General features: G+C 40.0%; 59 protein-coding genes and 1 tRNA gene (2 of these 60 cut by a window edge). 39 read left to right on the top strand and 21 right to left on the bottom strand.

Annotated elements, in window-relative coordinates:
- From B0B05_RS02995 to B0B05_RS02885, 22 genes are all read left to right on the top strand, one after another.
- A protein-coding gene (locus B0B05_RS02995) for a relaxase/mobilization nuclease domain-containing protein (RefSeq protein ID WP_076782009.1) crosses the window boundary here: on the top strand, positions 1 to 608 show its 3' end. Its footprint begins 862 nt before the window's first position; 608 of the gene's 1,470 nt are visible here — the last part of the coding sequence; the start codon falls outside the window, past its left edge; its stop codon occupies positions 606 to 608.
- Positions 609 to 610: 2 nt separating this feature from the next.
- The gene (locus B0B05_RS02990) at positions 611 to 1,264 is read left to right on the top strand and encodes a ParA family protein (protein ID WP_024565587.1); all 654 of its coding nucleotides are present in this window, start codon (positions 611 to 613) and stop codon (positions 1,262 to 1,264) included.
- Between the two features lie 62 nt (positions 1,265 to 1,326).
- The gene (locus B0B05_RS02985; protein WP_076782008.1) at positions 1,327 to 1,860 is read left to right on the top strand and encodes a hypothetical protein; all 534 of its coding nucleotides are present in this window, start codon (positions 1,327 to 1,329) and stop codon (positions 1,858 to 1,860) included.
- Between the two features lie 35 nt (positions 1,861 to 1,895).
- Positions 1,896 to 2,219 carry a DUF4134 domain-containing protein gene (locus tag B0B05_RS02980; protein ID WP_024565589.1) on the top strand — a complete coding sequence of 108 codons (324 nt, stop codon included), beginning with the start codon at positions 1,896 to 1,898 and terminating at the stop codon, positions 2,217 to 2,219.
- Position 2,220: 1 nt separating this feature from the next.
- Complete coding sequence (locus B0B05_RS02975; RefSeq protein ID WP_076782007.1) at positions 2,221 to 2,535, top strand: DUF4133 domain-containing protein; 315 nt, start codon at positions 2,221 to 2,223, stop codon at positions 2,533 to 2,535.
- Complete coding sequence (locus B0B05_RS02970) at positions 2,507 to 5,581, top strand: TraG family conjugative transposon ATPase (protein WP_076782006.1); 3,075 nt, start codon at positions 2,507 to 2,509, stop codon at positions 5,579 to 5,581. Before B0B05_RS02975 ends, B0B05_RS02970 begins: the two co-directional genes overlap by 29 nt.
- 52 nt (positions 5,582 to 5,633) lie before the next feature.
- On the top strand, positions 5,634 to 6,287 hold the full coding sequence (locus tag B0B05_RS02965) for a hypothetical protein (RefSeq protein ID WP_058878604.1): 654 nt from the start codon (positions 5,634 to 5,636) through the stop codon (positions 6,285 to 6,287).
- Between the two features lie 181 nt (positions 6,288 to 6,468).
- Positions 6,469 to 7,044 carry a hypothetical protein gene (locus B0B05_RS02960; protein WP_245799179.1) on the top strand — a complete coding sequence of 192 codons (576 nt, stop codon included), beginning with the start codon at positions 6,469 to 6,471 and terminating at the stop codon, positions 7,042 to 7,044.
- A 2-nt stretch (positions 7,045 to 7,046) separates the two neighbouring features.
- Positions 7,047 to 7,712, top strand: a complete 666-nt coding sequence (locus B0B05_RS02955) for a hypothetical protein (RefSeq protein WP_076782005.1) — start codon at positions 7,047 to 7,049, stop codon at positions 7,710 to 7,712.
- A 4-nt stretch (positions 7,713 to 7,716) separates the two neighbouring features.
- Positions 7,717 to 8,547 carry a hypothetical protein gene (locus B0B05_RS02950; RefSeq protein ID WP_076782004.1) on the top strand — a complete coding sequence of 277 codons (831 nt, stop codon included), beginning with the start codon at positions 7,717 to 7,719 and terminating at the stop codon, positions 8,545 to 8,547.
- Positions 8,548 to 8,549: 2 nt separating this feature from the next.
- Positions 8,550 to 9,800 carry a TraJ family protein gene (locus B0B05_RS02945; RefSeq protein WP_076782003.1) on the top strand — a complete coding sequence of 417 codons (1,251 nt, stop codon included), beginning with the start codon at positions 8,550 to 8,552 and terminating at the stop codon, positions 9,798 to 9,800.
- A gap of 36 nt (positions 9,801 to 9,836) precedes the next feature.
- Positions 9,837 to 10,451 carry a conjugative transposon protein TraK gene (traK, locus tag B0B05_RS02940; RefSeq protein WP_076782002.1) on the top strand — a complete coding sequence of 205 codons (615 nt, stop codon included), beginning with the start codon at positions 9,837 to 9,839 and terminating at the stop codon, positions 10,449 to 10,451.
- A 2-nt stretch (positions 10,452 to 10,453) separates the two neighbouring features.
- Positions 10,454 to 10,807 carry a hypothetical protein gene (locus B0B05_RS02935; protein WP_024565598.1) on the top strand — a complete coding sequence of 118 codons (354 nt, stop codon included), beginning with the start codon at positions 10,454 to 10,456 and terminating at the stop codon, positions 10,805 to 10,807.
- Positions 10,803 to 12,011, top strand: a complete 1,209-nt coding sequence (traM, locus tag B0B05_RS02930) for a conjugative transposon protein TraM (RefSeq protein WP_076782030.1) — start codon at positions 10,803 to 10,805, stop codon at positions 12,009 to 12,011. The genes B0B05_RS02935 and traM overlap by 5 nt, the downstream gene beginning before the upstream one ends.
- 2 nt (positions 12,012 to 12,013) lie before the next feature.
- Positions 12,014 to 12,883, top strand: coding sequence for a DUF4138 domain-containing protein (locus tag B0B05_RS02925; RefSeq protein ID WP_076782001.1), 870 nt, complete (start codon positions 12,014 to 12,016; stop codon positions 12,881 to 12,883).
- A 2-nt stretch (positions 12,884 to 12,885) separates the two neighbouring features.
- The gene (locus B0B05_RS02920) at positions 12,886 to 13,125 is read left to right on the top strand and encodes a hypothetical protein (RefSeq protein ID WP_076782000.1); all 240 of its coding nucleotides are present in this window, start codon (positions 12,886 to 12,888) and stop codon (positions 13,123 to 13,125) included.
- A 6-nt stretch (positions 13,126 to 13,131) separates the two neighbouring features.
- A complete protein-coding gene (locus B0B05_RS02915) occupies positions 13,132 to 15,120 on the top strand; it encodes a type IV secretion system DNA-binding domain-containing protein (RefSeq protein WP_076781999.1) in 1,989 nt (662 codons plus the stop codon).
- A 3-nt stretch (positions 15,121 to 15,123) separates the two neighbouring features.
- The gene (locus B0B05_RS02910; protein ID WP_076781998.1) at positions 15,124 to 15,984 is read left to right on the top strand and encodes a M23 family metallopeptidase; all 861 of its coding nucleotides are present in this window, start codon (positions 15,124 to 15,126) and stop codon (positions 15,982 to 15,984) included.
- The gene (locus tag B0B05_RS02905) at positions 15,950 to 16,660 is read left to right on the top strand and encodes a hypothetical protein (protein WP_076781997.1); all 711 of its coding nucleotides are present in this window, start codon (positions 15,950 to 15,952) and stop codon (positions 16,658 to 16,660) included. Before B0B05_RS02910 ends, B0B05_RS02905 begins: the two co-directional genes overlap by 35 nt.
- A gap of 12 nt (positions 16,661 to 16,672) precedes the next feature.
- A complete protein-coding gene (locus tag B0B05_RS16285) occupies positions 16,673 to 19,045 on the top strand; it encodes a JAB domain-containing protein (protein ID WP_084173863.1) in 2,373 nt (790 codons plus the stop codon).
- Between the two features lie 75 nt (positions 19,046 to 19,120).
- Positions 19,121 to 19,801, top strand: coding sequence for a hypothetical protein (locus B0B05_RS02890; RefSeq protein WP_076781996.1), 681 nt, complete (start codon positions 19,121 to 19,123; stop codon positions 19,799 to 19,801).
- The gene (locus B0B05_RS02885) at positions 19,794 to 24,932 is read left to right on the top strand and encodes a helicase-related protein (RefSeq protein ID WP_076781995.1); all 5,139 of its coding nucleotides are present in this window, start codon (positions 19,794 to 19,796) and stop codon (positions 24,930 to 24,932) included. Before B0B05_RS02890 ends, B0B05_RS02885 begins: the two co-directional genes overlap by 8 nt.
- A gap of 74 nt (positions 24,933 to 25,006) precedes the next feature.
- On the opposite strand, the gene B0B05_RS02880 is transcribed toward B0B05_RS02885, so the two are convergent.
- The 7 genes from B0B05_RS02880 to greA all read right to left on the bottom strand — a co-directional run bounded on the left by B0B05_RS02880 (position 25,007) and on the right by greA (position 30,932).
- A tRNA-Met gene (locus B0B05_RS02880) sits at positions 25,007 to 25,080 on the bottom strand.
- Between the two features lie 47 nt (positions 25,081 to 25,127).
- A complete protein-coding gene (locus B0B05_RS02875) occupies positions 25,128 to 26,408 on the bottom strand; it encodes a peroxiredoxin family protein (protein WP_076781994.1) in 1,281 nt (426 codons plus the stop codon).
- A gap of 89 nt (positions 26,409 to 26,497) precedes the next feature.
- A complete protein-coding gene (locus B0B05_RS02870) occupies positions 26,498 to 26,734 on the bottom strand; it encodes a hypothetical protein (protein WP_084173864.1) in 237 nt (78 codons plus the stop codon).
- 18 nt (positions 26,735 to 26,752) lie between these two features.
- Entirely contained in the window at positions 26,753 to 28,714 is a 1,962-nt protein-coding gene (locus B0B05_RS02865; RefSeq protein ID WP_076781992.1) for a T9SS type A sorting domain-containing protein, read from the bottom strand.
- A gap of 63 nt (positions 28,715 to 28,777) precedes the next feature.
- Entirely contained in the window at positions 28,778 to 29,971 is a 1,194-nt protein-coding gene (gene clpX / locus B0B05_RS02860; RefSeq protein WP_076781991.1) for an ATP-dependent Clp protease ATP-binding subunit ClpX, read from the bottom strand.
- A gap of 47 nt (positions 29,972 to 30,018) precedes the next feature.
- Complete coding sequence (locus tag B0B05_RS02855; protein WP_076781990.1) at positions 30,019 to 30,408, bottom strand: HIT family protein; 390 nt, start codon at positions 30,406 to 30,408, stop codon at positions 30,019 to 30,021.
- 56 nt (positions 30,409 to 30,464) lie between these two features.
- Positions 30,465 to 30,932, bottom strand: coding sequence for a transcription elongation factor GreA (gene greA / locus B0B05_RS02850; protein ID WP_076781989.1), 468 nt, complete (start codon positions 30,930 to 30,932; stop codon positions 30,465 to 30,467).
- Between the two features lie 98 nt (positions 30,933 to 31,030).
- Between greA and B0B05_RS02845 the strand changes: the two genes are divergently transcribed.
- On the top strand, positions 31,031 to 31,489 hold the full coding sequence (locus tag B0B05_RS02845) for a Rieske (2Fe-2S) protein (RefSeq protein ID WP_076781988.1): 459 nt from the start codon (positions 31,031 to 31,033) through the stop codon (positions 31,487 to 31,489).
- Between the two features lie 11 nt (positions 31,490 to 31,500).
- Complete coding sequence (dtd, locus tag B0B05_RS02840) at positions 31,501 to 31,950, top strand: D-aminoacyl-tRNA deacylase (protein ID WP_076781987.1); 450 nt, start codon at positions 31,501 to 31,503, stop codon at positions 31,948 to 31,950.
- 17 nt (positions 31,951 to 31,967) lie between these two features.
- Here the strand turns inward: dtd and B0B05_RS02835 are convergent, their stop codons facing one another.
- Entirely contained in the window at positions 31,968 to 32,699 is a 732-nt protein-coding gene (locus tag B0B05_RS02835; RefSeq protein WP_076781986.1) for an SIMPL domain-containing protein, read from the bottom strand.
- A gap of 67 nt (positions 32,700 to 32,766) precedes the next feature.
- Positions 32,767 to 33,132: a dihydroneopterin aldolase gene (gene folB, locus B0B05_RS02830; protein ID WP_076782029.1), complete on the bottom strand. Its 366-nt coding sequence runs from the start codon at positions 33,130 to 33,132 to the stop codon at positions 32,767 to 32,769.
- A 283-nt stretch (positions 33,133 to 33,415) separates the two neighbouring features.
- Between folB and B0B05_RS02825 the strand changes: the two genes are divergently transcribed.
- The 4 genes from B0B05_RS02825 (at position 33,416) to B0B05_RS02810 (ending at position 37,410) form a co-directional block, all read left to right on the top strand.
- A complete protein-coding gene (locus B0B05_RS02825) occupies positions 33,416 to 34,174 on the top strand; it encodes a TIGR03915 family putative DNA repair protein (protein WP_076781985.1) in 759 nt (252 codons plus the stop codon).
- 237 nt (positions 34,175 to 34,411) lie between these two features.
- Positions 34,412 to 34,921 carry a YceI family protein gene (locus B0B05_RS02820; RefSeq protein ID WP_076781984.1) on the top strand — a complete coding sequence of 170 codons (510 nt, stop codon included), beginning with the start codon at positions 34,412 to 34,414 and terminating at the stop codon, positions 34,919 to 34,921.
- A gap of 431 nt (positions 34,922 to 35,352) precedes the next feature.
- A complete protein-coding gene (gene ygiD, locus B0B05_RS02815) occupies positions 35,353 to 36,177 on the top strand; it encodes a 4,5-DOPA-extradiol-dioxygenase (RefSeq protein WP_076781983.1) in 825 nt (274 codons plus the stop codon).
- A gap of 57 nt (positions 36,178 to 36,234) precedes the next feature.
- The gene (locus B0B05_RS02810) at positions 36,235 to 37,410 is read left to right on the top strand and encodes a peptidase associated/transthyretin-like domain-containing protein (protein WP_076781982.1); all 1,176 of its coding nucleotides are present in this window, start codon (positions 36,235 to 36,237) and stop codon (positions 37,408 to 37,410) included.
- Between the two features lie 96 nt (positions 37,411 to 37,506).
- Here the strand turns inward: B0B05_RS02810 and B0B05_RS02805 are convergent, their stop codons facing one another.
- The 4 genes from B0B05_RS02805 to B0B05_RS02790 form a co-directional block, all read right to left on the bottom strand.
- Positions 37,507 to 37,953: a GNAT family N-acetyltransferase gene (locus B0B05_RS02805; RefSeq protein ID WP_076781981.1), complete on the bottom strand. Its 447-nt coding sequence runs from the start codon at positions 37,951 to 37,953 to the stop codon at positions 37,507 to 37,509.
- Positions 37,954 to 38,060: 107 nt separating this feature from the next.
- A complete protein-coding gene (hutH, locus tag B0B05_RS02800) occupies positions 38,061 to 39,548 on the bottom strand; it encodes a histidine ammonia-lyase (RefSeq protein WP_076781980.1) in 1,488 nt (495 codons plus the stop codon).
- A gap of 66 nt (positions 39,549 to 39,614) precedes the next feature.
- Entirely contained in the window at positions 39,615 to 40,142 is a 528-nt protein-coding gene (locus B0B05_RS02795; protein WP_221406960.1) for a YfiT family bacillithiol transferase, read from the bottom strand.
- Positions 40,142 to 40,795, bottom strand: coding sequence for an SGNH/GDSL hydrolase family protein (locus B0B05_RS02790; protein ID WP_076781979.1), 654 nt, complete (start codon positions 40,793 to 40,795; stop codon positions 40,142 to 40,144). The genes B0B05_RS02795 and B0B05_RS02790 overlap by 1 nt, the downstream gene beginning before the upstream one ends.
- A 207-nt stretch (positions 40,796 to 41,002) precedes the next feature.
- Here B0B05_RS02790 and B0B05_RS02785 point away from each other — a divergent pair, with 207 nt between their 5' ends.
- A complete protein-coding gene (locus B0B05_RS02785) occupies positions 41,003 to 41,245 on the top strand; it encodes a VF530 family protein (RefSeq protein WP_076781978.1) in 243 nt (80 codons plus the stop codon).
- Positions 41,246 to 41,361: 116 nt separating this feature from the next.
- Here the strand turns inward: B0B05_RS02785 and B0B05_RS02780 are convergent, their stop codons facing one another.
- The 4 genes from B0B05_RS02780 to B0B05_RS02765 form a co-directional block, all read right to left on the bottom strand.
- Positions 41,362 to 41,739, bottom strand: a complete 378-nt coding sequence (locus tag B0B05_RS02780) for a YchJ family protein (protein ID WP_076781977.1) — start codon at positions 41,737 to 41,739, stop codon at positions 41,362 to 41,364.
- A 34-nt stretch (positions 41,740 to 41,773) separates the two neighbouring features.
- Positions 41,774 to 42,934, bottom strand: a complete 1,161-nt coding sequence (locus tag B0B05_RS02775; protein ID WP_076781976.1) for a glycosyltransferase family 4 protein — start codon at positions 42,932 to 42,934, stop codon at positions 41,774 to 41,776.
- Positions 42,935 to 43,023: 89 nt separating this feature from the next.
- The gene (locus tag B0B05_RS02770) at positions 43,024 to 43,575 is read right to left on the bottom strand and encodes a hypothetical protein (protein ID WP_076781975.1); all 552 of its coding nucleotides are present in this window, start codon (positions 43,573 to 43,575) and stop codon (positions 43,024 to 43,026) included.
- 81 nt (positions 43,576 to 43,656) lie between these two features.
- Entirely contained in the window at positions 43,657 to 44,913 is a 1,257-nt protein-coding gene (locus B0B05_RS02765) for a putative DNA modification/repair radical SAM protein (protein ID WP_076781974.1), read from the bottom strand.
- 147 nt (positions 44,914 to 45,060) lie between these two features.
- Between B0B05_RS02765 and B0B05_RS02760 the strand changes: the two genes are divergently transcribed.
- Together B0B05_RS02760 and B0B05_RS02755 are read left to right on the top strand one after the other, a co-directional pair.
- Positions 45,061 to 46,389: a hydroxymethylglutaryl-CoA reductase, degradative gene (locus tag B0B05_RS02760; protein WP_076781973.1), complete on the top strand. Its 1,329-nt coding sequence runs from the start codon at positions 45,061 to 45,063 to the stop codon at positions 46,387 to 46,389.
- A 362-nt stretch (positions 46,390 to 46,751) separates the two neighbouring features.
- Complete coding sequence (locus B0B05_RS02755) at positions 46,752 to 47,138, top strand: DUF423 domain-containing protein (protein WP_076781972.1); 387 nt, start codon at positions 46,752 to 46,754, stop codon at positions 47,136 to 47,138.
- 41 nt (positions 47,139 to 47,179) lie between these two features.
- Here the strand turns inward: B0B05_RS02755 and B0B05_RS02750 are convergent, their stop codons facing one another.
- Positions 47,180 to 48,457 (bottom strand): 3-deoxy-D-manno-octulosonic acid transferase, encoded by a 1,278-nt coding sequence (locus tag B0B05_RS02750; protein ID WP_076781971.1) that lies wholly within the window; start codon positions 48,455 to 48,457, stop codon positions 47,180 to 47,182.
- Between the two features lie 394 nt (positions 48,458 to 48,851).
- Here B0B05_RS02750 and rpmH point away from each other — a divergent pair, with 394 nt between their 5' ends.
- Positions 48,852 to 49,010, top strand: a complete 159-nt coding sequence (gene rpmH, locus B0B05_RS02745) for a 50S ribosomal protein L34 (RefSeq protein ID WP_034701860.1) — start codon at positions 48,852 to 48,854, stop codon at positions 49,008 to 49,010.
- 133 nt (positions 49,011 to 49,143) lie between these two features.
- Positions 49,144 to 49,854, top strand: coding sequence for a cell division ATP-binding protein FtsE (locus B0B05_RS02740; RefSeq protein WP_076781970.1), 711 nt, complete (start codon positions 49,144 to 49,146; stop codon positions 49,852 to 49,854).
- Positions 49,855 to 49,939: 85 nt separating this feature from the next.
- Here the strand turns inward: B0B05_RS02740 and B0B05_RS02735 are convergent, their stop codons facing one another.
- From B0B05_RS02735 to B0B05_RS02725, 3 genes are read right to left on the bottom strand one after another with little or no spacing between them, the layout of a single operon-like run.
- On the bottom strand, positions 49,940 to 50,638 hold the full coding sequence (locus tag B0B05_RS02735) for a tRNA1(Val) (adenine(37)-N6)-methyltransferase (RefSeq protein ID WP_076781969.1): 699 nt from the start codon (positions 50,636 to 50,638) through the stop codon (positions 49,940 to 49,942).
- Positions 50,639 to 52,093, bottom strand: a complete 1,455-nt coding sequence (locus tag B0B05_RS02730) for a sensor histidine kinase (RefSeq protein WP_076781968.1) — start codon at positions 52,091 to 52,093, stop codon at positions 50,639 to 50,641.
- A gap of 50 nt (positions 52,094 to 52,143) precedes the next feature.
- Positions 52,144 to 52,758: a riboflavin synthase gene (locus B0B05_RS02725; protein ID WP_076781967.1), complete on the bottom strand. Its 615-nt coding sequence runs from the start codon at positions 52,756 to 52,758 to the stop codon at positions 52,144 to 52,146.
- A 256-nt stretch (positions 52,759 to 53,014) separates the two neighbouring features.
- On the opposite strand from B0B05_RS02725, the gene pdxA reads away from it, so the two are divergent.
- From pdxA to rocD, 6 genes are all read left to right on the top strand, one after another.
- Complete coding sequence (pdxA, locus tag B0B05_RS02720; protein WP_076781966.1) at positions 53,015 to 54,103, top strand: 4-hydroxythreonine-4-phosphate dehydrogenase PdxA; 1,089 nt, start codon at positions 53,015 to 53,017, stop codon at positions 54,101 to 54,103.
- A 95-nt stretch (positions 54,104 to 54,198) separates the two neighbouring features.
- A complete protein-coding gene (locus B0B05_RS02715) occupies positions 54,199 to 54,732 on the top strand; it encodes a YceD family protein (RefSeq protein WP_076781965.1) in 534 nt (177 codons plus the stop codon).
- A gap of 44 nt (positions 54,733 to 54,776) precedes the next feature.
- A complete protein-coding gene (gene rpmF, locus B0B05_RS02710; protein ID WP_076781964.1) occupies positions 54,777 to 54,980 on the top strand; it encodes a 50S ribosomal protein L32 in 204 nt (67 codons plus the stop codon).
- Positions 54,981 to 55,085: 105 nt separating this feature from the next.
- On the top strand, positions 55,086 to 55,562 hold the full coding sequence (accB, locus tag B0B05_RS02705) for an acetyl-CoA carboxylase biotin carboxyl carrier protein (protein WP_076782027.1): 477 nt from the start codon (positions 55,086 to 55,088) through the stop codon (positions 55,560 to 55,562).
- Between the two features lie 79 nt (positions 55,563 to 55,641).
- Entirely contained in the window at positions 55,642 to 57,000 is a 1,359-nt protein-coding gene (gene accC, locus B0B05_RS02700; RefSeq protein ID WP_076781963.1) for an acetyl-CoA carboxylase biotin carboxylase subunit, read from the top strand.
- A gap of 104 nt (positions 57,001 to 57,104) precedes the next feature.
- Positions 57,105 to 57,671, top strand: partial view of an ornithine--oxo-acid transaminase gene (gene rocD / locus B0B05_RS02695; RefSeq protein WP_076782026.1) — the beginning only. Its footprint extends 672 nt past the window's final position; the window shows 567 of its 1,239 coding nt (coding positions 1–567); its start codon is at positions 57,105 to 57,107; its stop codon lies off the right edge, out of view.

Below are 57,671 nucleotides of genomic sequence, written 5' to 3'. Positions count from 1 at the left end.
AGGACGGACAGAAACCCTTCGGATACAGCATCATCGACCACAAATCGGGAAAGGTGTTCAAGGGAAGTGAGATCATGAAGATGGACGACCTGTTTGAGATGACCGATGAGAAAATTGACAAGAAACTTTTTGAAAGTCTAAAGGACTATAATCTGGCGGACAGTTTTTCAAAACAAATATTAATGGAGCATCTGAAACGCCAGAATCCCGAAAACGCTATAATAGAATTTATGCTTTTCGAGTCTAAGAAAATAAAGAACAGGGAGGTTTTCAACGACATAAAAAACGAGGTAAAGGATTATGTCGAAACACAGAATAACAAGGATGTCCACCTCATAAAATCGGAAGATGGAAAATATTATGCCGTCCACTCCAAACTGCATTATGTGGGTTCATTGGAAAACTTAATTGGAGAGAATGCCTATCAAAAATTCCTCAATCCAAGCAAAGAATTGACACCGGAAAGTAGAGATGAAAATCTTTCCAAGGAACTGGATAGAAGCATAGACGACCTGATTTTCCAATTCACCAAACCGTCGGGAGGAACAGGGAGAGACCCTGCCGAAGAAGAGTTAAGAAAAAGACGCAAAAATAAAAAAAGAACATAAGAATGATCATCACATTTGCCACCCAAAAAGGCGGAACAGGGAAAACAACCCTCGCCATCGCATTCGCCAACTATCTCTCCAGAATTTCTACAAGGAAGATCAAGGTGTTTGATTTCGACTACCAAAAATCCTTCTTCAACAAATGGAGGGAGGATGCGGACTCGGAACTGCCCAAACTCTACGAGGTGGAAGTGATTGGCGAAGATGACGATGAGCCGCCTTTCGAGGACTTGGAACAGGTTGTCGACCTGAAAGAAAGCAAAGACCTGTTCCTGTTCGATTTGGCGGGAACACTGGACCAGAGATACAGCGATGTTTTGGTGTACAGCGACTTCATCATCATTCCCTTTGAGTATTCCGATGTGTCCGTAAAATCAACCTTGGTATTCAAAAATCTTCTGGGTTTGTTGGAAAGCGAGGCGGAAAGAATCTTCATCCGCTCCAAATACGACAAGGGCTACAAATATCTCAACCAAAAGGAAATGGATATCGAGTTGGCAAAATACGGAACTCTACTAGAAAATCCCGTGTTCAAGAGAAACTGCCTCCAAACCATCGACACGAGAAAACTCACCTACGAGCAAAAATACGCCGTAAAGAAGCCGTTCGACGAAATTATACAAAAGATCAGCGAGGTCAAAAAAGTTGCGCTTTAACGAGAGACAAAAGAGACAAGAAAAAAATAATCCAAAAACCACAAACCTCAAATCAATACATTATGTTAAAATACTCACTCATCCTTTTAGGAGCCTACTTTCTGTACTATGCCGGAAATATCGTCTACGACCTTTTCCTAAAAAAAGAGAAAACCGTTCAGACCGATGTTGCAGAAGAATACTCACTCGGCGACTTTGCACAGGCGGAGAATGAGGAACCCACCTTGATCGGCATCGAGGATGTGGAAAATCTCAAAACCCCGAAATCATTCCTAAAAAGCGAACCCATTCCGATTCAAAGACAGAACAATTTTGAAGACAATCCCAGTTTGGAAGAATTGAGGAAACGATTTGAAGCGGAAGAGGATTTGGATAGGACCAGCTCAAAACAGCCCGAAACCAAACACCATGAAAATCCGCCACAGCAAACGGAAATCAGCAAAAAGCCAGAAATTATTGAGCCAATAGTTTCCAAGAAAAAAAATGATGCACAGAGCAAGAAAGACCAATGGAAAGAATTTGTCAACCTTTCTGAAACCAACGTAAAACTGGTGGACAATATTGAGGGACAAAAGGTTTACCACTCGACAATGTAACCAATATACCCATATAACTAACCTAAATTTTAAAAATGATGAAAAATTTTATCAGAAAAAACGTGTCAAAAAAGAAAGTTCTAACCCTTGCATTGGTGATGCTGGCGATGACCCCGATGCTTGCGCAGGGCGGAGCGACCGCCATCTCCAACGCCGCTTCCGACATTAAGGACTATTGGGATCCCATCAAGCTGATATTAAAGGCAGTCGGTGGACTCGTAGGATTTATCGGAGGCTTGAGGGTGTACAACAAGTGGACGAACGGCGACCAGGATGTCAACAAAGAAATCCTCGGCTATGGCGGGGCGATGATCTTCCTTATCGTGGTTCCGGAATTTGTAACCGCATTCTTTGCTTAAGATGGGATATTACCTGTACAAGGGGCTCAAAAAACCCCTTGTATTCTTCGGACTCAAAGGCAAATACATCATTTATGCGGTAGCCGTCATCGGCGCAGGTGTCGTCGCGGCACTCATCTTATCCAAATTCGGATTGCTGGGTTCGCTATTAGGTTTATTGGTAACCGCGGGAGGTGTCTACCTTATTTTCAAGAGGCAGGACAAAAACGGACTCTACGACAAGACCAAAAATTTTGACCAGACATTCATTTTCCCAAAAAGACTCAACAACAAAAGATTTCTAAAAGATGGTAAAGACAAACAAACAGGCATTTGACATTCCCTTCATCGGCTACGATTACGGAAAGGATTTTGGGTGGGCTTTTGATGTCCTCTTCGGACAATACGGAAATCCAATTATCGGCATCAGGATCAAGAATATTGTGGAGCAATATTCCGCCGACCCCGACAACTACCTAAACTTCCATACCGTCTTGAATCAGGTGGTCTCCATTATTGGCGAAGGAAGAATCGTCCAAAAGTTGGATATATTTTCAAAAAAGAGATATAATGCCGAATCCTCCAACCAGTTCCTCCAGCAAAAATATTCCGAGCATTTTGACGGAAGACTATTTAAAACCATCGAAACGGTAATTCTTTTTACAGACATTGTGGAGGACAAACTCAAGAAGAAAAACAAGCACTACCAATTTTCCGAAAAAAGTTACAAGGAACTCCGCGACAAATGCCAAAAGGTGTTGATGCTATTAAAGCAGAGCGGCTGCGAACCCCAATTCTTATTCGAGAAAGAATTTGAATACTACATTTCGGGCGTATTGTCGATGCAGTTTACAAAAACCCCGGTGTTTGACAATATTAAAAGCACCAACGAATATCTCCAGATAGGAAACCGCTTCGTCAAAAATATTTCCTACGTCGATGTCGAAAATATCGACCTGCCTTCAGAAATAGACCCGTATTCCATCCTTGGAGGAAACGGAGCAGCCTCGGAAACAGCGGTGGACAATTTCACCTTCATCAACGAATTGGAAGATTATGAGACCATCATCTACAATCAGGTCATTACCATTCCTCTGCAGGCACAACAACAGCGGGAACTCGACAAAAAGAAAAAGAAGCACGAGGGAGCGGCAAACAATTCGCCATCCAACGCCATTATTGCTGAAGAAATACAGACGCTACTCCACAATATCGCCATCGACGGACAACTCGTGGTCAATGCCCACTTCTCCTTAATATTTTCAACAAATACGCTGGAAAAAATGGAAGGGATACAGTCGATGATCGAGAACAAACTCTTTACGAAGGGGATTATCGTTTCCAAGAACGCCTACAACCAGTTGGAACTCTTTCGCTCCGCCATTCCGGGCAATGCCACGGAACTTCGGGAATACGATTTATTTATGACGACAAGCGAAGCGGCCTTGTGTTTTTTTTTTAAAGAAAGTTACCCCGTGAACGAGGAATCCAATTTTTATCTGCGGTTTACCGACCGACAAGGCGTTCCCTTGAAAGTTGACCCGGCGGACTTACCGATGAAGACGGGAAGAATCAACAACCGGAACAAGTTTGTCCTTGGTCCTTCGGGTTCTGGAAAGTCCTTCCTGATGAACAATATCGTGGAGCAATACCTGACCTACAATTATGACGTGGTCATTGTGGACACGGGCGATTCCTATTCGGGAACCTGCAAATACAAAGGCGGGAGATACATCCAATACACCGAAGAAAAACCCATTACGATGAATCCCTTTCTGATGGACAAGAAAGAGTTCAACATCGAAAAAATTGAATTTTTGACCAATTTGATTTTCCTGATTTGGCAGGGTCCCGATGCCACGATGTCGTCCGCACAGAAATCCATATTGGACAATGTGTTGATGTCGTATTACCACCAATATTTCAATTCGGGAACAAGGTGGTATGAAAGCAAGACTTCGGAAGAACTCATTCTCTATCTGAACAAATACAATATCCACGAGGAAGACATTATTTCTGATTTTGAGAACCAGTCCAATGGACAAAACAACTACTACGACATTTTGGGAATCGCGTTCGATGCGGGTTCTGACGAGATTAAGGAGGCATTCCGAAAACTCGCCATCGAATATCATCCGGACAAGAACATGAACAACCCGAATTACGACAGCGAAAATTTCTACAAGGTTTACGAGGCGTATGAAACCCTAAACGATGAAGATAAGAGAAAAATATATAATGAGACGCAACTCATCCTCATCAAGTCCAACGAAATTATCAGGCAGCCGAAAACGGCGGAGGAATGGAACGAGTCCTTCCGAAAAACCATCGTCAAAAAAATTAAGGAACTCGAAGAAAAATTGGAGGCAAAAGAACTTTCCTTCAACGGATTCTATGACTACTGCGACAAATTTCTGCCCCTTTATCTGAACAACAAGACACACCATATTACTGAAAAGGAATTTAATTTAAGGACATTCTTGTTCGTGCTGAAGGATTTCTACAAAGGTGGAAGATACGGGACGACACTCAACGAAAGTGCCGACAATACGCTCTTTGACGAACCATTTATCGTCTTTGAAATTGACAATGTAAAGGACAACCCGAAACTGTTTCCGATTGTGACGCTCATCATCATGGATACCTTCATCCAAAAGATGCGGCTTCGAAAAGACCGAAGAAAGGCACTGATTATCGAGGAAGCATGGAAGGCGATTGCCAGCAAACTGATGGGCGGATACATTCTCTATCTCTACAAAACGGTTCGGAAATTTTGGGGCGAAGCGGTGGTCGTTACCCAGGAATTGGACGACATCATCGGAAATGCCGTCGTGAAAGACAGCATCATCAACAACTCCGACACTTTCATTCTTTTGGATCAGACCAAGTTCAAGGACAACTTCGACAAGATTGCATCCCTGCTTTCATTGAACAAAGTGGAGCAAAACAAGATTTTCACCATCAATAATCTGAACAACAAGTTTGGAAGAAGTCGTTTCAAGGAATTTTATCTGAAGCGGGGTTCCAAAGGAGAAGTGTACGGCAATGAGGTTTCCTTGGAGCAGTATTTAACCTACACCACGGAAAAACCCGAAAAATCCGCAGTTGAATACTATGTCCAACAATACGGAAACTACAACGAGGCTTTGCAAAAAATTGTATCCGATTTGAAAAATTTTGGAGACAGCCTTGAAAACTTGGTATCGCTCGTCAACCTTTATCAAAAGCCGTTGGATAAAAAGGTGCTTTCCTATTACAGAATGATGAAGACGCACAAAGGGCAAAATAATATCTTCAAATTTATCTCGCAGGAACTGGAAAACCGAAATATCCACTTTTCAGAATTAATCGACAGCCAAAATCTAAAATATGAAAACGCATAAAACCTCTTTAAGGAACACACGCAAAACTCCCTCTCCTTTGGAGAGGGTTGGGGTGAGGCTTCTATTTTTACTTCTCCCCCTGTGGGGTACAGGGGTCTTCTCCCAAAACACCTACATCGACCCGACGGTAACGGCGGCAATGATTCTCTATTCAGAAAACCTGAAGGCAAAGCAGAACGATGTGATTGATGAAACCTCCAAACTGAAGGATGCCCAAGCGTGGGTGGGAACCCAGATGGTGGTTGCCAACGACATTCAGAATAAGATTCTGAAAGGTCTGAAGGAAGTTTCGGGAACATTGCAGAACGGCATACAGGTAAAGGAAATCTACTCCGAACTCAACAAATGCTATACCTATTCTTCGCAGGTAGTCCAGTTGGCATCGGCACATCCCCAATATGCCATTTTTGGAGTGAAGGCTTCACAGAAAACCTACGAACAGAGCCTGAAAATCGTGACCGATGTGTCCGACATACTCGCCTCGGGAGAGCTGAACCTTGCCACTGCGGGAGACCGATACAAGATACTGCACAACATTTCCGAGAACGTGAAAAACCTCAAGTTGTGGCTTCTGGCCATCAAGTTGAGACTGGAAAAGGCGAACCGTTTGGGATTCTGGAACTCCATCAATCCATTTGCAGGATACATCAATACCGATAAGGGCATTGTCGAAAATATCATGAACCGATATAAAAGAAATTTCTAGCCCCTGTCCCAAAGGGGAACAATGTAAAAAAAGATGAATAATGAAAGATTCAATAATTAACTTTTTAACCGCCTTAAAAAGCCCCCTTCGGGGGTTTGGGGGATTTTTCTTATATCTCATACTCACTTCATCCAGTGGCGGCTCCACGCCGTCTTGGCAGCAGGAAAACGTGTCCTTTCCGATGATGAATCTTGAAATCAAGGCGACGATGGATGAAAATGGTAGACAGAAGGAGATGCGGAAAAACCAGATTGCCAATGCCACGGTGGAAACCGCCAACAAAACCCAGTGGAACAATTTCAAGGACAAGATGACCAAAATTCAGGACAGGCTTCGAATCGTATCATTCGCCATCCAAGCGATTCCCACAGGAATTGCGATGAGCAGGGAGATTACGAAAATCACCCAAAACCAACAAGCCATTATCGACGAAATCAGCACCGCACCTTATTCCATCATTGTGGTTCTCCCTTCACAGGTTCAGTTTGTTGATGATCTACAAATGGTGACGAGGCTGATTGTCGGAATCGTGGTGTCGTATGGAGCCATGAACCAGATGGAGAAATCGGAACGCAAGATTTTATTGGACTATGCTTTGGGAGAAGTCAAGACGCTCAGCAGAAATTCCACCCATATGCTTTTCAAGATTAGGGATATCAAGGCAAAGGTTTTACGAAACAAAAGAGCCTTTCAATACTATGTGAATCGGGACAAACAAGTGGTCGAGAACATTATGAAAAACATTAAATCCTTTTAAAAATGAGAAAACTATTTATTGGAGGAATCTTGTTTTTTTCTGTTGGTTTGGTAAGCGGACAGCAGATTGTCATCAACGACAAACTCTTGGCGCAGATGACCACCAACCACGGCGTAAGGCTGCGAAGCGAGCAGGCTTTTCTAAACTCTTATGAAAAACAGAAGGAACTGTACGACGACATTAAAAGCCAGACCGCACAGGTCATAGCCATTCAGGAATACATCTACCAGCAGTTAAAAAATGTCAACTCGGCACTTACGCAGAGCAAAAAGTTAATCTACCTGTACCAATATCTGGGAAAGGTGGCGAACAACTCCAACAAGATGCTGGACTTATCGGCGCAACATCCGGAATATGCCGTCTTGGTTTCCAAATACTATGTCGAAATCGGCAAACAGACCTTAAAACTCAAGCAGGAAGTCACGCAGGATATTTTGAACGAGAACAAGGATTTCCTGATGGATCCGATGGACAGGGAGATGCTTATTGAAAAGGTGTTTACCCGAGTTCGGAACATCAATGGAAACATCTTCTACATCATATTGCGGTTAGAAAACGCCAAGAAGATTCCGTACCTGTACCAGGTTCCAGTGCTAAGAAACTACCTCAATATCGACAGGGCGATTGTCGGAGACATTATCCAGAAATACAAATACATATTCAATTAAAAAGATGAAAAAATTAGTTAAAAAATTTGCCCTCGTTCCGCTTTTGCTGACAGCAGTCGGCGTATTCGGACAGTTTACCGTAAAGCGGTTGAACGATCCCTCCATCGTTGCCCAGCACAAAAGGATGGTGTTCCAGAGTTGGGGCGACTGGCGTCCCTATCCAAAATATCTTTTGGGCATTCAGACCAACTTTGCGTATGCCACGGTTTGGGGAATGTGGGCTCCCAGCAGAAACAGGGACTATAAGGATGGAGAAGACATCCGGCCGCTAAAACCTACGGGACTTCAAAACCAGCGTTTTGCGCAGGTCAAATTTCAGGAAGAGGAGGCAAAAAAGATAAAGGCGGCTTCCGACACCATCTATAAAAGAAGCGTCCAAGACTTTGCCCATTGGACTTCTGCGACGGTTGATGCGGACCCGCTCTGGTTGCTCTACTACAAACGGATGTTGAGACCCATTACCGAATTTCCAGACACGCCACAAAATTTTGTGGAATGGAGGCTGAAGAACCAACAAACCTACGAAACGCTCAATACCACTGGAACCTTAAAAAGACTTCAGGAGGAATTGGACTTAATCAAGGAAAAATATTCAATGTCGAGGTCGATGGATATGCCGAGAGGAAAACGCTTTTTGATGTACCATGACACCCTTATCAAATGGAGAAGGTTCGTGCAGGAATTAAGGAAACACAACGATAAGACGACACTTCTTTTGGACTATAAAAATATTCTGAAAAACCATTCGCCTTATGCATTGCCACAGGCTTGGACTCCCGCTTCCGACAAGCAGATCATCCACAACACGATGCAGCAGTACAAACATAAATTTTAGTGATGAAAAGAAATAGTACACCCTTGTTTTGCCTCTTGGCAATATTGCTGCCGATAATCGGCTTTGCCCAAACCGACGGCGACTACAGCAACCTGCTCCAATTTCTAAAGGGCGACGGCGCATTTGAGAAATGGTTTATGGAGGTCTTTACCAAACTGGACAATAGCGTTCAAGACGGTGCTGTCGGATCCGCTTTGGTTGGAAGGGCGATCGGAGGACTGGGAGCGTTGATGTATCTCGGATACATGGGTTGGCAAATGGCGGCGGGCGACCGGGAATGGGAAATCACCCCGATGCTCAAACCCATCCTCATTGGATTTACCCTGGTGTATTGGAGTGGTTTTGTCAATCTGATTCAGGCACCGTTTGAAGCCATTGCAGAACCGGGAATCGCCATTTTCAGCGACATTGAGTCCGAAGTGAATGATTTGAGGATTCAACGATTCAAGAAACAGCAGCAGCTACTCGATGCCGTCATCAAACTGAAAGCCGACGAGGATGCGAAGCAGGACGTCATCAACAACACCGGCAAAGATGCCGACGACTCTTGGTTCGACATCAGCGAGGGACTGGACAAACTCATCCAACCCATCAAGGAATGGCAGTTACGGATGGAGTTCCAGCTCCAAAAACTGGTTGCAGAAATTATCGAGTTCGTTTGCCTTTCCATCCTTCGAATCTGTGTCTACCTTATTTTCTTCATCCAAAAAATTTGGGCCTACATCCTCATTATTTTGGGGCCTATTGCGGTAGGTATGGCGCTCGTTCCAGGATTTGAAAACTCGCTGTACAGCTGGGTTTCCAAGTTCATCAACATCAACCTATACACCTTTGTAGCCTATACCATCATCAATATTGGTCAGCAACTGATCGCTTCGGGTTATGAAATGGAGATTGAGCGGTATGACACGCTTTTAACCAATGGAACCATCACCAATTTAGATGCCTTGATGGTTTATGTGAGCAATTCGGGAATGATCTACAACCAGCTCTTTACCTGTGTCGCCTATATCGTGACGGGAATCGGGGTATTGATGACGCCCACCATTGCCGACACCATTGTTACAGCGGGAGGTGCAGGTGCGATGACCAAGATGAAGAGCGCGGCAGGAAGAATGGCGAGTGCAGCCAAAACAACGGTATTAGCCGCAAAAACTGGCGGAGCTTCAGTGGCTGGAGCCGTCGCGAAGTCAGCCATATCAGGTTCCGCATCGGGAATGGTCAATACCGCAATGAAAAACAGAAGTAAATAAACCGACAACTATCAACCAACAACAATTAAATATACAATGCTGATTAAAAATATTGAACAAAGAATTAAAGTCAACAAGATTGTTTCATTGGGAACCGTGGCATTTGCCGTAATTATCTTATTGGCGAGCTTCTTTTTTGCTTATCGGATGATACAGGATTCCAGAAAGTCCATCTACATTTTGGACAATGGCGTTCCGGTATTGGCAAAACAGACCGATGTCCTGCTAAACCGTCCCGTGGAATACAAAGCCCAAATCGAGCTCTTCCACCGACTGTTTTTCACTTTGGCTCCCGATGATGCCTACATCAAGGAAAATATCCAAAAATCGCTGTATCTCATTGACGACAGTGGAAAAAAGGAATACACCAACCTCAAGGAGAAAGGTTTCTATAACCAGATTGTGGCTTCCAGTTCTATGGTGAGTATCCATGCCGATTCCATTCAATTGGATATGGAGCAAAAGAAATTCTCCTTCTTCGGAAAGCAGATGATTACCAGAAAGTCCGCCGTGATTACAAGGAAATTGATCACCGAAGGATTCTTTGACGACATCATCAGAAGCCCAAACAATCCGCACGGTGTGATGCTTAAAAATTGGAGGATTATCGACAACGAGGAAATCTCCAACCAAACCAAAAATTCCTATTAAAGATGAAAAATTTTCTAAAACAAACCGCAAAAAAGGGATTGGAATGGGCGGCAAAAAATCCGAAGAAGTTTTTCACCCATTCGATGGTTTTTCTCTCCGTGTCTTTTATCGGATCGCTGATACAGGGAATTTTCTTTCCGAGCCAGTCGACATTTAAAATCAAGCCCCCAAACCTCTATTCCAAAAGCAACACGACCCAGCAAATTAATAAAAACCAAGAGAAAGAAATGGAGAAAATAGTTAATGAACTCAAAATTTTAAAAATGAAAAGGGACCGAAAAGAACTCCAAAAAGAAGACAGCCTGAGAATAGAATATTTGTACAACCAATACCAAGAACTGCAACATGGACATTAAGAAAATCAACTTTAAGGAAAAAAAATATGTGATGCCCCTTCTGGCATTGCCGTTCCTGCTGCTCTTTGTGTATGTAGGTGCCCAATTTACCAAAGAGGACACCTCTAAAAAGGACAAGCCGAAAGAACTTTCCCTGTCTCTGGGAGAAACACGGGACTCCATCATGACGAAGAACGATGCCTACGACGCCTTTTTCAAGAAGGACGACAACAGGACGATGCTCGGAGGATTGGACAAGGAAGAGGACAGTCTGCTCAGTTATGAAGACCAGTTGTCTTTGGACCAGAAAAGAAAGATCGATTCCCTAAAGGCGGTATCGAGCAGACAAAATCAGCAGGCGTCAAAAGGAGGCAACTCTTCCTATTACAATCCAAAACAGCAAAATGAGGACAAGGATTTCAAGAGGTCTTCTGAAATCATCCGAATGCTGAATGACAAGTCCAATGGGAAACAGGAAAATGAGCAACTTTCAGAAAATCAAAAATCTAGTAATCAAAATGCACAGCAAGACCCCGTAAAATATCTGAAACAGCAGATGCTCGTCATGGATTCCCTAGAAAAAGCGAGGGATCCCGAATACCAAGCCAAACTCTTGGCGGAACAGAAACTCAAGGCAAACAAGGAAAAGATGGACGAGTTCCTCAATTCCACCTTCAATGTCGGCAAGTCGGGAATCAACAGCGAGTTCAATGCCTTCTACAGGGAAAATGAGAACAGTTTTATCAAAGCCGTCATTGATGAAAACAACAAGGGATTTCTGGGAAGCAGAATCCGGTTCCGATTATTGGAAGACATCTTCGTCGGCAACAGAAAAATTGAGAAAGGCTCCATCCTTTACGGGCAAATCTTGGGATTTTCCATGCAACGGGTTGACCTCAAGATTGTCTCGGTATTTACAAAGGGAGAAATCCTTCCAGTCAATCTATCCATCTACGACATCGACGGAATGAAGGGACTTTATGTTCCGGAAAGCGTCTTCAGGGACATGATTCGGGAAATGGGGAGCAACTCCGTACAGGGAACACAGATGGATATGGGCGGACAGGGATTTTTCACGAGCATCGGCTCAAAATTGTTCACTTCCACCTCCAAATCCATAGCCAACCTCATTAAAACCAACAAAGCCAAACTGAAATACAACTCCTATGTATTTCTCATCGACGAAAAACAGCTTAAAGACTCACAAAACCAACAAAAGAAATAAAAATGAAAACAGCAATCAATATCCTATTATTCCTTATATCCAACCTTTTTATTGCCCAAACCGCAACCAAGGAACAAGTCATTTCGGAATTGCCCGAACTAGTGATTACGGAGGGCGTCAACCTGCACATCATCTCACCGGAACCCATCCAATATGTGGATTTGTCCACCCAAAAACTCACGGGTGATCTACCGAACACCAATATCGCGAGAATCAAGATCACGGATGCTCCTACCAACGTCGACCCAAAGGAAAAGGCAAAAACCACCTCTTTATTGAATGGCGACAAAATAGGAATAATAACCGTTGTAGGTCAGTCTTTTATTGCCCAATATAAGGCTATTTACAGAAATTCGGAAAATAAAAACACCGTGACCAACATCCATATCCAGTCGGAAGAGATGCAGCCGATTGAACTGGACAAAACCCGTTTTTCCAACTTGGAGCTGACCAAGTTTGCGATGGACATCATCCAGAAGAAGACGGAAGAAAATCCAATCAGGGAGCAGAAAGATCTTAAACTCAGTATGCAGCTCAACAATGTGTACGTTATCAGCGACTACATCTTTCTCGATATGACCTTCAAAAACAGCTCGAACCTGAGTTACGATATCGAAGACCTAAAATTTTCCATCGAGGACAAAAAAATCTATAAGGCGACCAACAACCAAAGCATCGAGATGACACCGATTTTTAGACTTTACGCCCCGAAACATTTCAGGAAAAATTTCAGAAATATCTATGTCTTTAAAAAATTCACCTTTCCGAACAGTAAGGTGATGATGATCCGCCTGATTGAGGAACAACTCTCGGGAAGAACCATCGACATGAAGGTGAATTATTCAGATATTTTAAAAGCAGATACATTTTAGTTATGAACCCATTACCAACAGAATTAATTATTGTCCTTCTCCTGGCGTTCATCGCTTTCATCGCTTCTTGCATATCCATATTTTTTTTATTCCGTCTCAGAAAAGCAAAGAAGGAAATAGAAAAGGAAATTATAAAAATGGCTTATCTGAAAGCGTGGTATAAGGAGATTGCAGTGAAGATTTATGGTAAAGACCGTATTGAGGAAGAAGAGAAAGAGTTTTTAAAAAACTACAATTTATAGGAAGTAATGCAGGAACAACAACACCAAATTAAGATTTACGGATTCCTTCAGAAGGCGGTTTATGCGGTCGTGGCATTGGATTGTGCGTCGCTTTTCTACCTCGATGCAGATATTCCTATAGTTTCAAACCTATTGAAAAATTTCTCGAAGATGAGTTTCTTTTACCCACCCATCAACGCAAAGTTTGCGACCCTGATTCTCATTGGATTGGTCGCTGTCGGGACAAAGGCGAAGAAGAAAAAGGATTTGAACATCGCCACGGAAATCGTAATCCCCATGATATTGGGCTTGTTGATGATTTTTTCTTCACTCGTTTGGCAAAACGAGGCAGGAAACTCCAAACTCCCTAAAATTTTTCCTGCGCTGAATCTTTATCAGGTCATCTATGCCGTATTGTCTTTTTTGGGTGCAGTAATCCTTCAAATGGGAGCAGACGCCATCTCAAAACTCATGCAACAAAAAATGGGAAAAGACCGATGGAATGTAGAGGAAGAAAGTTTTGCCCAAAATCAGGAACTTGTAGAAACGGACACCTCGATCAATATCCCATATCTCTTCAGATACAGTAAAAAAATCAACAAGGGATGGGTCAATATCAATCCATTTCGTGGGACGATGGTGATTGGAACGCCTGGAAGTGGAAAGTCTTTCGGAATCATCAATCCCGCAATCAGGCAAATGATAGCGAAAGGCTTCTGCCTGTGTATTTACGATTTTAAGTTTCCCGATTTGGCGCAGATTGCCTACTACCATTATCTGTTGAAGAAAAGCAAAGATTCGGGGTATGAATACGATTTTCATGTCATCAATCTAAACGAGGTTGAAAAATCCAAAAGGGTAAACCCGTTCAAAAAGGAATACATCCAAACTTTGGCGGAAGCACAGGAAATGGCGGAGTCTATGGTATCCTCGCTCCAAAAGGGAGGTTCAAGTTCGGGAGGCGGTTCCGATGCTTTTTTCACCCAATCTGCCATCAACTTTCTTTCGTCGAGTATCTACTTTTTTGCCACCTACGAGGACGGAAAATATTCGGATTTACCACATATCCTGTCCTTTATGAACCGAAGTTACAAGGAGATTTTTGACACACTTTTTACCAACGAGGAAATATTCTCACTGCTTTCTCCCTTTAAGACGGCGTATGAAAACAAGGCATTTGACCAGTTGGAGGGACAGGTCGGAACCTTGAAGATATTTCTCTCACGATTGGCGACCAAGGAAAGTTTCTGGGTGTTTTCGGGCGACGAAGTGGAACTAAAAATTACGAACAGGGAGAATCCTTCCATCCTGATTTTGGCATCCGATCCAGGAACGCAGGACATCAATTCCGCCCTTTATTCATCGGTTTTGAACAGGACTTTACGACTCATCAACTCCAAACACAATTTGCCGGGAGGAATTATTGCTGACGAGTTTCCCACCATCTACATACATAAAATCGACAACGTGGTGGCGACCGCAAGGAGCAACAAAGTGGCGGTCTTATTGGGACTTCAGGAAATCCCACAACTCCGACAGTTTTACAAAAAAGAAGTTGCCGACACCATTTCCGCCATTGTTGGAAATATCCTTTCAGGTTCCGCAAGGGACAAAAATACTCTGGAATGGCTGGAGAAACTGTTCGGAAAAATCAAGCAAAAATCCTATTCCCAATCCATCTCCCAACAAGGAACGACGACTAGCATCAACGAGAAAATGGACTTTATGATTCCTGCAGGAAAAATTGCGACGCTCAAAACTGGCGAAATGGTCGGAATGATTGCTCAGGGCGAGGAAAACGACACCGAGGAATACAAAACTTCGGCGATGAACGGCAAAATCAATTTGGATATGAAGGCCATCAAACAGGAAGAACACAACTATGTGAAAATGCCTTCCTATTACTCATTTGTCGACAAAATGGGAAACAATAGGAAAAACGATGTCCTGATGACCAACTTCAGAAAAATCAATAAAGAGGTGGAACTCATTGTAAACGAACTTTCAAAAGAATAAATAATGAAACAAAAAATAATTAGAATCCTTTTACCTATCCTTTTTCTGATGGGAAATTGCCTCGCAGCCCAGTTCAATACGCTGACACCAATCATATCACAAAAAATCGAAGTTTTAATTCCCGTACAAAAAATGGCTGAAACCAAGGACAGGAAAGACAAAAAATCTTGGAAGGACGTATTCAACTTTACTTCAAGATCGGACTTAAAGACCGAGCTGGATTCACTGAAATCGTTGATGAAGCAGTATAACGGTGCAGAACAATTCAGGAAAATGCAGTATGAAAATCTGCAAGATTCCCTGCATCAACTGATTTTAAAGAGGGAAAATGATAAAATTAAAAACAATACCCAAATACAGCACCCAATTAATATTTCTGATGAAAAAGAGTGGATGCCGTCCTTATCCAAAATCGTGATGCCGCTGAAGAGTAATCTGTACATCACTTCGGGTTACGGCTCAAGGATACATCCTATTTTTGGGAGTCTTAAAATGCACACCGGCATTGATCTGAAAGCCGACCACGAAGATGTTTACGCCGTCCTTGACGGACTCGTCACCGAATCGGGTTGGGATACCAAAGGTGGTGGAAACTATATCAAAATCAAACACTATGACCGATTTGAAACCGCCTATCTGCACCTGTCGCAAATGTATTACAAAGTCGGCGAAAAAGTAAGAGCAGGCTTCATCATCGGAAAAAGCGGCAATACCGGAAATTCTACCGGGCCACATCTGCATTTCGCGGTAAAGGAATATGGCAGAAACATCAATCCTGCGCATTTCCTCAATGACCTAATCAACGCAAACCAATTAATCACTACATACTATGCAAACAGAACATTTACCGACCGAAGACCTTAAAAAATTCGGAATTATCAACGAAGACTTATCGTTTTCCAAAAATCTGAAAGCAGACGATATTCAAAAATTTTTTCAGGGCTACACCATTGTCGCCGACAACGGAAAAAACAGGGCAACCTTCCAACTGACGGAGAACAACACCAAACTCAAAGTCATCTTTTTGGAACGGGACAAAAGTATTTCTGAAATCATCGAAAATAGCAAGGAGAAAATTGAGTATTCCAATATTCAAAACCTTTCAAATGAAAATGAACATAAACGTTCACTTGAGAAAAAGGCATTTATCTACGATAAGGAAAACAACATCGTAGCCGAGTTCGACCTCATAAAAAATGCCACCGAACTCACCGCAATCATTGTAGACAAAAAGGATGTCGTGGAAATGAACCGCTACAAAAACGAACTTCAGAAACTGAAAAATTTTCTGATGGATAAAATGGACCAATATCCCGAAATCGCCAAGGAGATTTCCAACGACTTGAACATCGTTTCCAGAGAAATCAACACCGTAAACAGCATCTCTCCCGATGAGAAGCAGATTTCAAAGGGAGGAAACTCTGAAAGTGACCTGAACGTCAACGACAGGGATAGGTACGAAGACGCGAACCGAAACCGGGAAGAGCAGGAAGAAGAAATCGAACAGGAACAGGAAAAACATCGCGGATTCCGCAGATAAATTTTTGAAAAGATGGAAACAGAAACGATTAATTACCAGAGCAAATATGGACCGAACACGAATTTCCAATTTCCGACGGACGAGGATACGCAATATCTCAAAACGTCGGCGGGCGAAGTATTACCCTACAAACTCTTCAGCGGGAGAAATGATGCTGACCCAAATTCCGCCCTCCTACGGGAAAAGGACAATCAAGGATACGCCAATGATTTTGCGCTCGTAGAGAGACAGTTTTCGGAAAATAAAAGTCTTTCATTCATGGCGGGAACCAAAGTTTCCGATGTGAACGATGTGGCTTGGCTTTTCCGTGCACTCGAAGACGAGGCGGTGGAACACACCTTTGCACTCTACAAATTCAAGGACGACAGCTACCTCGTTCAGCATCTTTCAACAGGCGGTATTACTTCCACAGTGGTGGATTTGCGTTTGTTGACGGGAAACGTCTTCAAAATGCAGCCCGAAAGCATCACGCTCGTCCACAACCATCCGAGCGGACAACTGATTTCGAGCAAACATGACCGACTCATGTTGCAAAGACTGCACGAAATTTTCGACCATACCGGAATAAAGGTGGAAGACGGCATCGTCATCAATCTGCGTTCGGGAAAATATTTGGTCTTCAATGGCGATTTGGGAAGCGACCGAGTGTTGGAACTTTCGGTGCAAAACCAACAGCAGCGAAAAGTCAGCACCTTTTCCTTTAACAAGCAGATTTTTGCCGCCAATTATCAGCCGTTCAAAATCAACAGTCCCGAAGATTCCGCCGCCTACATTTCAAGCCAAAAGTTTGGACTGTCCGACAAGACGGAAGCCATCATCCTGAACAATGCGAACGACATCGTTGGGAAATTCATTCTTCCGCAGCATCGACAGTTCGAGAAACTGACCGAACTGATGACGATTCACGCCGGAACGGGTGTCATCCTTTATGGAAACAATGTAAACGAGCAGATGTACAAGGAATACCGCGACAAACTCGAACTGATGGGGTTCACGGCTTTGGATGCGATTTTACTGGAAAGCGGAAACTACCACTCCCTTTACGAAAAGACCAAAATCAACGTCTATGACCACCTTTTGGATAAATTCAGCAAGAACCATCTGAATGCGGAACCCATTGTCGGCGTATCGGAAAACAACCTAAATAATAGTTACTCTAAAAATTTTAGAAATATGGAAGAACCACCACAAAAGGATTACGTCAAACTGTTTATTGACGATTCCGAAGGTCATACCAAGCACGAATTTGAAATCTCCTTGACGGAAGACGACAAAGTGAACTACAGCCAGATTGCCTCAAAAATCCAGCTGTATCGAAAGCCGGAAGACCATGTTTTGCTATTCGTTGGCGGAGAACTGCTTACCTACGAGGGAAATGAGGAAACAGAAAAAATCATCGATTCCCTTAAAAGTCTTTTTCTTCCCGATGAGAAAAAACGGAGCAATTTATTCAGCCAAAGTAATTTTCATTCGAGATTTAAAGAAGAAATGGATGCCACAAGGTCAGGATTTTCGATAGACGACATCATTGGAGAGCCTTCTATAAAAGATTACGCCAAAATGAACGGAGATGACTTAACACAACACCTCAATAAAAACAAAGAATATTTTAACAATCAAACCCCAAACATTATGGAAACACAAAAAGAATTCAACCAGGTAGATTATCTAAAAAATCAGCTTAAATACCTCGGTTTCGGCGAAGACGAAAAACTTCACAAAGAATTGGAAAAAGGCATCAAGTCCAAAAACCAGCAATTCGAAATCAAAACTTCCTCGGACAAGGCACTGCCCGGAAACAAGGTTGATTTTGCCTTGAAATTCAACAAGACGGAAACGGGTGGTGTTTTCCTCAACTCTTACGACGCCAAATTGAAGAACGAGAAAGGCGAAGAAATCACCCACAATTTTTCGGTAAACAGAGAAAACACCTTTACCGCGAAAGAAGCAGTAAACCTTTTGGAGGGAAGAAGTGTGAAAATCGAGTTCCACAACCCAAAGAGCGACCAGTCGGAAACCGCCTTCGTGCAGTTCAACTTTGAGGAGCCAAAGACGGAGAAAGGAAACTATATGTTCCAGAATTTCTACAAAAACTACGGTGTCGATACCGACAAAATCGTGGAAAAAGCCAACCTCGTTTTCGAAAAGCCGGAATACAGGGAAAACACCATCAAATCCCTTGAAAAAGGAAATGTGGTGAAAGTGAAATTTGAAATGGACGACAAAATAATGGAAGGAAAAGCGGTGCTCAATCCGCAATACAAGAACCTGAACCTTTACGACAACGACATGAACCGCATCAACACCAACAAACCCTTGCAGGGACTGGAAAATGAAGAAAAACAGGAAAAAGCCCATGTGAAGGAACAGAGCATCAAACGATAATAAATAATACCTGACTATTATCCGAAGGCGGTAAGTCAAATTTTGATTTGCCGCTTTTTTTTAAATGTAATCATTATGAAAATCAAATCCATATTTTTAGTCCTAGTTTCCATACTTTTTTTAAGTTCATGCCACAAGGAAATCAAATCCGAAAAAGGCGGAATAGACCTTATTTCTAATGTCTATTTTGATGCCTCCAGAGGATTGGACAAGATGCAGAGTTTCCACATCTCGAAAATGAGTTATTCGGAAAACCAAATTATCGAACTGGTTCCAGACCACACCTTTCCCGAAATGAATCAAAATGCCTATCTCGTGAGAGATTCTTTGTGCTATCCATTGGATGCTGAAGACGGCAACATCATTCTTTCCAATATTCTTGAAAAACAAAAACCGTCACCAGTTTGGAACAAGAAGGACGGCGCCATTTTCTCAAAAGAAATGATTCCCAACTATAAGAACAGGCGGAAACTCTCCGACACGGTGTTATTCAAGAAAAAATACAGACGCTTCGAAGTCAATTCTCCGTGGAACTATACCCGTTTCTACATCTATCCGACTGACACGATTCTGCCGTATTCCCTCTACAGACACGCCGAAAAAGATTATGGTGGAAGATTGGAGCGCATCGATTCCTACAACAAGAAGACCGACATCTTTGTAAGCCTGCAACTTCTTCCAAGAAAAAACTGGGACGACACGGCGAAAGACATTTTTGAGTTCAACCACTTCGTAAAAAACAGAAAAAGTGAGTGAGACATCCTATTTAAACCATCCTAGTTCAGAAATTTCCGTTATCGAGGGAACTAAAAACGAACTGATTGTCTTTCACAGCAATAACGACAAAGATTCCTTTTTGGAACTTTTAAAACTGAACAATCAGAACAATGGCAGAGCCCTTGTAACGGTCAATTCAGGAGAAAATATCGAAAAGTTTGTCGATAGGTTCAAAAACTACGACGGAAAGATATTTCTGTGTCTAACCGGTGATGATGACGGAAATAGGTCTACACAAAAAATCCTCAATGAATTTCAAAATAAAAATATCAAGGACATCCGCCTGCTGTATGGAATTTCTGAAAATGGGAACCAAAACCTGGAAGAATATTTAAAAAATAAACTCCAAGTTCAAGAGAAAAATACTACTTTAGTTGAACAAAAAACGATAAGAAATGAAGACGATGGAACTCAATCCGAAGGAATTTCCGACACTCAGCACTTGGGAGCCGAACTTTCTCAACGAAATTCTGGAGAATCTAACCAAAGAAGCAAACCCAAGCAAAACGGAAATCACTTTGGAGGACAAGCTGTGGACGGCAACCATGCTGGAGATGGACTTGAAGACACAATCTGGAAGCATCTGGTCGGAAAACCAGAGCGAAGACCCGTTGACGGAACACAACCGAAAAATGCTCCAAAAAATGAGGAGGAAGAACATTTCGTGGGCGGAATCGTATCCGGGAGAAATATATCCAGTGGAGGAAACACAAAATTAGACCGCCACGAAACATCAAATTCAATGACAGGTATTGGGGAATTAGATACTCTGATTTCAAAATATCCGCTTCATAAAATCACCAACGAACAGGTTGCGGAAATTGTTTCCGCAGCTTGTTTTATTTCTGGCGACAAGGTCATTCTCAAAGAGAATCTCAACGTTACAGATGATTTAAAGGACATCTGCAATCAATACAAATCCGGCGGAACGGCGAAAGAAGGCAGAGGGATTTTGGATGAATACTACACCGATTCCAAGATTGTAGATGCCGTCCGAAACTTAATCAAAGACCATTTTAAAGACAGAAAGGAAATTTCGGTATTGGAACCCAGCGTAGGAACGGGTAATTTTCTGTATGCAGTGAAAGATTTGGAAATAAAGTCCAGCATAACTGCCTTTGAAATCAATGAAACCACCGCAAAGATTGCAAAAATCCTTCATCCCGAATCCGACATCCATCTCCGCTCCTTTGAAACCGAATTTAGCGACGAGAAAGGCAACAAAAAGAAGTTTTCCGAAAAATACGATTTGGTCATCGGGAATCCACCTTACGGCGACCATCGCGGACTTTATAAAGGTTTGGGTGAAGAACCCAAAATCTCCAAATACGAGGACTATTTTGTCAAAAGGTCTTTGGATTCTCTTAAACCCAATGGCGTTTTGGCAATGGTTCTTCCTTCAGGTTGGCTGAACAGACAAACCCAACTTAAGAATGCAGAAATTTTGGATGGTTTCCGTCTTCCTAATGGTGTTTTTGCGGGAACTCAGGTAGGGACGGACATTATTATATTGCGAAAAAACTCCCAGAAAATTTCTACTGATATTTCCAATTATTTTGAAAAACATCCCGAAAGAATTTTGGGGGAAACCCGAGAAAAAACCAACCGTTTCGGGAGGTTGGAAAACTATGTTTATGGGAATTTAGAGGACGCCTTATCTCGGATTGAGCAACTCAAAAATAAAAAGCAGACCGAAAGAATCGGGAATCTCTTTGAAGATTTGTTTTTGGAGGTCGAGCAACCTAAAGCAGAATCAAAAGGCAAAACTTTAGAAAATACCATTCCCGTTAAAACAGAAGAAATTAACCTTTCAGAAACGAAAGATAAAATTGAGCAAGTTCTTTCCAGACTTAATGAAGTAAAATTCAAATCTCCCGCGATTGAAAAGGAAATTGAAAAGTATTCCAAACTCCAATCCCAAATTTTTGATAATCCGAAAGATTTTTCGAAAGACCAAATTAATGAAATTCATCGAAAAGCGGATAAAATCATCCAATCACACAGCGAGAAAAATGCGGAATACCGAATTCAGACCAAACCGGAAATCAAGAAAGGGATATTAAAATATCAATTTTTGAAAGCCGATGAAGTGGTGAATGCCTCGCTTCAGAACAGCACCGATATTACCAAAGAACAGATTGAGGCATTTCGGGACACTTCCTACGATGGAACATTAAACAATCACGGAAAGCATTACCAGTTTGCCAACTATATTGACGGAAATTGGGTTCACGATTTCTATTACGGCGAAGGAAATATCTATAAAAAATTAGAGCAACTTAAAATAGACTTTAAAGATAAGTTTTCGGTTGGCGGAACCGAAAATCAGTATGAGAAGCAGAAATCTTTATTGGAAAGCGTCCTTCCAAAACCAAAAACTTTAGATGAAATCTCCATCAGTCCCAACCACGAATTTGTCCACCAGTTTGATTTTGGAACCGTTGAAAAAGAACGCTGGAATCAAAACACGAGACAGACGGAAACCGCAACCGTTCCCTATAACCTTGCTGAAAAATTCAAGGATTTTGTCGGAACACTTTCGAGTGAGGCATTTGCAGGTTCCTCATCTTGGGAGGTCAGAAGTTTTGTAGACAACGAAAACGTTACGGGAAGCGACAAGGAACGGAATGCCTTGGTTCGTGAAAGACGAAAAGCCGCAGCCAATGATTTGTTTCAAAAATTTTTGAGGGAAGAGTTGTCGGACGATTTAAGGGAGCGTTTCGTAAAAGATTTTAACCGAAACTACAACAACCTCTCTGTTCCCGACTATTCAAAATTTCCATTGTTTTCAAAAATCCATTTGAATTTTAAAGGAAGAGAACTGCGCTTAACCGAAGTGCAAAAAGCAGGAATCGGACGACAGACAACCAAAGGTGTTGGATTACTCGCACACGAGGTTGGATTTGGAAAAACATTGTCGGGAATTCTCTCCATGCACGAAGCGATGGAGAGAGGTAACGCAAAAAGACCGCTGATCGTTGTTCCCAATGACAGCATTTTAAAACAGTGGGTGGAAACGATTTTTGAAACCATTCCCGAAGCCAATGTGAATGTTTTGGGGAATCTGGGTAAAGACTTTGACCTCTCGAAATTTGACAACAAAGACGGGGAAATCACCATCGTCACTTACGAGGGTTTCAACAATATCGGTTTTTCTGAAAACATTACCCAAAGTCTGGCTTCCAAGTTCTCCTATATTTCCGAAAATGAAATGAGAAGCGTAAACACCATCAGCGAAAGGGATTTCCAGAAAGAACTGGAAAAAGAAAAAGAATTGGTGGGTAAAATGAAGCGTGGAAAAATTTATGACTGGGAAGATTTTGGTTTTGACCACTTGACTTACGATGAAGTTCATAACGCGAACCATATCGTAGGAAAAGTAAGGATTGAAGACCGCCGATTTGCATCAGACTTTAGGAATCAGAACCAGCAGACTTCAAAACTCGGCATTAATACTTGGATGGCGGCGCAATATATTCAAGAAAATAACGACGGTAGAAATGTTACCTTGCTTTCTGCAACGCCATTTACCAATAAACCACTGGAATATTATTCTATTCTCTCCTTGATTGCGAACAAGAGATTAGAAGAATCGGGCTACTTCAATGTGAATACCTTCTTTGAAACCTTTATGGAGGCAGACAACGACATGGAGATTGACGCGAAAGGTGATGTGAAATTCAAGGCGAATGTCCGTCGTTTTAAAAACAACTCCCTGTTTCAGCAACTTTTATCAGAATTTATTGACATCAAAGGCGAGGAAGACAATCCCGAATTGGTGCGGCCCGACCGAATCAACAAGGAATATAAGATTGAGCAGAACGATTTAACGAGTGAGCAATACGAATTGCTCAATGAAAACTTCAGCGAAACCCAAAAAGGAGCGATTCTTACGCATATCCTGAATGCCCGCCTGATTGCCATTTCTCCATATCTTTCTCCATATTATGAGGGAGAAGAACCGTCTTTGGATGAGTTTATAGAGGATTCTCCGAAACTGAAGCAGACGATGGATTTGATTCGGCAGAACAAGAACGACATTCCGGATTCCGGTCAAATCATCTATTCTGAATTAGCTGTTTCGGAATTTCCGAAACTGAAGGAATACCTTGTTCGGGAAGTCGGATACAATCCGGAAGAAGTTGGAGTCATTACGGGTGCGACAAGCAAACCGAACCGTTTGAAGATTCAGGATGATTTCAATTCCGGCAAAATAAAGGTGGTCATCGGAAGCGAGGCGATTCAGGAAGGAATGAACCTGCAGGAAAATACCACGGATATTTATATGCTTTCACTTCCATATAATTTTACTTCTCTTCGACAAGTAGAAGGACGTGCTTGGAGGCAAGGGAATAGGAACGAAAATGTTAGAATCAACTTTATGCTGACCAATGACAGCATCGATGTCTTTATGCTTCAAAAACTGCAATCCAAACAGGCAAGGTACTTGGAAGCGATGAAAAAAGGAGCCGATGTTTTGGATATTTCTGATATCAGCACACAAGAACTCAAAACCGCCATCATCACGAATCCCGAAACCAGAGCGAATATCGAGATTGAGCTTATGAAAAAACGTATTGAAACCGAGAAAAATAAATTTTTAGCTGATTCTGCTTTTGTTTTAAGAAAATATGACAGCTTTATTAAAATTCAAGAGGAAGTCACCAAAGCACAGCACAATTACAACCGAATTTTAGGCTATTCCAAGGAAGAGGGCGAAAATGCCGGATACTGGAAAAACCAGCTTCCATTTTATCAAAAAACCATTGATTTGGCTAAAGAAAAAGTTCAAGAAGAAATTGATATTCTTTTGCAAAAAGGCGTGAATGTGACGGTGATTGAACAGCAGACAAAAATTACTGAAGATAAGATTGCTGAACTGGATAAAAGGTTGGAGGAGTTGCCGAATGTTCGGGAACGGTTGGTTATGAAATATCGTGAGGAGAAGGAGGAGCAACTGAAGAATAATGAAAGTAGGGATTATTTAGAGGAGAGAAGGGTGGAAAATTCACAATTATTTAAAGCGAATATTATCAGGGCAATTTATAAAAATTTGGATAATGAGAATGTACAAAAAATAGAAACGCAAAATTATGGAAGAAAGAGATAATAAAAAAAACAGGGACATCAAGTCCCTGTTTTAGTCCCCGCTATTAATAAATCATTGATTTATAGCGTTGTTTGTAGCGAAGACGGGAATTGAACCCGTGACCTCAGGGTTATGAATCCTGCGCTCTAACCAACTGAGCTACCTCGCCGTTTTGGTGGTGCAAATATAATGATATTTTGGATTACAGCAAATTTTTTAATTGACTTTTAAAAAACTTAAGACATCTCCCACATGATCGGGCTTGCTAAGAATTTTATTATCACTGTCGATTATAAAATAAGTCGGGGTTGCATTGACATTATATGTCTCACCGTAAGAGCTATACCAGCCTTTGCCTTCGGAAGCACTAATCCACGGATAAACATTGGCTTTAGCCTTATACTCATCCAGGTTACTATCCAGAGAAAAAGCTACAACTTCTATATTTTGTGCTTTCAGCTGTTCATACTTCTCCAACAACTTAGGCAATTCGGCTTCGCAATGTGAACAAGTTGAAGACCAAAAAACAACTATCTTTTTAGATGCTTTTACGTCGTACAACGATTTGTATTTTGAATGAATGGCGTTGGCAAAAGTATTATTTGGGATTTTTGCGCCCACTTCTGTGTTATTATTGGACTTAAGCGTTGTTGCCAATCTGTCTGTAATGGTGCACTTCAGGTTATTTCCTTCTTTCAGATATTTCTCTTTCAGCTTAACCATATTATAAGAATTAAATATGTCTATCAATTCTGACAAAACAGTTTGCCCTCTTGGTGTCTCTACGTTAACAGCCGCAAGGAGCTGATCAACGCCACCTTCCACATTAGATTTGCTAATGTTGAGATAATTAATCAATATTGGCTTCATAAGCCCGGAAGTTTCTAAATACTCACTGGATTTTGTGAAATAATTAATGAAATCGTCCGTTTTTACATCTGCAATTTTATCTTGAGAAACAAATTTTTGGCTGTTTTGATAAAATTCAATAAAAGGGTGGGATGCGTATTGAGAATTATCTTTCTTGGAAAGCGTATTGATCTCTTGATCCAGAGACTTATAAAATCCTTCTGTCGGCTTATAAAAATCCTTTATCTGAATGAGTGCCGGCAAAATAAGTTCCTGTTTTCTTTGTGTTTCTACCTGATTACTGAAAAGCTGATTCGCCTCATCTGCAAAAACGATATTCGAAATTCTGTTTCCGGAATCTAAATCCAGCGCAAAACTAATATCCTTATTCTCAGAAATAAGGTTCACCGATCCGTTAGCCTTTGGAAAAAAAGCCCGCATCATACCGGTATAGCGTTTATCCACTTTTACTACAGCATTGGTTGAGCCCGCTTTTCCTTTGGCAAAAAGGATATCTTTGGATCCGTTAAAACCGTATAAATATATATCAGAATCTACCAGATAAGAAGGTACAGCAATTTTTACATTAAACTGAGAGAAAGCCCATGCAGATAGAAAAAATGTACCTGCAAACAAAATTTTTTTCATAGAGTAAAAATAAAAAAACTCACTGTAAAAAGTGAGTTTTTTTATATAATATTTTTGTTTAATATTTTAAATAAAATATGATAATCAAGCTATTGAATTTGTATTCTTCTCTTTCTGACATACCATACAATAAATAGTACAGCTAAAACAATCAGCAAAGGGATGTACATATCAATTGGCGAAGCTGGAGCACCAGGAGTACCAGTACTGCCACCTTGCCCACCACCACCGGTCGGCCCGCCAGGTACTGGAGGCGCACCTGCATACAAGAAAACACCACACAAGAAGAATAAAGTACTTAATAATCGCAATATATTTTTTTTCATTTTCATTTGTTTTTAAGATTATTTTACAATAATTTTTGATTGTACAACTTCACCCTTATCAGAAATAGCTTTTACAATATACACGGCATTCAAATGTTTTTGAACCGGGATTGAATAATCACTGGATGTGCCAATCGTTTTTTCTGAAGAAATTAATTTACCACTTAAATCAAAAACAAAAACATCTGCTCTATTCCATTTTGGATCAAATCTTACAATATAATTATCAGTTGCAGCATTATAAAGAACAACCGTTCTAGATGGCACTTTATTTTCGTTGGAGTTAAGTGTTGAATCAGGTTTTCCATAATATAAATCATAATCTTGAACATTTCCACCGGAAGCATCCAAAATTAAACCTTGAGCAACAGACCTAAGTTCACCATTTGGTCCTTTAAAGTAAAAACCTAAACCAGTTGATAAATCACTTACGTTATCAGCTAATTCTTTTCCATTTTCTTTGATAATAAATTTAAAGGTAGAAATGTCACCAGTATACTTAACCAATTTGACATTTTTACCAACGAACGTATCATTAGCTTCATTGATATAAAGCCAGTATTTACTCGTATAGTTATCATCGTATCCACCAATTGACGGATTCTCTTCAAAAGTACCCAAAACAGATGTATTAGTATTTGCCACCTGAGATGTCGCATCTAATGAGTTACCTGTAGTTGAAAAAGGTGATACTACATAATAACTTCTAGCTACTTCATAACCATTTTTATCCAAACCAATTACAGCAAGTTCTTTGACCGTTCCAGATGAACTATTACCCATTTTTGCAGTAGGCGAATATGTCGTTCCTGATGGTCTTGGATAATAATTGAATCTTCTCAAATTTTTGAACTTAATTTTTGATATAGTTGAACTGTTATCGTTCAATTTTATAACGAAGGTTCCTAATGGCCTTACCATAAGCTCTTCGGTATCCCCAACCCAAACACCTCCACTTCTCGTAACATATCTAAAGCTATTTATAGTACCTCCAATATTAGTTTGATAAACGGTACCGCCTGCTTTTGGTTCAAACCTTATACCATACAAATTATTTAAAAAATCTGGGCCTAATTTATCTAAATTACTCAAGTCTAAATTAGTAAGATATGGATTACTAAAGAAGTAAAGGTTTTTACCAAAATCGACACCATCCCATATATGACCACGCGAATAGGCAAAATTATCCCCCAAATAAGTATTGTAGTGCTCATTGTATTCATTGATTGCATTACCATTTACGCCATAAGAAACAGTAGAACCTGAACCTGATAATGTCAGCTCGTAGTTGCTTAAATCTGATACCGGCTTACCTACAAGTGTTCTTGTAGTAGCCAAACCATTACTCGCCCATGCAGAACCCGTTCCACCAGCACCAAGTATATAATAAGAATAAGCAGGATGGTCTGTAGAACCAATAATATCAGAAGAAAGGTTATCAAAAACTGTTCGGGCATTATTCCAAACTAACACCTCGTTCTGAGACCAACGTTCCTTGTTAAATGTTTTACCAAATTCAGATAAAGAGGAAAAACTCTTTCCCCAAAATGGTAATCCAATCTGTTGGTAAGCGCCATGATTAATGGCACGAAACTCCTGATTAACAACCCCTTTTATATTGTCTTGAGTAATACCAGAAATGTATAACTGCCCATAAGTATATGCAGGTGTATCACTACTAGACTTAGGAGCGGGGGAAGCAAAGGCATCAGGCTCATTGAGCTTATTGATGAATTTCCCCGTAATCATAGATGTAGCGCCCAGGTCTGTTCTAAACTCAGAACTTGTATTACCTACAAGCATTACATTACCATGATTTTCAACGACTCCGGAACCTTCGATCTGCATACCTCCTCCATTATATAGCAATGTATTTTTGCTAACATACATGACAGCACCTTCTCCCACATAAGATAAAACTTGAGAATAGTACGTAGCTGGAAGGGAAAATATGATACTTAAAAATAAATTTTTTTTCATAACATAGTATTTGTGTTTTTAATATTACGTAATGCAAATTTATAATTTTTTTTACAAAAACAACTAATTTTTGTTTGCAACAACATTATCTGTAATTTTTATATCTGTTTTATTTCCAATATCATACATGTAATCCTCCAAAACTTTCTCTGTGGTGCCTCTCAAGCCTCTTGCCCCAAGTCCTTTATTCATAGTATCTTCCACTATTTCCTCAATGGCGCTATCTGTAAATTCGAGGTTCACGCCGTCCATTTTAAAAAGTTCTGTAAACTGATTGATAATAGAATTTTTTGGTTCTTTCATAATTCTAACCAATGTCTCCTTGGTCAGCCTGTCAAGATAAGTAATGATAGGAAACCTTCCTAAAAGCTCTGGTATAAGGCCAAAAGTTTTGAGATCTATAGCATTGATCTGGCTTAAAATGTAATCTTCCTCTTCAGTTTTATTAAGTTTTTCTGCAGAAAAGCCGATCGCCTGCTTATTAAGCCTTCTTTCGATAATCTCTTTGATCCCGTCAAAAGCACCACCGGCAATGAAGAGGATATTCTGTGTATTAACCTGAATATATTTCTGATCCGGATGCTTACGCCCACCTTGTGGCGGTACGTTCACGATACTGCCTTCTAGCAATTTCAGCAATCCTTGCTGAACGCCTTCCCCTGAAACATCTCTGGTAATGCTTGGATTATCTGATTTCCTGGCAATTTTATCAATCTCATCAATAAAAACAATGCCTTTCTCGGCCTTCTCCACATCATAATCTGCTACCATCAATAATCTGGACAAGATGCTTTCCACATCTTCACCCACATAGCCGGCCTCAGTAAGAATGGTTGCATCCACAATACAAAAAGGCACATTGAGCTGTTTTGCGATGGTTTTTGCCAACAATGTTTTCCCTGTTCCGGTCTCACCAATCATGATGATGTTGGATTTTTCGATTTCTACCTCCCGGTTCTCATCCTGGGCATGCAGAAGCCTTTTATAATGATTGTAAACCGCAATAGACAATTGTTTTTTGGCCTGATCCTGACCGATTACATATTCATCAAGAAAAGCCTTGATCTCTTTTGGCTTCTTAAGAGCATCCATAGAATCTACAAGTGCTGCAGAATCTGATGAATGGTTAACGCTGTCTTTTACAATAGCATGCGCCTGTTCTATACAATTTTCACATATAAAGCCATTTTGCCCGGAAATCAGAATTTGAACTTCATTCTTTTTTCTGCCACAAAATGAGCATTGGTTTGGATTCATATCTGTCAAATATTCTATAATTAAAAAAAGAAGTGGAAAACTTCTTTTTATGCGTTGATAATGGATTTTTGTATTTCTTTATACTCTTCTGGTGAAAAAATGAGCCTTACATTTTTAAAATTAAGATCATCCATACTGTTAAGCGGCACCAGATGAATATGGGCATGAGGCACTTCTAAGCCTACAACGGCAATACCTACCCTTTTGCATGGAATTGCTTTTTTGATTTGCTTCGCAATATCCTGGGTAAAGGCCCAAAGATCCTTATAATCTTCGGAATCGAGATCAAAAATAAGGTCTACTTCTTTTTTGGGAACCACCAATGTATGCCCTTTTACCAATGGCATCGCATCCAAAAAAGCGATATGCTTTTCGTCTTCCGCAATTTTATAACTTGGGATTTCTCCACTGATGATTTTAGAAAAAATACTGCTCATGATTTTAATATTGATTTCTAGCTTTCAGCAATTTTTAAACCAACACTTAATAATTTTTATAAAGAAATTTCTAAAACTTCAAAGGAAAGCTTATTACCGTTTGGCAACACAATATCGGCTGTCTCTCCTACTGTTTTTCCCAGCAGGCCTTTGGCAATTGGTGTATTCACAGATATTTTCCCAGACTTAAGATCGCTCTCATTATCAGGTACCAGCGTGAATTTTTGTTCACCCTTTGTGATATTATTCTTCAGTCTCACTGTTGTAAGAATAGAAACCTTGCTTAGGTCCAACTGGCTGCCATCAATAATTTTAGACGTCGCAATGGCATCTTTCAGTTTAGAAATCCTCATTTCCAGCATACCTTGGGCTTCTTTTGCCGCATCGTATTCTGCATTTTCTGACAAGTCACCTTTATCTCTGGCCTCAGCAATCTGCTGAGTTATTTTTGGTCTTTCAATAGTCTCTAGTTGTTCCAGCTCAGACTTCATTTTGTCCAATCCTTCTTTGGTTACGTAGTTCATAACAATAAAATTTATCGTTGATATAAAAAAATAATCCGACCTTTGCCGGATACTAATTTGTCTCTAATCGAGTTTACAAATATATAATTAATTTTGAAATGAATCCCAAAAAAATTGTAGCCGCCTTTACATTATTTTTGATTATCAGCTCGTTAACAGCAATCAATGCCTGCAACGAGCGAAATGAAACGGTGAGTTGCTTTCCTAATTCTGTAGTCTCCGTCCAACTCAACCTCAACCTGCCCACTTATTACAAATTACAAACTGTTGGCTCCTGGGTTTACGTTAACGAAGTAGGCGCCGGAACCAATGGCTTGATTGTCTACAGGGCAAGCAGCGGCTTTATGATCTATGACCGTAATGCACCACATATTTGCCCGGAGAGCGACACTGTGTTGGAAGTGAAAGACGGAACTAAAGTTATTTGCCCGCATGACGGGGCAGAATGGTTTCTCACCACCGGCCAACCGCTCAACAGCACTGCCAAAACAGCACTTAAAACCTATCGTTCCTATTCTTACGATGCTAACAGTAATGTATTGTCCATTTATAATTAATTATTTGTCTAATGAGAGTTGTTATACAGCGTGTATCCCAATCAAGTGTTGAAGTAGAGCATCAAATTGTCGGGAAAATAGATAAGGGCCTGATGTTACTGATTGGAGTAGATGAAAACGACGGCATTGAAGATTCTGAGTGGCTTGCCAGAAAAATCCTGGATGTCAGAATTTTTTCTGATGAAACCGGAAAAATGAATCAATCTGTAAAGGATATTAATGGCGAGATCCTTTGCATCAGCCAGTTTACACTAATTTCGGATTATAAAAAAGGCAACCGACCATCTTTTATAAAAGCGGCAAAACCGGACAAAGCTATTCCTCTGTTTGAGCATTTTAAAGAAGAGCTTAAAAAATCAGGGCTTAAAATCGAAAGCGGCATTTTTGGTGCAGACATGAAGGTTTCCCTTATCAACGACGGGCCCGTAACATTGGTTTTTGACAGCAAGACCAAATCATAAAACCACAAAATCGCTGATTAATCTACCTCATATTCCAGTTTGATGGTGATCGTCGCTTCTTTCTCCTTAGATGTAGTGTTGTAAGTCCCGCCGTAGGAATAATCCTCATTAGAATTGGGTGCTGTAATCTGTATTACGCCCATGGTTGCTTTCTTTAGGTTGCCGAGGCTGCTGCCGGCGTTTTCCGCAATTTTTTCAGCGCGTTCTTTGGCATCTTTTGTCGCATCGGCAATCATCTGCTGCTTCACCTGAGCCAGTTTGGTATAAAAATATTGTGGTGAAGAAGATGTAAACTCGATACCGCGGTTGATAATCTCTGTGATATTACGGGATATATTTTCGATTTTACCAACTTCTCTGGACTGTATAGAGACATTTTGTGTCAGGTTATAACCTGAGAATTCGCCTTGCTGATAAGTCCCATTGGAGTCGGTAAAACTCCTGAACTGTTTTTGGATATCCACCGCAGAAAAAACCATCTCATTTTCTTTGACTCCTTTGGATTTCAGATAATCAAAAATCACCTTTCTGTCAACCGCTAGTGCATCATAGGCTGATTTAAGATCTGTATTATTCTTCGAAAAACTACCGGACCATGTGATAAGATCTGAGGTAAAAGTTTTGGATCCTAATCCTGTTACTGCCACCGTATTGTCTGACCGGTTTCGGTTTTTCAAAGCACTGCCTAAGATCGCAGCGGCAATGATAAGACCCAACGCAGCAATGGCCACAGCAATATAATTTTTCATCTCAGTTTGATTTTTGATTTCCGGAGCAAACTTAGTACCAATACTTTTTGCCTGACAACATCCAATATTAATGGTGAATCTTTTTCTCAAACTCCAGGCTTACACCATCCATCTCGCCCGGCATGGGCGGTTTGGTTTTTGTCAGTTTGATTTTAACAAAACTAATCGCAGGAAACTGAATCTCTATCCTGCTGATGATCCTGCCAATCACATGCTCCAGAAGCTGCGAACGGACAAGCATCTCCTGATGGATGACCTCACTAATTTCTGCATAATTGATTGTATCTTGCAAATCATCTGTTTGGGATGCTTTTTGCAGATCCGCATGCAGCTCGGCATTGATCAGGTATTCATTACCTATCAGCGGTTCTTCCGGCAATACACCGTGATAGGCATAAATTTTTATATTTTTAAGAATAATTTTTGATTTCATATGTAGATATTTATTTTTTTCAGAGGTCATATGTTATCGCTGTACCTTCATTGATTTTTGGGTTCCAAATCATGGCGATTTCAAGGGATAAAAATAAAACTTTTGGTTAAGAGAATGTTTAAAAATTAATAAAACCACATAGACACATTAGAATGATGTTTTTTTTAAAAATAAAATAGAAATGCAAAGCATTTTTAATTAGTAAAATGATTTAAACCTGACATCTAGATTCTTACATCTACTTATATTAGAAAAAGATAACAGCACTCACGCAGCAGGCATTATGACAACACTACTCTATGACGGCAGTTTTGACGGACTTTTTACAGCGGTATTCGAGGTTTTTGAATACCGGTACAACGATGCGGAGATCGTCAGCAGAGAAAATTTTCTGCAGGAGAATATATTTGCGCAAATTCATGAAGTGGTAACACAAACCGAAAAATCCGAACGTGTACTGAAAAAACTGGAACAAAGCATCGGTAAAACCGGTATCAATCAATTGGTCAAAGTTTTTTTATCCGAAGATCCCCGGCTGGAACAGCTGATTTTGTCTGCCGTACAACAATCTGTAAAATATCCAGGCGACAATATCCTTCAGAATTTCGCCAACGATGACATTCTGCAAATTTCAAAAATCTGCAAATCGGTAAGCCGGGAAAGGCACCGTATGACGGCCTTTGTACGATTCGAGAAAATGCAGGACGATATTTATTTTGCTAAGATCGACCCGGATTACAATGTTTTGCCCTTAATCAGAAACCATTTCAAAAACCGATATGCAGACCAACAATGGATGATCTATGATTTGCGCCGAAACTACGGGCTGTTTTATGACCTGGAAAACTGCGGATTCTTTTATCCTGATGAAAAAATAAACCTCAGCCAATATCAGGAAAAGCTGCATGATGAGGAAAAAAAATACCAGAGGCTTTGGCAAAGCTATTTTGCCAAAACCAATATCAAAGAGCGGAAAAATAGCAAACTCCATATCCAGCACGTCCCAAAGCGCTACTGGAAATACCTGACCGAGAAATGGTGAACAGAGAGACAAAGCCCCGCAGCAGGGATGGAAGTGGTTATCCTTTTTTTGGGGCGGGCAAGAGCCTTAGCAAAAAAAAGATAGAAACGGACAGCCCGGCCGCCAGATTTTGCGCTGGATAATGCGCAGGAAAATCTGGCGGGCTGCCACAATAGAAAAAACTTAACCTATATCAATGCGGCAAATCTTTTTCTGTTATAACTTTGCAAAACAATTAATCAATAAAATATTAAAATTATGTCAACAACCTGGAAATTAGACCCGACACACAGCGAACTTACCTTTAAAGTAAAACATATGATGATCTCCTACGTGAAAGGAGAATTCACCAGCTTTGAAGCAGAAATTACAACGGAAGACGATACATTTTCTAAAGCCAAAGTAAGCGCCAGCATAAAAACCGATTCTGTTTTTACCAATAACACCGACAGAGATACACACCTGAAATCTGCAGATTTCTTTAACGCAGAAAAATACCCAGCCATCACTTTTGAAGCTGAAGCTTTGACAGGAGATGTTACAGGAAACCTCACCATCAACGGTGTTACAAAACCAGTTACTCTGGATGTGGATTTCGGAGGCATTGGCCAGGATCCTTGGGGCAATACCAAAGCCGGTTTTTCTTTTGAAGGCAAAATCAAAAGAAGCGATTTTGGCCTTAACTGGAATGCTGCGCTGGAAGCTGGCGGCGTATTGGTAAGTGATGAAGTGAAAATTGCGGGTGATCTGCAGTTTGTAAAACAATAGTCGGACACAGATTATATTATAGTTTAAGTTTTTATAAAAGTATAAACAGAGTCCGCTTTGTTTATACTTTTTTGTTTTTTGAGAATGATTATTAGGGCAGCTTTTCCGTCCTCCGTTCCCGCTTTTTTCTTTTTTTGATAAAAAAGAAAAAGAGCTCCACTCAGGCCGGGCTGCAGATCCGACATAAAAACAACATTTGCCAAAAAATCGAAGATTTTAAAAACTTAATTATCCTTAAGTAGATGAAAGAAAATAAAGAAAAGATAAAAGACTTAAAATTAAACTGTTTTAGTCTTAAAATATATTATTAATTCTTTTCAAACACTTTTGTGACTTTTGTGGTAAAAAATCCAGCTTAAGTGTGAAAGATCAGCGCAAACTGCTAAATCTGCGAGACACAAAAATTCAATCAAATACTTTTTACAAAAAATATGAACCTCAACGATCTTTCAAAAATATCAGATCATTTCCCAACTACGGAGAAAATGCCTGTTTTGTTCCTCGGTCACGGCTCTCCAATGAACGCCATCGAGGAAAATATCTTTGTACAGGGCTTTAGAAATATCAGTAAAGAAATCCCAAAACCCAATGCTATTATCTGTATTTCGGCGCATTGGTTTACCAACGGGACTTTTGTGACCGCCATGCAACTCCCGAAAACCATTCACGATTTTTATGGTTTCCCAAAAGCCTTGTTCGATGTGCAATATCCCGCAAATGGCAGCCCGGAACTGGCCAAAGAAACTATAGAATTGCTAGCTCCCATTGCAGAAGAAGACCACAGCTGGGGCTTGGATCACGGCGCCTGGTCGGTTTTGCGGCATCTTTATCCCGATGCTGATATTCCGGTAATTCAGCTGAGTATCGATTATACAAAACCGCCGGAATACCACTTTGATTTAGCCAAAAAATTATCCAAACTCCGGGAAAAAGGAATCCTGATTATCGGAAGCGGAAACATTGTCCATAATCTCCGATTGATCGACTGGAAAAATATTGACACCGTGGGCGCTGGCTGGGATTGGGCGATAGAAGCGAGAGAAAAAACCAACAACTGGATTTTGGATGGTGATTTTCAAAAACTCATCGATTATCAAAAACAAGGTACATTTCTGCAATATGCGGTTCCGACACCTGACCATTTTCTACCAATGATTTATAATCTTGGTCTGAAAGAAAAATCCGAAGAATTATCCTTATTCAATGACTCATTAATTGGTGGTTCTTTGAGTATGACCTCGATAAAGATCGGTTGATCCTAAAAGTTTTGCGAAACTATTTATTATAACTAAAAAATTAGTAATATTGTTTTAATGAAAAGAATATTACTAATTTACTTTTATTTTGGCTTCGTTTCCCTATGTTTTTCTCAGATAATTTCAGGAAAAATCCAGACAGAAAATGGCCAGGTCATAGCCAATGTCAATGTTTATCTGGACGGAACCAAAATCTCAACCGCTTCTACTAATGACGGAAGTTTTCAGCTGGATGTTCAAGGACAGAAAAGCGGCAATCTCATCTTCCAAAAAGACCAATACGAAACGAGTATTTTTCCTCTTAATCAGGCGATTGGAAAATCGGTGAAGGTGATTATCAATCCGGTGAAAGAGATTGAGGAAGTGGTGATTATCCCTTACACCGACCAGGCTTACAAGGATTTTATCAATTATTTCCTGGACAAATTCCTTGGTTTTGACAGAGAGAACGTGAGCATCAAAAACCAGAAAATACTTAAATTTTCTTATGATAAGAAAAATCAATTCCTGAAAGTGAAAGCCCCACAAACTTTGATTATTGAAAATAAAAATCTGGGTTACACGATTCAATATAATCTTATCAATTTTGAAGCAGATTTTAAAAAGAAAACGACGAGCTATCTGGGAACATCTTTCTTTAAAGAAAATAATAGTAAGAAAAATATCATTCTGAATCGGATGAATGCGTACAAAGGCAGCCTGATGCATTTTCTACGAAGTCTTTATAATAACGAATTAGAAAAAGAAGGTTTCATCGTAAATCATGCTAAAAGAATAAAAAATCCATCATATCCATCAGAAGCTGAACTGCAAAAACTGCTAGACCATTTCGAAATGGTGAAAGCTCAGAGAATTTCAAATGTTCCCTGGACTGATGAGTTGGAAGTTATTGCTCAAAAGAAAAGTAAAAATCCTGAATTTTTGATGGCGATCCTAAAAACAAAAATGAAAGAACCCGAGTTCACAAAACTTAAAAATGGAAGATTGTTTTTGGATTTCGAAGATTTGCTTCAAGTGAATTATCAAAAGTATTTTTACGAGATCAAGAAAGGCGAATTTGTAAAAGCCACTACTTTTTCTACACAATCTTCAATCGTTCATCCGGAAGCTTTGGAATTTGAGGTTTTTCAGGAAGGTAATATTTCTGACCCTGATTTATTGATTTTGGAAGATTCTTTTTCCAATCAGAATGTTTCTAAAATGTTGCCTTTGGATTATCAGTTTGGGAATTGATTAAAGATTTTAGTTTCTCGCAGATAAAGCAAATTTTACAGATTTTTTAATATTAATAATCAGCTAAATCGGCACGATCAGCGAGAGAAAATAAATTTATAATTCTTTCTCGAAACAGATACTGTTATCAATTCCAATGTATTGTCCATAATTTGGAATGACTTGATAACCGCATTTGTTGTAAAGCGTAACGGCTTCGGTTTGTCTTTTACCCGTTTCCAGAATTGTTTTTTTGTAACCCAATTCTTTTGCCCAAGATTCAAGTTCTTTCAAAATAGCCGAAGCCAAGCCTTTTCCGCGTTTCTCGGGAAGTGTGAACATTCTTTTGACTTCCATAGAATTTGAGTCCAATTCTTTGATGGCACCGCAGGCAACCGCTTCCTCATTGTCAAAAATTACAGCACAATTTTTCAATAGATCTATTTTGTTGTATTGATGATAAAAAGCGTGTTCATCGCCATCCATCACGGCAAGATAAGCATCTAATTGTTTTACTAATTTTTGAAAATCCAGATTTTCGGAAGTTGTTCTGAGGATCGTCATCTTTACTTTATTTGAAAACGCTTCGACTCCGCTCAGCGTGACATTTCTAATACCAAACTTCGATTAGCCATTGTCAGTCTGAGCGGAGTCGAAAACTTTATGATAATTCAATTCACCACCAATTTTCTTTCTCTGACCAGCTCCGCAATTTTCAAAATATCTTCACCAATCAATCGGTCATTTTCTAATTTTGGGACAACAGAACGGATGATTTCATAATTTGTTTCTACGATTTTGGAACATTTTGCAGGTCTTCGGAATTCCAAACCTTGTGCTGCGAACATCAATTCGATGGCCAGAATATTTTCTAGATTTCCTAAAATCTGATTGAATTTTCTGCCGGAGATACTTCCCATAGAAACGTGGTCTTCCTGACCGAGACTTGTGGGTATAGAATCTGCCGATGCAGGAAAACAAAGCGTTTTGTTCTCTGTAACCAACGCCGCACTGGTATATTGCGGAATCATAAACCCGGAATTAAGCCCTGAACTTTCTACTAATAATTTCGGCAAACCATATTTACCTTCTAATAGTAGATAACTTCTTCGGTCTGATATATTTCCTAATTCTGCAGCGGCCAAAGAGGCGTAATCCAATGGCAAAGCTAACAATTGTCCGTGGAAGTTACCTCCGGAAATAGATTCTTCTGCGCTCAAAACAATTGGATTGTCGGTTACAGAATTCAGTTCAGTTTCTGTAAGATTTTTCAGGTGTTCAAAAGCATTTCTACTCGCACCGTGAACCTGCGGGACACATCGCATAGAATATGGATCCTGAACGCGGTCACAGAATTCGTGGGATTTCAGATTATCAGAATTTTTTAGGAAATTACGCATTCTTTCTGCCACTTTTTGGCTTCCGTCAAACGGACGAATGTCGTGCAATTCTTTCTTGAAAGGACTTGCAGATCCGCGATAAGCTTCAAGACTCATCGCTGCCGTCAAATCCGCCAGATCCAAAAGATATTCGAATTTTGAAAGTCCGACGATGGCGTGAGCTAAAATGAATTGCGTCCCATTAATTAATCCTAAACCTTCTTTCGGGCCGAGTTTTAAAGGTTGGATGTTATGTTTTTCCAAGACTTCGGAAGTAACTTTGATTTCGTCGTTTACCCAAACCTGGCCTAAACCTAACAATGGCAAAACCAAATGAGCCAACGGCGCCAAATCTCCGGAAGCACCAACAGAACCTTGTTCTGGAACAACTGGAATAATATCCAATTCCAACATCAAAATCAATCGCTCAATAACATCTAAAGAAACGCCCGAAAATCCTTTCGACAAAGCATGGATTTTGGAAATCATCATTATCCTGGAAATATTCTTGTCAATCGGTTTCCCAACACCAACAGCGTGAGAAATAATCAGATTGTGCTGAAGTTGGGCGGTTTCTTCTTCAGAAATTTTAACATCACAAAGCGGCCCGAAACCTGTGTTGATACCATAAACCGTCCTGTCAGATTCTACAATTTTCCTGACATTCTGTTGCGATTTTATAATTTGATCCCTTGATTTTTTATTGAGTTTGGCTTTGGAAGGATTTTTTAAAATCTCTAAAACATCGTGATAACCAAGTGTATCGATTCCGTAAATCATTACTGAAAAATTTGGTTTAAAAATACGCTTTTTAGGAGGAATTGGAGTAGTTGATTTTTATTTGATTTAAAACCTCAACTCTTTCGCCTGCCTGATATGCGCTAAATGATGCCGACAGTGCCAACTATAGATCAAAATATTTTCTGTAAGTGAAATTTTTTCCGATTGTTCCGGATGAATGAATTCTTTGCTCAAATCTTCTTCAGAAAGACTTTTTAAAATATAAACCCATCTTTCGTGCAAAGCTTCTAATAATTTCAAAGAAACAAAAGGTGAAAGCTGCTTATCCTGCAAATCTGCCCAAAGACTCTCCTCGTAAGGTTTGATGGTAGGGATGTTTTCCGTCAAAGCCAATTTGAATCTCACATAACTGTTGATGTGACTGTCTGCACAATGATGAACGACCTGAGATATCGTCCAGCCTCCTGGTCTGTATCTCAATTGTAAATCTTGTTCATCCAGATTTTGGATTTCAGCTTTTACAAGCTTAGGAAAATTTTCAATTTCAGAAATGGCAGAATCGATGAGTTCTGTGGTAATGGATTCTGGTTTTACAAATTTGCCAACCGGATATTTTAATTGCTCTAAAATCATTATTTCAAAGTCTTCATTAGGATAGCTTCCATTTTCTCATAACCCGACTTGTTCGGATGGATTCCGTCTTCTGCGATTTCTTTGGGCAAACCATTTTTTTCATCTTTCAAAACACTGTGATAGTCTACATAAGTGATATTGTTTTTCTGCGCGTAATCCTTTATCATTTTGTTCAGTGCAATTACTTTATCTGCAGGTTTCATATCTTTTCTCCAAGGGAAATCATAAGCGGGCAGAACAGAACAAAGAACGACTTTGATATGATTGGCTTTTGCTAATTCTGCCATAGAAACAATGTTCCCGAAAACTTTGTCCAGAGAAATCGGACCTTGATTCTCTGCAATATCATTGGTCCCGGCAAGGATAATGACACGTTTTGGTTTCAGCTTAATCACATCTTCCCGAAATCTGAGAAGCATCTGCGAAGTCACTTGTCCACCAATTCCTCGTCCAACAAAATTATTCTTCGTGAAAAATCCCGGGTCTGTGGCAAACCAACCTTCTGTGATAGAATCGCCCATAAAAACTGAGTTGGGTACAACATTTTGGGAAATTAGGTCTTGGTTCTGTTGGGTATATCTGCCAAAATTGGCAAAATCCTGGGCTGATAACATGGCTGATAATGAGATTAAAGCGAATAGTAAAGATTTCATTTCTTATTTTAATCAAATATATGAAATAAGGATAATTGAAATGTTTTATTTTAATCAAACTTGGCTGAGCGAAGCGCCTTTGCCTCGTTATCTTTTCTTTTTTCAAGGAATCGGCGAATTATCATTTGCGAACCTTAAATATTTTCAATAATTATAAAAAAATCTTTGCGAGCTTTGCGTTCAAAATAATATCAATAATTTTACAAAATGGAAAACACCTCAAAAGATCCTTTACACGGCAAAAGACTCGACTCAATTTTGGAAGAATTGGTGGATTATTACAACGGATTCGAAGAATTGGGAAAACAAATCAACATCCGATGTTTCAACGCCGACAATCCGAGCATCAATTCCTCATTGAAATTCCTCAGGAAAACCGATTGGGCACGAGCGAAAGTGGAAAGTTTATATCTTTATGTTTTGAGACAAAAGAAGAAAAAAGGTTTATAAAAATACTTCCCTTCGTCAAGCTCAGGATAAACTTCGCCTCAGTGTAAGACTTCTAATACTAAATGCATTATTTTGAGCGTTGTCAGGCTGAGGTTCTCGAAGCCTCTTTAAAATAATTATTCCAAAAATTCTCCGTTGACATAATACCAGCGATTCTGAATCATTTTGAATTGTGACAGTTCGTGATGCAGTTGCTCGTTCCCATTTTCATCAATATAATAAGCTTTGAACTCAACTTTATTGGCGGAAGGTTTATCAACAATTTCCAGTTTTGTCCATTCATTGATTTCGCCCCATTCCTGAAGATCTTTTTTGTTATGGAATTGCCGTTTGTTGGGTGAAGTCGTTTCCCAAAGATATTCGCCGTTGGGGATGGCAAATGCAGAAAACCGTGACCGCATCAGGGCTTCTGCTGTTGGCGCAAATTTCTCCTTAAGGTGATAAGGTTGGCAGCAATCATTATAGGATATTCCGGAACAGCAAGGACAAATCATTGATTTTTAATTATATTAAAAATTTTAAAACTTATTATTTGGACATTTTTTGGTATTCGTCCAACAAGGCTTCCCATACCAACTGCTGCTTATAGCGCTGCTCGATCATTATTCTCGCATTGCTTTGTAAACTGGCCAGAAAAGGCTGATCGGTAACCAGCCTTTGCATAGCCAGTTCGAGAGCTCCCGAATCTTTTGGAGGGATAATTACGCCATTTTCCCCTTCCTTTATAATCTCGTTGCAGCCGTTAATATCCGTAACAATAGCGGGCAAACCCATCGCGCCGGCCTGCATCACCACATTAGGAAAACCTTCGCGGTAACTTGGAAACACCAGCGCATCTGACACACTGAAAAAAGGCCGTACATCCTGCTGGAAACCAACTGTAATAATGTCCTGCTTAGTTGTAATTTCGCTAAGGACCTCCGGTTTAAGAGGATCCAACTCCGGCTCCTGAGGGCCAACCAACAGCAGTTTTATCTTTTGTTCTGTTGGATTTTGTAATTTTTCCTTTAAAATTCTAAAGGCATTCACAAGTTCATTAATACCCTTTTCACTGACGAGGCGCCCGACAAATACAAATACAAAATCGTGCGGGGAAATCCCAAGCTGGTTTTTAAGTTTTGATTGTTCTAATTCATCAACGCAAGCTGGATCAAAAAAACAGGTATCGATACCGTTAACATTACCGTTTGCAATAATCTTTAAAGTTTTTTTTGTGATATGATATTGGATAAGGTCATTCTTTACGCCCTCACCTTCCGGGATAATATGAGTGGCAGACAGGCAGAGCAGCCGATCCATATTGATGAGTAACTGTTGCATGATTCCCGAGCGGGACGGGAAAATAAGCCCCGTGAATGTATGAACCCTTATTGGTACGCCCGCTAATTTGCCCGCCAACATGCTGAGCAATCCGGCTTTTGGAGTAATAGAATGTATAATATCCGGCTTTTCTTTCCTGAAATACTTGTAAAGTTGCCATAAGGATACAAGATCTTTTACAGGCGAGATCTTCCGTTGCATTTCTATAGGGAAAACTTTCACTTTTTCCCGTTCTGCCACTTCATCCAGATCTTTTCCCGGCCCGGAAACAGCGGTGACCTGATAAAAATTATTAAGATAAGCCAATTGGCCTTTCAGCAAAATATTAAGGGAAACAGGAACCGTTGATAAGCGGAAGAGTTTTTTCATACCAGTTATTGAAATACAAAGATAAATTTTTGAAACTAGTGTAGAGGCTAACTTTTATACGATGCTCCTCAAAAAAACACTATTGCCTGTTACAATTTTTGTTCTGCATCTTTCAGCAACTTGATCAGATCTTTTAATTCATCTTTAGAAAATTCGATGAAACTTTGATTGAAAGAGCCGGATGGGAAGGTGATATAATTGTGCCATAGTTTTGACTCATTATTATAGACACTTCCAAACTCGATACCACTATTGGTTACAAATTTATACTTAGTCTCCTCTACGGTTTTCTCCTGCTCTTTTTGTTGCACAACTTGTAATGCACTGATAAGTTTGGAAAGCTCTGGTTTATCGATAGTGAGTGTTTTTTTCCAGATCTGGTCATAAGTCTCTGTCAGGATCATGATTGCAAAAACACTTTCTGAGGTATTGTCTGTTAGATCTTTTGAAACGATTTTTTGAAAATTAAGTGTTTTAAACTTCCCCAGCGTAAATGTTTCTTTCTGGATCAACGCACTTTTCCTGGAACTGATTTTCAATTGATTACCTGTGTTTTTGCGGGAAGATAGTACAGGCGGTGGCAGCTGAGCAGTGCTGATAATGTAGAAGAAGATACTTAAAAGAAGTAATAGCTTTTTCATGGTTCAATTATTTTTTTTTGAGATTAATTGATCAAAAATAATTAAACATTCCTAAAGCGTAACAAATTCCTACTGAAAGTCCTAAAACAAGGTCAACTGCTGCGAAAACTGATTCTGGAACTTGGACTGGCTTCCGCCAATGATTAATTTCCTCAGATTCAGGTCCGTCAAATGTTTGAGAAATGGATTACCATAAGTAAAATCGATAAAATATCTGGCTCGATTAGTGGCTGCTCCCAATTTTTTGAGATGATCGATTGTCAAAACCTGAAAACGCCTTGCGCTCACAATTTTCTGTGCCGTTTTCACGCCAATCCCCGGGATCCTGAGAATCATTTTATAATCAGCCGTTTGCAGATTGACAGGAAATTGCTCGAGATGACGCAACGCCCAACTCAGTTTTGGGTCTACTTCCAGATCCAGAAAAGGCATATTGAAATCAAGGATTTCATCAGCTTTAAAACCATAAAACCGCATCAGCCAATCGGACTGGTACAATCGGTTTTCGCGCAAAACAGGAACCTCAGCGGTAATGGCTGGCAAACGATTATCAACAGTCACAGGAATATAACCCGAGTAATAAACGCGCTTCATCCCATAATTTTTATAGAAATGATCTGCCACCTTGATGATTTGCAGATCGTTCTCATTGGTGGCGCCCACTATCATTTGGGTAGATTGCCCAGCCGGCGCAAACTTTGGTGTGCTTCGGATGAGCTTCTTTTCGTCTTTGTATTGCTGAATTCCTTTTTGGACAATCCGCATGGGCTGCAACATATCCTCGCGGTTTTTATCCGGTGCCAATAACTTGAGTCCGGATTCTGTCGGGATTTCAAGATTGACCGATAACCGATCCGCATACAGCGCAGCTTCTTTCATGAGATCATCACTCGCTCCGGGAATAGATTTTAGATGGATATAACCGTTAAACCGGTGTTCGTTCCTTAGTTTTTTTGCCACTCTCACCAGGCGCTCCATTGTTGTATCTGCATCTTTAAATATCCCTGAGCTTAAAAATAAACCTTCTATGTAATTCCGTCTATAGAAACTGATGGTCAAATCCACCACTTCTTCTACCGTAAATGCAGCACGCTTGATATCATTCGATTTTCTGGAAACGCAGTAGATACAATCGTAGATGCAATGATTGGTCAACAGGATTTTAAGCAATGAAACACAACGCCCATCTTCTGTATAAGTGTGACAAATGCCACTCGCAGAGCTGTCACCCAAACCGCCGTTATTTTTTCTTTTTCCCCCGCTGGAAGAACACGACACATCATATTTAGCTGCATCTGCAAGGATCTCGAGTTTTTCTTTGGTGCGGTCAAAATTCATTTTTACAGAATTAATTTCTGGATGGAATGGTGTGAGAAATCAGTGTCAAAAATAAGTCCATAAATGAGATCAATCAAAACTTATCTGTGTTAAAGTTATTAACAAAACGTGTTAAAATTTATATCTTTACAACTTATACTTAATCTTATGCAACACCAACCTGTCGAAGGGTTTTCAAAACTTACCAAACAAAGAAAAATTGATTGGCTTATTTCGGAATATCTTAGTAATGACCGTAGCTACGAGCAGATTTTGCAACAATACTGGAATAACGACCACGATCTGCAAAAACTTCATGATGAGTTCTCAGAAAATACGATTTCCAATTTTTATATGCCTTACGGAATCGCACCGAATTTCCTGATTGACGGCAAACTTCTGGCCCTTCCAATGGCTGTTGAAGAGAGCTCTGTTGTGGCTGCCGCTAGTAAAGCTGCAAAATTCTGGCTGGATAAAGGCGGTTTCAAAACAACAATAATTAATACAGAAAAATTGGGTCACACCCATTTTATCCTGAATGTTGAACCGCATCAACTGCTTCATTTTTTCAATTTTAAACTGAAGAAAAAACTGCTGGAAGCAACCGAAGATATCACTGCCAATATGAGAAAAAGAGGTGGCGGAATTTTGGACATCAAACTCATTGATAAAACTTCTGAACTGAAAAATTATTTCCAGCTGAAAGCGAGTTTTGACACCGTAGATTCGATGGGTGCCAATTTCATTAATTCTTGCCTGGAGCAATTTGGGAAAACACTCAAAGATGAGGTTGCCAAAGAAGAAAGTTTCTCTCAGGAGGAAAAAGAATCGCTGCAGATAGTGATGAATATCCTCTCCAATTATACACCAGATTGTATTGTAAGAGCCGAAGTTTCCTGCCCAATTGATGATCTGAAAGATGACAGCGGTATTTCTAATGAAGAATTTGCATGGAAATTCAAACAAGCGGTGACAATTGCCGAGATTGAACCATACAGGGCAACGACGCATAACAAAGGTATTATGAATGGTGTGGATGCAGTTGTTATTGCCACTGGGAATGATTTTCGGGCGACGGAAGCCTGCGCCCATGCTTACGCTGCCAGAAGCGGACAATACGCATCATTAACACATTGTACAACCGATAACGGGATCTTCAGATTCTGGATAGATTTGCCGATCTCCGTAGGTGTGGTTGGCGGATTGACGAATCTTCATCCATTGGTAAAATTCTCATTGGCATTGTTGGGGAAACCTTCTGCGCAGGAACTGATGAGCATTCTGGCAGTTTCGGGATTGGCTCAGAATTTTGGAGCGCTTCGTTCTCTGGTAACAACGGGAATCCAAAAAGGACACATGAAAATGCATCTTTTTAATATCTTGAACCAGTTTGGCGCGACGGAAGAAGAAAAACAGCATTTTGTAACCTACTTCAAAGATAAAACAGTAAGTCATCACGAAGTGATTGCAGAGCTGGAGAAATTGAGGAATAAATAAATTGAGGCCATACGAAAATTCCATATTTGCGACCGACTTAAAAATAGAAAGTTTCGTTATTTTCTAATTCTCGCAGATTCTTCTGATTTTGCGGATTCTTAATTATGAATCTGCTCAATCTGTAAAATCAGCGAGGATAACTAATTTTTCAGTATGTAATTTAGTTACGACCATTATAAATAAATTAACTGATGTTCGGAATTATACTTTCAGCTTTTATGCTGGTTTTTGGAATATTTCTTAAGTTGACAAAAAATCCGGGATTTGCAAGTTCCAAGAGGTTTTCCTGGCTCTTCATCCTATTAGGAATTATTACACTGATCGGAAAAATTATTATTTTAAATCAAAAAGGAGAATTATAAATGAAAAACTTAACATTAATCATTGGCGGAATCTACGGTTTGCTTTCCGTAATCCTGGGCGCTTTTGGCGCGCACGCCTTCAAAAAAATATTATCTATAGAACGGCTGGAAAGCTTCGAGACCGGCGTCCGATATCAGATGTATGCGGCATTTTTCTTACTCATTGTCGGATATCTATTAAAATTTGAAACAACTTCTGAAAAATGGATTTCGATTTTGATGATTGCCGGGACATTTTTGTTTTCAGTCAGTATTTATTTCCTAAGTTTTCAGGATGTTTGGGGTGTTAACCTCAAATTTTTGGGACCTATTACACCACTTGGCGGATTGTTTATGATCCTTAGTTGGGCCATGCTAATCTGGTATTTTGCCAAGACTAAATTTTAACCGTAAGAGAAACTTCGGTTTTGATCGCCGAACATAAAAATTTAAGTATTACTACTATCGTTATCATCTGATAATAGATTTTGTTCTGATATCAGTTTATTAACAATAATCTCTGTAGAATCAGGCTGAGAAATGACGAACTGTTTGGCATTCTCAGCCATTTTTTTTAAGACGGCTTCATCTTTTATCAATCTCTCGGTAAAGGCTGACGCTGCCACAAAATCATCAAAACTTTTAGCGCCGTTAGCTTCTATCAGTCCGTCTGCTTCAGGATTTTTTCTGTATTGGTTTCCAAAAATGACTGGTACGCCATACACTGCAGCTTCCAGGATGTTGTGCAGTCCTGAGGAATGAAATCCGCCGCCTACAATGGCCAGGTCTGCGTAAGAATACAACTTGGAGAGCTTGCCGATACTGTCTATAATGAGGACTGAAGTGTTGGAGTGCTCAAGTGTGGGAGTATGGGAAAATGAGCTGTAAAGGATCGCATTGGGAAACAGTTTTTGTAAATGTGAAACCCTTTGCAAATCATGCGGCGCAACAGCCAATTTTACACCCGGCAGTTTCTTTGACAGAATCTGGACAATATCCTCCTCAGCCTCCCAACTGCTGCCAAAAACAATCAGCTTTTCGCCAGCCTTGAAATCCTCTATAAAATCCAAATGATTATCTCTTTCCAAAAATTGCTTAACCCTGTCAAACCTTGTATCTCCGGACACAGAGGAGTTGGTAAGGCCGATGCTTTTGGCAAGCGCAGAAGACTTGATTGTCTGATGAAAAAACCAATCGATATTTTCCCGAAGTTGCTTTACAAACCATTTTCCATAAAATTTGAAATACGCCTGGTTCTCATAAAAAAGAGCTGAAATCACATAGCTTTTAACCTCTTTTTTTCTGAGTTCGGCCAAAAGATTATACCAGTAATCGTATTTTACAGTGAAGAAAATCTCAGTATCGAAGGACGATACAAAGTCTCTGACATCTTTTTCTTTATCAAATGGCAAATAGCAGATCGCATCGGCTACCTGTTTTCTCTTTTTTACATTTTCGTACCCGGAAGGCGAAAAAAAGGTTACCAAAATTTTGTATTCGGGGAAGTGTTTTTTGAGTGCTTCTAAAACCGGAAGCCCCTGCTCATACTCACCCAGGCTAGCTGCATGCATCCACAAGACTTTATCTTGCGGCGTAAATGCATTTCTCACGATTTTCAAAGATTGCTTTCTGCCTTCGAGGCCTTTTTTTGTTTTGGGATCAAAGAACGAAAAAAGCTTCATCCCAAAAATCATGAGGTAAACAAAAACATTGTATAGAAATCCCATCATTTATTTTTCTAATGCAAAGATAGGCTTTAAGAGAATAGATAAAAGAGAAAAGACTTTTGACACAAAAGGAAACCCTGACTTATGCTTAAATACAAAGATTGTCACCTAAGGCCAGATGACCTTTATAATAATCTGCCGGAATACTATTTTAAACCTCACATTGTTTGGATACCAAAGCTGCAGCCCGACTTGAGCGGTTATCCTTTTTGCGAGAGGCTATGCCGAGCAAAAAGATAATAGCGGAAGGCGGATTAAGCTGCCCTAATTATTGGAATCAACAGAAAGTGAAAAATTAATACAAAAAAGTTTTGAAATATTTGTCGAGATAAATAAAAACCCTATATTTGCAGTCTGAAAATTAATAGATAATTACGAACTAAATATATTAGTGATGAGTAAAAGAACATTCCAACCATCTGAAAGAAAAAAAAGAAACAAACACGGTTTCCGTGAAAGAATGTCCACGCCTAACGGAAGAAGAGTGTTGGCAGCTAGAAGAGCGAAAGGCAGAAAGAGTTTAACTGTTAGTGCAGCACGCGCTAAGAGATAATTTTTCTTTAATTATCATATACAAAAAAATGTCTGGACACAGTTCCGGACATTTTTTGTTGTTAAAATTTGCCAAAAGTAAAAGCTGAAAAATAAGTTTTTGCTATTTTTGAATTTCACAAATTTTCAAAATTATGCCACACAGAAATGATTCCGGATCCGACATTATTGATTTGAGCAAAGCTAAAATTGTTCAAAAAAATTTCACGGTACTGAATGATGTTGACCTTCATATCAAAAAAGGTAAATTCTGTTACCTTATCGGGAAAACCGGCTCAGGGAAAAGTTCCCTTCTGAAAGTGCTATACGGCCAACTGCCTTTGCAGGGCGGCAACGGACAGGTTGCAGGGTTTGACCTAAAGAAACTGAGACAGTCTGACATCCCTAACCTTAGAAGGAAACTGGGGATTGTTTTCCAGGATTTCCAACTGCTGTCTGACAGAAATATTGAAAAAAACCTGCTGTTTGTATTGCAGGCGACCGGCTGGACTGATAAAATCAAAATGGAAAACAGAATTGATGAAGTCCTTGCCAGCGTTGGGATGAAGACCAAAAAGCACAAGATGCCCCATCAGCTCTCTGGTGGTGAGCAGCAGCGTGCCGCCATTGCAAGAGCCCTCCTCAACCATCCGGAACTGATCCTTGCTGATGAACCTACGGGAAACCTGGATCCCGAAACATCCAACGATATTATGACGCTCCTCAAAAATCTGGCTGAAGAAAATAATTGCGCGGTAGTGATGGCTACCCACGATTACCACATGATCCAGAATTATCCCGGCGAAGCAATCCGTTGCGAAAACGGCCAGGTTTCTGTCCTGGACACTGCTGAATTATTTGAATAAAAACAATGTTTTTTGGATGTTCAAATCCTTTAGCCTTCTACGATACAAACCCTTTCTGAGCTTGAACTCCTGAAAGGGTTTTTTATTATTTTTTGGTGAACAAATGAAAGTCTTTGGTGAGCACAAGATATTCATCAGAATAAACTCTTGGCGCTTTTTCGATTACAAACTGTTCTTCTATGGCGACTGTAGGATTGAATGAATATTCTAACACCACCCGTTTGGGTTCTGCCGTTTGAATACCTTTAATCAGGATTGATCTGACGAGAAAAAGCCGGCTTTGAGAACAAATCCTGATAAATTCCTCCTTATAATTTACAGGGATAATGACAGAAAATAACCCTTCTGACGAGAGCAATTCTGAAGATTTCTGGATCAAATCGGAGAAATCCAGCTCCAGCCGCTGCCTTGCCAAAACATCTTTTTCCGAAGCATTAATTTCGAAATAAGGCGGATTAGAAACAATGAAATCAAACTTTTTTTCAGTACCGACATGCTTAAAATCAATGCAATGACTCATCAACCGGCAAGAAAAAGGCGATCTTAAAAAATTATTATGAGATAATTCTGCCGCCTCGGGATTAATATCAATAGCCGTTATTGTGGCATCCGGATTCCTCTGAGCCATCATAAGCGAAATGATTCCCGTCCCGGTTCCAACTTCCAGAATTTGCCTGGCTTGCTCAACTTCTGCCAAAGCCCCAAGCAAAACTGCATCTGTCCCTACACGAAAAACTCCAGTGCTCTGGGCTATATCAAACTGTTGAAATCGGAAAGCCTTCATCTAGAGGTTGGAGGGCATAGAAATGGTAAAAATAGCGCCTTTATCCAGAGTTGACAACACTGTGATGGTCCCGTTATAATCTTCTACCATTCTCTTTACCATCGTTAAACCAATACCCATCCCACTGTTCTTGGATGTGAAATTAGGATCAAAAATCTTATCCAGCTGGTCGGCAGGAATCCCAATGCCGTTATCTTCCACAGTAATCCTGATGCGTTTTTCAATCTTTTCCAGATCCACATTGATCACTGATTTCCGGCCTTCGGCTCTCGCCTGGCTGGCATTAGTGACAAGGTTGGTGATTATGCGCGTAAGATAGGACCTGTCAATCTTCATCCTGATATCATCGTGATTGGCGTGCACAAAAATATTTTCATCGCTGAAGATATTCAAAACATTACGCACTTCTTTGTTCAGCGTAATTTCTTCGTCATGTCGTTCAGGCAACTGCGCAAATTCCGAAAACGCATTGGCAACTCGGCTAATGACATCAATCTGCCCGATAATAACTTCACTCAGGCCTTTTACTTTGGCGCCTATGTTGGGATCGTTGGGATCAAACTTGCGCTCAAAATTCTGCATCATCAGCTTCATCGGCGTCAGCGGGTTTTTCACTTCATGAGCAACCTGTTTTGCCATCTCTTGCCATGCTGACTGTTTTTCTATATAACTGAGGCGTTCTCTCTGGTCGGCAATCTCAGAAATCATTTTATTGTATGATTTTACCAGTGCATTAAGCTCATCATTTTTATAATATTTGATAGGCCTCAGGTCTTTGTCAAAAAGGTTAATCTTGCTGATCATGGACGTAAATCGGGTAATTGCGTCGGTAAGATTATTGGAAATAATCCAGCTGAGCCAGATGCCAAACAGCACTATCAGGAGATTAACGCCTATGATGTAGGCAAAATAATGTTTGAAGACATCCATATAGGCGCTCTCATTGTGGTAATACGGGAAGTACACATAGGCAATATCATCCAGCATATTGTTTTTGAGAACCATATAGGAGGAGATTACCGTCGCATTGAGCTTGTTGTCATATGATTTATCATCATAGCGTTTGCCATTCTTCTTAATAGCTTTGATAACAGATTCCGGGATTTTTTTCTGCGCAACCAGATTAGGATCTTTGTTGGACAGCAGATAATTCCCCTGCAGGTCATAGATCACAATATCGTGCTTGTTGATGTCGGCAATCTCATAGATTTTGTTATCCAGCACTTCCGGGATTTCTTTGGTTTGCACCTGCGTATGGCTTAGCGCATAATCCAAGGATGACATCAGCGCTTCGGATTTGTTCTGCATATCCGTCATGCTCTGCTTCTTAGCATTGTCTCTTAAGATCACAAACGACAACACTGCCGATGTCACAACACTCAGCAGGCAGATGGCTAAAAAGCCTATGAATACTCTATTTCTTAACCGGTACCCTTTATATTCACTTAGTGGCATTATATTTTTTTTCAAATGTGTTTTTATATTCTGCAGCTTATAATGGTATTTTACTGATATTTCTGCATCAAATTAGCCATTGGTGATTTTAAAAGTTTTGCAACATATTTTCCGATGATGTCAAATTCAAGATTTACCACATCGCCCGGTTTTAAATATTTCATATTCGTAAACTCCCAAGTGTAAGGTATTATCGCTACAGAGAACTGGTTGTTCCCGCTCTCTGCCACGGTAAGACTTGTCCCGTTCACCGTAATCGAGCCTTGCGGTACCGTTGTATAATCAGCCGACTCTTCGTAAGAAACCGTAATAAAATAACTGCCGTTTTGGTCTTCTATACTTTTTACGATTCCCGTTTTATCCACATGCCCCTGCACAATATGACCATCTAGCCTGCCTTCAAACCTCAAACAGCGTTCCAAATTTACCTCAGTACCTACATTCCAGTAATTAAGGTTGGTTTTTTCCAGCGTCTCATTGATGGCAGTCACTTTATAAGAATCACTGTTTACTTCTACCACGGTCAGGCAACAACCGTTGTGCGCCAAGCTTTGGTCTATTTTCAGTTCCTGTGTAAAAGGGCAACTCACCGTAAAATCAATATTTCCTTCTTTTTTTTCGATTTTTTCGACTTTTCCTGTCGCTTCTATAATTCCTGTAAACATGTTTTCTAATATTTCTAAATTTTTTAGGAGCTTAATCCCGCTATCCGCTGTATCTTTTTCGCCCGCACCTTTACAAGCCGCCGCAGAAAAAGGATGCCGCTTCTATCGGGGCTATGAGCTTTGTCATAATTACAGCTTTTATTGATCCAATCCAAGATCTTATTAGCTGATCACAGACAGTTATCATAAGTTACTTTACTCCTATCCCAAAAAATTGTAAATTTGTAAAATTCTTTTAATCTTCAAAGATAAACAAATGAGCTCCAAACATCATAAAATCAGAGTAGGAATTTCTATCGGTGACTTCAACGGGATCGGGCCGGAGATCATTTTAAAATCTCTGAAAGACAAAAGCATAACCGAGTTTTTCACACCTGTAATATTTGGTTCCGGCAAACTTTTCACCTATCAGAAAAATGTTTTTAAGCTGCAGACGAATTTCAATTATATCAATACTGCAACAGAAGCGCAATCAGGAAAAATCAATATGGTAAACCTTACCAAGGAAAACAGTAATATTGAATTTGGTATCCCCACAGAAGAATCTACAAAGATGGCCATCGCCTCTCTGGACGCCGCTACAGAAGCTCTTCTTAAAAACGAAATCGATGTTCTGGTAACTGCGCCAATCAACAAAGATGAGATGATGAAATATGGCTTCTCACATCCGGGGCACACCGGCTATTTTGAAGAAAAAGCACAGAAAAAAGCTGTGATGTTTATGGTAACAGATGATCTGAAGGTAGCCGTGTCCACGCACCATATCCCTGTTGCAGAAATTGCCGCCAATATTTCTAAAGAAAAAATCAAAAAGCAGGTAAAACAACTGGTAACAACTCTTAAAGAGGATTTTTGTATTGAAAAACCGAAAATTGCAATCCTGGGCCTTAATCCTCACGCCGGCGACGGCGGTGCTATTGGCAGAGAGGAGATCGAGATCATAGAACCGGCGATAAGAGAATTATTTGATCAGGACATCATGGCCTTTGGGCCTTATCCTGCAGACAGTTTTTTCCAGCCGGAGAAGTACAGGGCATTTGATGCCGTATTGGCAATGTATCATGACCAGGGCCTGGCACCTTTTAAAACCATTGCTTATCAGGAAGGTGTCAATTACACTGCAGGACTGCCATTCATCAGGACTTCACCGGATCATGGTGTAGCTTATGATATTGCTGGGAAAAACCTGGCCGACGAAACGTCTTTCTCCGAAGCTATTTTTACCGCCATCAAAATATACAACAACAGGACAGAATACCGAGAACTGATGGAAAACAGACTACGCCCAAAGGCTTCCCATTTGAAAAATGGTGTGGATGAAGACTTGCCAGCCGCGGCTGAATAAAGTGTAATTAGGCAAGTCAATTTTTTATAATTCAAGTATTTCCAAAAAGATTTTGTTATTTAAAAAAAATAAATTATTTTTGCACACCATTTTTTATGGACAGATTTAGAAACTACGATATTGCTTTTTCCGGACTCAAAACCGGAAAGCATGATTTCAAATTTGAAATCAATCAGGAGTTCTTTGATTTATTTGAGACTGAACGGGAGTTTTTTAATCCAGAAATTAATATTGACGTTCTTTTGGACAAGCATACAACATTTTTGGAGTTTTATATTAATGTATCGGGGACAGTGCAATTGATTTGCGACATCAGCAATGATGAGTTTTCCGAAAACATCAGTAATGACTTAAAAGTCCTTGTGAAATTTGGTGAAGAATATGATGACAGTAACGAAGACATCATTACGATTCCCCATAAAGACAGCGAGTTTAATATCGCCAATCTTATCTATGAAGCCGTGGTTTTATCAATACCAATGAAAAAACTGGCACCATCGGTAAGGGATAATGATGAGTATCAAAAACTGCTTGACCAGTACAGTCCGCAAATAACCGAAGAAGATGAGGAAGAACAAAGTATAGATCCGCGTTGGGCAGCTTTGAAAAAATTAAAAGACAACAATTAATAAATAACAATATAATTCTTTAGAATTTTTTAAAATAATTTACAATGGCACATCCTAAGAGAAGACAGTCGTCTACAAGAAGAGATAAAAGAAGAACTCACTACAAAGCTGTAGCGCCACAATTGGCAAAAGATGCTACAACTGGTGAACTGCACTTGTATCACAGAGCGCACTGGCATGAAGGAAAACTTTATTACAAAGGAAAAGTTGTATTAGAGAAAACTGTAGAAACAACAGAAGAAAACTAAGATCTATCTTTGATAATCTTATACTTAGCATAAAAAACCACTCGGATTTTATCAATTTGAGTGGTTTTTTATTATATTTGGCGTTCAAAACAATTTAAAAATTATATGGATATAAAAGACATTCAGAATCTTGTAAGATTTGTTGCAAAGGCAGGTGTTTCCGAAGTTAAATATAAAAATAAGGACTTCGAAATCTATATCAAAACCCCGCTGGGCGGAGAACCTGTAAGTTACGTAACACCACAGGTGGCGTATCCGGCAGCAGCTCCTGCAACGGCAGCAACTCCTGTATCAGCACCCGCTGCAAGTTCTGAAACTGCAAACACTGCAGATAACAGCAAATACATCACCATCAAGTCTCCTATGATTGGTACTTTCTACAGAAAACCATCTCCCGACAAAGATGTTTTTGTAAATGTTGGCGATGCGGTAACAGAAGGTAAAGTCGTTTGTGTAATCGAGGCGATGAAACTTTTTAACCAGATAGAATCAGAAGTAAGTGGTAAAATTGTGAAAATCCTGGTAGAAGATTCTTCTCCGGTAGAATATGATCAGCCATTATTCTTAGTAGATCCATCTTAATATAATTGATAGATAATTATTGATAAGTGATAAAACACTTTATCCTAATTTTTAATTCTTAATTCTTAATTATAAAAAGATGTTCAAAAAAATATTGATCGCAAACCGTGGTGAGATCGCCATGCGCATTTTGCGGACTGCCAAAGAAATGGGCATAAAAACGGTAGCAGTCTACTCTACTGCAGACAAAGACAGCCTGCACGTCCGTTTTGCAGACGAGGCAGTTTGTATTGGTCCGCCAATGAGCAAGGACTCATACCTTAAGATCCCTAATATTATTGCCGCTGCAGAGATTACTAATGCAGATGCTATCCATCCGGGTTATGGTTTCCTATCAGAGAATGCTAATTTCTCAAGAATCTGTGCAAAGAACGGTATCAAATTTATCGGTGCTACGCCGGAGCAGATCGAAAAAATGGGCGACAAAGCGACAGCCAAAGCTACTATGAAAGCAGCCGGCATCCCTTGTGTGCCTGGATCTGACGGCCTGATTGATTCTTACGAAGATGCTAAGCAAACCGCTAAAGAAATCGGTTATCCCGTAATGATCAAAGCAACTGCCGGTGGCGGTGGAAAAGGGATGAGAGCCGTCTGGAAAGAGGAAGATCTCAAAGACCATTGGGACTCTGCCATCCAGGAAGCTGTCGCAGCATTTGGAAATGGCGGTATGTATATGGAAAAACTCATCGAAGAGCCAAGACATATCGAGATTCAGGTTGCTGGTGACCAGTACGGAAAAGCCTGCCACCTTTCTGAAAGAGATTGCTCTATACAAAGAAGAAATCAGAAATTGATCGAGGAAACGCCATCCCCTTTTATGACGGATGAGCTCCGAGAAAAAATGGGTGCCGCTGCGGTAAAAGCAGCTGAGTTTATTGGTTACGAAGGTGTGGGAACTATAGAATTCTTGGTAGACAAGCACAGGAATTTCTACTTTATGGAAATGAATACGCGAATCCAGGTAGAACATCCTATTACAGAGCAGGTGGTAGATTATGACCTGATCCGCGAGCAGATTCTGCTGGCCTCTGGAACACCAATCAGCGGAAAAAATTATTACCCAAAAATGCATGCGATCGAATGCAGGATTAATGCAGAAGATCCTTACGCAGATTTCCGTCCTTCACCAGGTAGGATAACGGAACTGAATATCCCAGGAGGCCATGGCGTAAGAGTTGACACACACGTTTATTCTGGGTATGCCATCCCGCCTAATTACGACTCTATGATTGCCAAGCTGATTGTTACGGCGCAAACCCGTGAAGAAGCTATTGCAAAAATGAAACGTGCCTTGGAAGAATTTTACATAGAAGGTGTGAAAACGACTATCCCTTTCCACAGGCAACTTTTGGAAAATGAGGATTTTGTAGCTGGTAACTATACCACTAAGTTTATGGAATCTTTTGTCATGGACAAAAATTTCGATAATAATATCTAATAAATATTATCCTTTTAAGATAAAATGCCTGACTTTATAAGTTGGGCATTTTTATTACTGCTTTAATCATCGATTATTATTATTTTTGGAGAAATCTTTTATTTATGGAAAACAGACCTTCGCAATATTACATAGACTTGGAGAATCAATACGGTGCACACAATTATCATCCGCTACCTGTGGTTTTGGAACGCGGCGAAGGCGTTTTTGTGTGGGATGTAGAAGGTAAAAAATATTACGATTTTCTTTCGGCCTATTCCGCTGTAAACCAAGGTCATTCTCATCCAAAAATTGTTGATGCTTTGGTAAATCAGGCTAAGAAATTAGCTTTGACATCAAGAGCTTTTTACAATTCCAATCTTGGTGAATACGAGAAAAAAATCACGACTCTTTTTGGGTTTGATAAAGTACTCCCCATGAATTCTGGCGCTGAAGCTGTAGAAACGGCGGTAAAATTAGCCAGAAAATGGAGCTATGAGGTAAAAGGAATTTCTGAAAATGCTGCAAAAATAATAGTTTGTGAAAACAACTTCCATGGAAGAACAACGACGATCGTTTCTTTTTCTAATGACCCGGATGCGAATCAGAATTACGGGCCTTTTACGCCTGGATTTGTAAAAATTCCTTACAATGATTTGGCAGCGTTGGAAGAAACTCTAATAAATGACGCC

The organism is Epilithonimonas bovis DSM 19482 (assembly GCF_900108115.1).
Lineage (GTDB): Bacteria > Bacteroidota > Bacteroidia > Flavobacteriales > Weeksellaceae > Epilithonimonas > Epilithonimonas bovis.
This window is presented reverse-complemented; position numbering and strand designations above follow the sequence as displayed.

Bases quoted from the DNA above. Each gene is read 5' to 3' on its own strand.
- B0B05_RS02780 (WP_076781977.1), bottom strand. From the start codon at position 41,739: ATGATTTGTCCTTGCTGTTCCGGAATATCCTATAATGATTGCTGCCAA.
- B0B05_RS02770 (WP_076781975.1), bottom strand. From the start codon at position 43,575: ATGAAAAAGCTATTACTTCTTTTAAGTATCTTCTTCTACATTATCAGC.
- traK (WP_076782002.1), top strand. From the start codon at position 9,837: ATGCTGATTAAAAATATTGAACAAAGAATTAAAGTCAACAAGATTGTT.
- B0B05_RS02960 (WP_245799179.1), top strand. From the start codon at position 6,469: ATGATGAATCTTGAAATCAAGGCGACGATGGATGAAAATGGTAGACAG.
- rpmF (WP_076781964.1), top strand. From the start codon at position 54,777: ATGGCACATCCTAAGAGAAGACAGTCGTCTACAAGAAGAGATAAAAGA.
- clpX (WP_076781991.1), bottom strand. From the start codon at position 29,971: ATGAATCCAAACCAATGCTCATTTTGTGGCAGAAAAAAGAATGAAGTT.
- B0B05_RS02790 (WP_076781979.1), bottom strand. From the start codon at position 40,795: ATGAAATCTTTACTATTCGCTTTAATCTCATTATCAGCCATGTTATCA.
- B0B05_RS02760 (WP_076781973.1), top strand. From the start codon at position 45,061: ATGCAACACCAACCTGTCGAAGGGTTTTCAAAACTTACCAAACAAAGA.
- B0B05_RS02795 (WP_221406960.1), bottom strand. From the start codon at position 40,142: ATGATTTTAGAGCAATTAAAATATCCGGTTGGCAAATTTGTAAAACCA.
- B0B05_RS02890 (WP_076781996.1), top strand. From the start codon at position 19,121: ATGAAAATCAAATCCATATTTTTAGTCCTAGTTTCCATACTTTTTTTA.
- B0B05_RS02935 (WP_024565598.1), top strand. From the start codon at position 10,454: ATGAAAAATTTTCTAAAACAAACCGCAAAAAAGGGATTGGAATGGGCG.
- B0B05_RS02915 (WP_076781999.1), top strand. From the start codon at position 13,132: ATGCAGGAACAACAACACCAAATTAAGATTTACGGATTCCTTCAGAAG.
- B0B05_RS02715 (WP_076781965.1), top strand. From the start codon at position 54,199: ATGGACAGATTTAGAAACTACGATATTGCTTTTTCCGGACTCAAAACC.
- B0B05_RS02875 (WP_076781994.1), bottom strand. From the start codon at position 26,408: ATGAAAAAAATTTTGTTTGCAGGTACATTTTTTCTATCTGCATGGGCT.
- B0B05_RS02765 (WP_076781974.1), bottom strand. From the start codon at position 44,913: ATGAATTTTGACCGCACCAAAGAAAAACTCGAGATCCTTGCAGATGCA.
- B0B05_RS02825 (WP_076781985.1), top strand. From the start codon at position 33,416: ATGACAACACTACTCTATGACGGCAGTTTTGACGGACTTTTTACAGCG.
- B0B05_RS16285 (WP_084173863.1), top strand. From the start codon at position 16,673: ATGGAAACAGAAACGATTAATTACCAGAGCAAATATGGACCGAACACG.
- B0B05_RS02870 (WP_084173864.1), bottom strand. From the start codon at position 26,734: ATGAAAAAAAATATATTGCGATTATTAAGTACTTTATTCTTCTTGTGT.
- B0B05_RS02725 (WP_076781967.1), bottom strand. From the start codon at position 52,758: ATGTTTACAGGAATTATAGAAGCGACAGGAAAAGTCGAAAAAATCGAA.
- B0B05_RS02925 (WP_076782001.1), top strand. From the start codon at position 12,014: ATGAAAACAGCAATCAATATCCTATTATTCCTTATATCCAACCTTTTT.
- ygiD (WP_076781983.1), top strand. From the start codon at position 35,353: ATGAACCTCAACGATCTTTCAAAAATATCAGATCATTTCCCAACTACG.
- greA (WP_076781989.1), bottom strand. From the start codon at position 30,932: ATGAACTACGTAACCAAAGAAGGATTGGACAAAATGAAGTCTGAGCTG.
- B0B05_RS02970 (WP_076782006.1), top strand. From the start codon at position 2,507: ATGGTAAAGACAAACAAACAGGCATTTGACATTCCCTTCATCGGCTAC.
- B0B05_RS02855 (WP_076781990.1), bottom strand. From the start codon at position 30,408: ATGAGCAGTATTTTTTCTAAAATCATCAGTGGAGAAATCCCAAGTTAT.
- B0B05_RS02945 (WP_076782003.1), top strand. From the start codon at position 8,550: ATGAAAAGAAATAGTACACCCTTGTTTTGCCTCTTGGCAATATTGCTG.
- B0B05_RS02740 (WP_076781970.1), top strand. From the start codon at position 49,144: ATGCCACACAGAAATGATTCCGGATCCGACATTATTGATTTGAGCAAA.
- accB (WP_076782027.1), top strand. From the start codon at position 55,086: ATGGATATAAAAGACATTCAGAATCTTGTAAGATTTGTTGCAAAGGCA.
- B0B05_RS02920 (WP_076782000.1), top strand. From the start codon at position 12,886: ATGAACCCATTACCAACAGAATTAATTATTGTCCTTCTCCTGGCGTTC.
- B0B05_RS02845 (WP_076781988.1), top strand. From the start codon at position 31,031: ATGAATCCCAAAAAAATTGTAGCCGCCTTTACATTATTTTTGATTATC.
- B0B05_RS02950 (WP_076782004.1), top strand. From the start codon at position 7,717: ATGAAAAAATTAGTTAAAAAATTTGCCCTCGTTCCGCTTTTGCTGACA.
- B0B05_RS02785 (WP_076781978.1), top strand. From the start codon at position 41,003: ATGGAAAACACCTCAAAAGATCCTTTACACGGCAAAAGACTCGACTCA.
- B0B05_RS02730 (WP_076781968.1), bottom strand. From the start codon at position 52,093: ATGCCACTAAGTGAATATAAAGGGTACCGGTTAAGAAATAGAGTATTC.
- B0B05_RS02990 (WP_024565587.1), top strand. From the start codon at position 611: ATGATCATCACATTTGCCACCCAAAAAGGCGGAACAGGGAAAACAACC.
- hutH (WP_076781980.1), bottom strand. From the start codon at position 39,548: ATGATTTACGGAATCGATACACTTGGTTATCACGATGTTTTAGAGATT.
- dtd (WP_076781987.1), top strand. From the start codon at position 31,501: ATGAGAGTTGTTATACAGCGTGTATCCCAATCAAGTGTTGAAGTAGAG.
- B0B05_RS02835 (WP_076781986.1), bottom strand. From the start codon at position 32,699: ATGAAAAATTATATTGCTGTGGCCATTGCTGCGTTGGGTCTTATCATT.
- folB (WP_076782029.1), bottom strand. From the start codon at position 33,132: ATGAAATCAAAAATTATTCTTAAAAATATAAAAATTTATGCCTATCAC.
- B0B05_RS02810 (WP_076781982.1), top strand. From the start codon at position 36,235: ATGAAAAGAATATTACTAATTTACTTTTATTTTGGCTTCGTTTCCCTA.
- B0B05_RS02980 (WP_024565589.1), top strand. From the start codon at position 1,896: ATGATGAAAAATTTTATCAGAAAAAACGTGTCAAAAAAGAAAGTTCTA.
- B0B05_RS02750 (WP_076781971.1), bottom strand. From the start codon at position 48,457: ATGGGATTTCTATACAATGTTTTTGTTTACCTCATGATTTTTGGGATG.
- B0B05_RS02975 (WP_076782007.1), top strand. From the start codon at position 2,221: ATGGGATATTACCTGTACAAGGGGCTCAAAAAACCCCTTGTATTCTTC.
- B0B05_RS02755 (WP_076781972.1), top strand. From the start codon at position 46,752: ATGAAAAACTTAACATTAATCATTGGCGGAATCTACGGTTTGCTTTCC.
- rpmH (WP_034701860.1), top strand. From the start codon at position 48,852: ATGAGTAAAAGAACATTCCAACCATCTGAAAGAAAAAAAAGAAACAAA.
- B0B05_RS02910 (WP_076781998.1), top strand. From the start codon at position 15,124: ATGAAACAAAAAATAATTAGAATCCTTTTACCTATCCTTTTTCTGATG.
- B0B05_RS02775 (WP_076781976.1), bottom strand. From the start codon at position 42,934: ATGAAAAAACTCTTCCGCTTATCAACGGTTCCTGTTTCCCTTAATATT.
- B0B05_RS02820 (WP_076781984.1), top strand. From the start codon at position 34,412: ATGTCAACAACCTGGAAATTAGACCCGACACACAGCGAACTTACCTTT.
- B0B05_RS02865 (WP_076781992.1), bottom strand. From the start codon at position 28,714: ATGAAAAAAAATTTATTTTTAAGTATCATATTTTCCCTTCCAGCTACG.
- B0B05_RS02985 (WP_076782008.1), top strand. From the start codon at position 1,327: ATGTTAAAATACTCACTCATCCTTTTAGGAGCCTACTTTCTGTACTAT.
- B0B05_RS02905 (WP_076781997.1), top strand. From the start codon at position 15,950: ATGCAAACAGAACATTTACCGACCGAAGACCTTAAAAAATTCGGAATT.
- pdxA (WP_076781966.1), top strand. From the start codon at position 53,015: ATGAGCTCCAAACATCATAAAATCAGAGTAGGAATTTCTATCGGTGAC.
- accC (WP_076781963.1), top strand. From the start codon at position 55,642: ATGTTCAAAAAAATATTGATCGCAAACCGTGGTGAGATCGCCATGCGC.
- B0B05_RS02805 (WP_076781981.1), bottom strand. From the start codon at position 37,953: ATGACGATCCTCAGAACAACTTCCGAAAATCTGGATTTTCAAAAATTA.
- B0B05_RS02735 (WP_076781969.1), bottom strand. From the start codon at position 50,638: ATGAAGGCTTTCCGATTTCAACAGTTTGATATAGCCCAGAGCACTGGA.
- B0B05_RS02955 (WP_076782005.1), top strand. From the start codon at position 7,047: ATGAGAAAACTATTTATTGGAGGAATCTTGTTTTTTTCTGTTGGTTTG.